The organism is Synechococcus sp. RC10A2 (assembly GCF_047502605.1).
This window is the reverse complement of record NZ_JANSHP010000097.1, coordinates 1-48,990: the sequence shown is the minus strand read 5'-3', so window position 1 is coordinate 48,990 and position 48,990 is coordinate 1. Positions and strand designations below refer to the sequence as shown.

Below are 48,990 nucleotides of genomic sequence, written 5' to 3'. Positions count from 1 at the left end.
AGCAAGGACTGCAGCAAGGACTGCAGCAAGGACTGCAGCAAGGACTGCAGCAAGGACTGCAGCAAGGCGTTGAGCAGGGACTTCGGCAAGGCATTATTCGCGCCACGCTACGCCTGCTTCAGACGCGCTTTGGCGAGGACGCCCTCCGTGTGCAAGCGCGCCTTGAACAAATCGAATCCGTGGAGCAGCTGGAAACGCTTAACACCGAAGCCGCCCTTGCGCCCAGCCTGGAGGCGTTCGAGCAAAAACTAAGCTGACCCGTCGCCGACAGGAATCGCCCCCCACGCGCCGAAACCGAGAGCGGAAAACGAATGCGACCACAAACGACGCGCTGGGCAATCGGCGGGCTACTGACGGCGGGGATGCTAACTGCCCTTGCCTCCAGCCCCTCTCCAACGGCGTGGGAGCGGGGAGATGCAACTTGCACGCGCCAATCCATTTGGAGTGCTGAAGCGCAGCTTCAGCATCGGGCGGAAGCTCCGCTTCCGCACTCCAAAATGCCGCTTGTTGCAGAAGGTGAGGGCACACCAACCATACTCCCGCGATCGACGATCGCGAGTGTGCAATCGGGAAGTGCGACCGCCCAACCGTCCAAGCAACACACGCTGGGCGTTGCCCTTGACTACACCGCAAGCGACTTCGCGGAACGCCTCAGCCAACTCAAGGCGCAGGGCGTGTCGGAAGTGGTCATCCGCCTGAGTGCGCTGCCCAGCCGCGAGGCGTGGCAGTCGCTGCTGGAGATGGCGGAGGCGTCAGGGCTAAACTGGCGGCTGTGGCTGACGAACTTGCCGCGCACCGAAGGCTGGACAATCGCCCCCGAACGCTATCGGATGGCGGGCAACGCCGAGGGGGTCTATGCCCTGACTGTGCCCGACGCGACGCGCCTGCTGTTGGCGGTCTCACCCCGCGAGACGCCGTACCTGCGCCTCAGCACGGTGCTAGAACTCAGCAACGGACGCGCCCTTACTGCCATCGGCGACACCGCCGAGAGCGTGCTGCTGCTGTACCCGTTGCGCCCGAACGCGCTGCCCGACCTGTGGGACGACTGGGACGCCTACCGCGACGCGCTGCTGAGCCTGCTGCGGCATCGCGCGCCCACGCGGGGCTTTCGCGGCTGGCTGCTGCAGAGCGACTGGGACATCCTGAGCGTCAGCACGCTGCCGACCAGCCCGCTGGCGCAGGCGGAGTGGCAGGCGTACCTTAGGACGCGCTACCCCGACCTGACCGAACTGGAACGCGCGTGGGACACCAGCACGAAACTGGAGCGACACGAGCAAGCCGCGCGCCTGATACCCCTCTGGCGCGAGGGGCGCGGATTGCCCTACCTGATTGCGCCCGACGAGTCGGTCAAGCCGCAGGAGTTGGACGCCAACCGCAGCCGCTTCTGGGAGGACTGGCGGGCGTTTCTGGCGGAGCGGTGGCGCGTGCTGGCGGCGGGGCTGCGGGAGATGCTGACGCGCTACACGCCGAACGCCGACTTCACCATCCTGCAGACCGCGCCCGACCCTGCCGAGTTGCCGACGCCTGACGCTTTCGCAGACCCGCAGACGCCGATTGGCTGGTATCTGCCCGCCGCGCGACGCGACCTGTGGCGTATGCAAATGCTGTTGGAGACGCTGCGCCGCGAGCGCACACTGGAACCGCTGACGACGCTGATTCTGGAGTGGGCAGGCGACGACGCCGAACGCGCGTGGATGTTTCAGACCTTCGCGCGGGAGATGGGCATCGAGCGCGTCTACTGGCGCGGGCGACTGCCCGAAGACGCTTGGCGCACGCTGATGCAGACCGACGCCGCGCCCGACGCGCCGACCCTGCAGCCATTCCCCGCGACGCTGTGGGGGCTGACCGAAATCCGACGCTATCGCAGCGGCTGGTGGGTTCCCAGCGCACAGCCTGACCTGCAGCCGCTGTTGTGGGGCTTCGAGATTCACGGCTTCCAGAAGGCGACCGAAGTGCGCACGCTGGACGCGCAAGGCAACCTAAACATCACGCGCCAACTGGAACTATGCCTGTGGGTGGAGGAAGGCGAGCGGGAGATTACCCTGCGCCGTTTTGACCGTGCGCCGCTGACAGCGTTCGACCTGAACGGGCAGGCGGTTCGGCTGGAGGTGCGCGGCGACCGTGTGCGCCTGCGCGTCGGCGCAACCCCCGTGCGCCTTCGCGGCTTCCAGAGCGAGCCAATCTGCGAGACCAGCGTAGAGGCGTGGACGGCGCGCGTGGGCGAACTGTTCAAACAGGGCAATCCAACGGGGCAGGACGCGCGGGTGCTGAAGTTCAACTTCGACAACGCGCTGAGCATTTATCGGCGCAACCCGTCGCAGGGCTTTGCGCTGCTGCGCACCAACTGGTTCGAATTTGAGCGGGCGTTCCAGCCCTACTGCTGGCTGGAGGCGGAGAGCGCGCGCCTGCACGAGTTCGGGACTATTCGCCGCGATCCTGCGATGAGCAGCGGCGCGACGCTGTGGCTGAACACGCCGATGCCCATCGAGAGCGCGTCGGCGACCTACGCTTTCAGCCTGCGCGAGGCGCAAGCCTACACGCTGTGGCTGGCGGTGCGCGGCGTCCCGTCGGGCAGCGTGGAGTGGCAGGCTGTTCCCGCTGGCGAGGCAGAGGCGACCCCTGCAGCGGAGGGCACTGCGGTTCTGTCTGCGGAGCGCGCCGTCGCCCGCTACGCCGACCAGTGCTACTGGCTGCCGCTGGGTACAGCGACGCTGAAGGCAGGCGAGTACCGACTCACCCTGCGCTGGAAGCCGAGCGCGCCCCAACCGCCGCACTACACCGAGTGGGACGCCATCCTAATCGCCCCGCCAGGCGTGCAACCGAAGCACATCTTGCCGCCTGCCTACTGACCGCGCGCCTTTGCCGAGAGTCCCGATAGGGTATAATACACCTCCAAGCCGGAGTGGCGGAACTGGCAGACGCGCCGGTCTCAAAAATCGGTCTGGGGCGACTCAGGTGTGGGTTCGAGTCCCACCTCCGGCACCACGATTGTTCACGGCGAGGGCGGGATGCAAAAGAGGGCAGTTGTGCAGGCGAGCGCGGAGCAGTGGGTGCAGTGCGCCCGCTGCAAAAAGATTCTGTTCCGTCCCGATTTCGAGCGTGCGCTGCGCGTGTGCTCGCACTGTGGGCATCACCATCGCCTGCGCGCCCGCGAACGCATCCTGCTGACGGTAGACCCCGACAGTTTTCAGGAGACCGACGCCGACCTGCGCCCCAGCGACCCGTTGGGCTTCCCCGAATACGCCGACAAGCTGCGCAAAGGGGCTACGGCGGCAGGCGAGACCGAAGCCATCCTCACGGGGCTTGCCCAGCTGAACGGCGTCCCTATCGTGATTGGCGCGATGGACTTTGGGTTTATGGGCGGCAGCATGGGGTCGGTTGTGGGCGAGAAGGTGGTGCGTTGCCTTGAGCGCGCGGTCGAGTCGCGTCGCCCTGTTATTCTGTTTTGCGCTTCGGGCGGGGCGCGGATGCAAGAGGGGCTGATTTCGCTGATGCAGATGGCGAAGACGACGGCGGCAGTCGGCAGGCTGCACCGCGCGGGGCTGCCCTACATCGCGGTGTTCACCGACCCGACGATGGCGGGCGTGCTGGCGAGTTTCGCGTCGCTGGCGGATGTGATTCTCGCCGAGCCAGGCGCACTGGTCGGCTTTGCGGGGCAGCGCGTCGCCGCGCAAGCCAGCGTCGGCAAACCACCTGCCAACTTCCAGACTGCCGAGTTCCAGCACGAACACGGCATGGTCGATATGATTGTGCCGCGCCGCAACATCCGCCCTACGCTGAGCTACCTGTTGGAGATGTTTCAGGCGTCCTACGGGGGAGGCGAGACGCCATGATGACGATTTTCGACTTCGAGAAGCCCATCAACGAACTGGAGAGCGCAATCGCCGAGCTGCGCCAGATTGCCGCCGAGAAGGGGCTGGATCGCTCGCGCGAGATTGCCGAGCTGGAGGCGCAGCGCGAACGGCTACTGAAGCAAATCTTTGCGCACCTACGCCCGTGGGACAAGGTGCTGCTGGCACGCCATCCGAAACGCCCCTACGCGCTGGACTACATCCGCCTGATGTGCGAGAGCTTTCTGGAGCTGCACGGCGACCGATTGGGCTTCGATGACCCCGCGATTGTGGCGGGGCTGGCGAAGATGGGCGGGCACAACTTCGTGATTGTCGGACAGCAGAAGGGGCGCGACCTCAAGGAGCGGCAGAAGCGCAACTTCGGGATGGCGAAGCCCGAAGGCTACCGCAAGGCGATGCGCATGTTCCGCCTCGCTGAGAAGTTCCGTCTGCCCGTGCTGACCCTCGTCGACACGCCCGCCGCCGACCCAGGCGTCGAATCGGAGGCGCGAGGGATTAGCGAGTCGATTGCCCAGTCGATGCTGACGCTGTTCGAGCTGACCGTACCGACGATTGCGGTGATTTTAGGCGAGGGGGGCAGCGGCGGCGCGATTGCGCTGGCAGCCACGAACCGCGTGCTGATGCTCGAACACGCGATTTACTCGGTCATCCCGCCCGAAGGGTGCGCAGCGATTCTGTACCGCGACCCGAACAAAGCCCCCCAGGCGGCGGACGCGCTGAAACTGACTGCCGAGAGCGCGTTGGCGTTGGGACTTATCGATTTGGTTATCCCAGAGCCGTTGGGCGCGGCACATCGCGACCCGCAGACCACTGCGCTGAGCGTGCGCTCCGCCGTGCTGCAACAGTTGGAGGAGTTGCGCACGCTTTCGCCCGAAGCGTTGCGCGATCACCGCTACCAGCGGTTCCGTCGCATGGGCGTGTTCGAGGCAGTGGGCTGATTGCCGTCGTCATCATCTCACCGCAGAAATCATACCTGACACGGTACACTAACGCACGGAGTAGCATAGTGGAATATGCAACGGGCGCGGCTGTTATGCATTCCGAACTTCTCGGAGGGGCGCGACGAGACCACCATCCACGCGATTGCCGACGCCGCCGTTAGTGCAGGCGTGCAGATACATCACCTCTCGCGGGACTATGACCACCATCGGATGGTGCTGGCGTTTTCGGGCGCGCCATCGCAGGTGCGGCGTGCCATGCTGCGTGCAGGCGCGGTCGCCGTCGAGCGAATCGACCTCACGCGCCACCAAGGGGCACACCCGCGCATCGGCGCGGTGGATGTCGTGCCGTTTGTACCGTTGGAAGGGCTGACGCGCGCCGAGGCGGTTGCGTGGTCGCACACGGTGGCGCGCAGTTTCGCGCGGCGGCTGCGCGTGCCTGTGTACCTCTACGAACACTCGACGCGGGAAGGACGCGCCCGCGACTTGCCCGCCCTGCGCAAAGGCGGGTTCGAAGGCTGGGTCGGCAGGCGGCTTACAGGCGAGCGCGTCCCCGACTTCGGACCCAAGCGGCTCCATCCGACGGCAGGTGCGACGATTATGGGCGTGCGTGACCCGCTAATTGCCTTCAACTGCTACCTGCACCCGCCCGACGCCGCGCTCGCCCAGCAGATTGCCCGCCGTATCCGCGCGGAACGCACGACGAACCCCGCCTTACGCAGCGTGCGCGCGCTGGGACTGTGGCTGCCCACGCGCCAAGTTGCACAAGTCTCCTTGAACATCACCCAAACCGACCAAACAGACCTGTTTCGCGTGACGGAGGCGGTGCGCCAGATTGCGCGTGCGCACGGCGCAGAAATCGTCGGAACGGAACTGGTCGGGGTTCTGCTGGCGGAGGACGCCGCGCGCGCGTTGCAATCGGCACTGGGGCTAAACCAGATAGACCCACAGCAGATTGTGCGTTAGACTGCTTGCTGCAGCGCCGCAATCAGGCGCGCCAAGCGCGTGAAGTAGTCGCGCGTGGGGTCGGGCATCTCCAGCGTGTCAGCAAGCACCAGCGGAACCCGTAGCAAGCGCGCGGCGGTCGCGCCGAGGGGCGATTCTTCGGCGCACAGCACCATCGCGACACGCGCCTGACGCGCCCGCGTGAGCGCACTGCGGAACGCCTGCAGGCTCGGCGGGCGTTCATGGTCGGGCTGGAGGCTGCCCAGCGAGCGCATGCCCAGCCGCCGCGTGAGCGGGCGGTAGGCGTCGTGAACGGCGATGTACGCCTTGCCCTGTAGGACACGCCGCGCCTCGCGAACCTGTACCTCCAGTTGCCGAAAGAGGAGTTGCGTTCTGCGCCATGCCTGACGCTGCGCGATGCCCAGCAAGCCGTCCTGCGCCGACCAGCGCAGTATCTGCTCGCAACTCTGCCGCGCGTTGCCCAAGTCCAGCCAGATATGTAGGTCGTCGGATGGGGGGTGCAGGTGGTCGAGCAGCATGCGGATGGGCGTCTTGCCTTGTGTGGCGCGTTGCAGCGCGGGCAGATAGCCTTCCAGCCCACCGCCGACAGCAATCACCGCTCGCGCCTGCAACGCCGTGCGCACCATGCGCACCGTCAGCGGCGTCTCGTGCGCGTCCGCGCTACGCGGCTGCAGTAGCACAACGGGCAACTCCAGCGCGCGCGCCCAGTCCGCAAGCACTCCCAGCGTCGCCGCGTACATCGGCTACCCCTCGCGCATCTGCGGGAAGAAAATCACCTCGCGAATCGACTCCGCGCCTGTGAGCAGCATCGCCATGCGGTCGATGCCGATGCCCAGCCCGCCTGCAGGGGGCATGCCGTACTCCATCGCCAGCAGGAAGTCCTCGTCGAAGGGGTGCGCCTCCTCGTCGCCTGCTTGACGCAGGGCGAGTTGCTGCTCGAATCGGGCACGCTGCTCTATCGGGTCGTTCAGTTCCGAGAAGGCGTTGGCGACCTCTTTGCCGAACACATAGCCCTCGAAGCGGCGCGTGAAGCGTGGGTTGTCAGGCTCGCGCTTGGCTAACGGCGAGGTGTCGATGGGGAAACCGTACACGAAGGTCGGCTGCTGCAAATGCTCGGCGACGCACTTCTCCAGCACCTTCTCGATGATGCCGCCGATGGTGTCCTTGCGCTCCACATGGATACCGACCTTCTCGGCGGCAGCGACGGCGCGTTCCAGCGTCTCGAAATCGGCTTCGGTCAGCCCCGTATGCGCATGAATCGCGTCCATCAGGCGTATGCGCCGCCACGGCTGGCGAAAGTCCACCTGCACGCCGTGCATTTCGAACACCGTCCTGCCGAACACTTGCTCGGCGACATGGCGGAACAGGTCTTCCACCAGCGCCATGATGTCTTCGAGGTTGGCGTAGGCTTGATAGAGTTCCAGCATCGTGAATTCGGGGTTATGGCGGGTGGAGATGCCCTCGTTGCGGAACACGCGCCCAATTTCGTACACGCGGTCGATGCCGCCAATCAGCAGCCGTTTGAGGTGCAACTCCAGCGCGATGCGCAGTTGGAATTCCCGATCGAGCGCGTTGTGGTAAGTGGTGAACGGTCGCGCGGCTGCGCCGCCCGCCAACGGTTGCAAGATGGGCGTCTCCACCTCCAAGAAGCCGCGCGCGTCCAAGAATCGGCGAATTTCGCGAATCATCGCGCAACGCGATAGTAGCCGCGCCCGCGAGTCGGGGTTCACCAGCAAGTCTAAGTACCGCTGGCGGTAGCGCTGCTCGACATCGTGCAGTTCGTACCAGCGTTGCTCGCCCTTCTCTTTGGGGAACGGCACGGGACGGATGGCTTTCGCTAGCAGCGTGAAGTGCTGCACATGCACGGTAATCTCGCCCGTGCGCGTCTGGAACACGAAGCCCTCCACGCCAAGATAGTCGCCCAAGTCCCACAGGTCAATCAGTTCGTAGCGCTCGCCTTGCTCGTCCGCTTTGAGGTAGATTTGCAGTTTGCCTGTGCTGTCCATCAGGTGGGCGAAGGTCGCCTTGCCCATTTTGCGGATGGCGACGATGCGCCCTGCAACAGCGACCGTCTGCCCCTGCAGCGTCTCGTACCCGTCGTGGACTTGCTGTAGGGTATGCGTGGTCGCGTAGCGTTCGATGGCGAAGGGGTCCAGCCCCTGCGCGCGCAGTTGCTGCAGCTTTTCTTTGCGTATCTGCACCAGCTGGTTCTCTTCCGTAGCGGGATGGCGGCTCTGGTCGTGCATGGTGGGAATTGTACCTGAGTCGCCTTCTCCTGTGCGTGCGTGAGCGTGTGCCCAGCCCACATTGCGTCCTAAAATCCCCAACCGCCTCCGCCGCCCAGCGGTTGGTGGAGCGCGTCAACAATACGCGCGAAGGCGCGCGTCCACAGAAACGCCCAGAACGCCGCGCTGCTGCCGATAACTGCCACAAGCGTCCACCCGCCGCGCGCGCCCGCCCTGTAGGTCAGCCAGACGCCCAGCCCCCACGCCCACACCGCGCCCATCATCAGCGCCAGCGCGGTAAACGGGTCCAGATAGCGTATCAGCAGCGTCGCCAGCCCCACAGGCGTTAGCGACAGCATCGTAAGCACTGCCGAGAGCAGCAGCGTCAGCAGCCCGAACATCAGGCGCGAGGCGACCTGCGAGCGACCCAGCCACCCCAACGCGCCCACCCACTGGGGCAAATCCCACCGCACCCCCGCGAACGGACGGCGCGCAATCTGCGGTTTGACCCCCCGACGGCGCAACTCGCGCAACACACACAAATAGTGCGCCTGATAGCGTATCGGGTGGATGTGGAAGTAGATGTCCAGCAGCTCCTCGTCCGAGCAGCGCTGGAGGCGTTCGGCGTACTGCTTGAGGTCAAACCACCACGGCGGCGCAATCACGACAGCAAGAGTCTACCCTTTCAGCCCTGTGAGCGTGATTCCACGCACATAGGCGCGCTGCGTCAGCAAAAACAGCAGCACCAGCGGCGCGGTCACCACCGTCGCTGCCGCCATCAGCAGGTTCCACTGCTCCCCGTGCCGCCCCAAAAAGTATTGCAACCCGACCGCAAGCGTGAACTTGCTGGCGTCGTTGAGGTAAATCAGCGGGTTCATGAAGTCCGTCCACGCCCACACGAACGAGAAGAGCGCGACTGTCGCCACTGCAGGCTTCGACATCGGCGCGACCAGCCGCCACAGAATCGCCCACTCGCTGCAGCCGTCCAGACGCGCAGCGTCAATTAGCTCCTGCGGCAGCGCCAGGAAAAACTGGCGCAGCATGAAGATGAGGAACGCGTTCCCTAAAAACGCGGGCACAATCAGCGGCAAGAAGGTGTCCACCCAGCCGAGTGTGCGAAACAGCAGGAACACGGGCAGCAGCGTGACCTGCGGGGGTAGCATGAGCGTGCTGAGCATCACCCAGAACCAGAAGTTGCGTCCGCGCCAGCGCATCCGCGCGAAGGCGTAGGCAGGCGGCAGGCAACTCAGCAGCGCGCCCACGACGCTCAGCCCCGCAATCAGCAGCGTGTTGCGCAAATAGAGCCAGAACGGGAAAGTCGCCAGCGCGTGCTGGTAGTTCTCCCACGCGATGCGGTTGGGAACCCAGCGGATTTGCTCCGTGAACAGCTCGTCGTCGGGCTTGAGCGCGGTGGAGAGCATCCACGCAATCGGCAGCATATAGAGCGCGAGCAGCCCAAGGATCGCCGAGTGCGCCAGTATGCGTTTGCCCATCAGTAGCCTCCTGCATACCCTTCGGCGCGCGGGTCGGAGCCAGCGCGGTAGCACTCGCCCACTTGCTGGATGACCTGCACCGCGCTGGGGTGCGTGCCGAGCGGGGTCGTGCGCACGCTGTGCCCACGCTGGCGCAGAGCCTCCAGCAGCATATCGCTCGGCGCTTCGAGGCTAAGCGCGCCTGCGGAGGGATCCGTGCTTTGGGCGGGTTGCCATGCCCAGCGCGGCTGCTCAATCGCCTGCTGGGGTTCCATGCCGTCATCAATCAGGCGGCTAATCACCTGCAGGTTCGTCTGCACTTGGATATCGCCGCCAGGCGTGCCGCCGACATACGCCAGCGCGTCGCCGCGCGTGATGAGGTAAGCGTTTAGCGTATGCATCGGTCGCTTGCCAGGCGCGAGGCGGTTCGGGCTGTCGGGACGCAGCGAGAAGCCGCGCATCCGATTGTTCAGCAGGATGCCGTCTACCACCACGCCGCTGCCGAAGGGGTGATAGACGCTCTGGATGAACGAAATCGCGTTCCCGTCGCGGTCGGCGACGCAGAAGTAGGTGGTGTTCGTGTCGCGCAGTTTGCCTGGGGCGTAGACGGCTTGCGCCCGCTCCAGCAACAGCGCGCTGCGTCGCTCGCGGATGTAATCGGGCGCGAGCAGCTGCTCGGCGCGGTTGCCTACGAACCGCGGGTCGCCCAAGTGCGCCCAGCGGTCGGCAAACGCGCACTTGATGGCTTCCACCATCAGGTGCGTGCGCTGGGAGGCGTCCATCCCGCGCAGGTCGAACCCGTCCAGCAGCGCGAGCGCCTCCATGAGAATGATTCCTTGCGACACGGGCGGCTGCCCATGCACGGTGTAGACGCGGTAGCGCACGCGCAACGGCTCCAGCAGTTCGCCTTCGTGGCGGGCGAGGTCGTCCGCTTCGAACCAGCCGCCGTGTTGCTGGCTGTAGGCGACAAGCCGCCGCGCGAGTTCGCCCTTGTAGAAGGCATCGCGTCCGCCTGCAGCGATGGCTTTCAGGGCGCGCGCTGTGTCAGGGCAGCGCACGCTCTCGCCTGCGCGCGGCGCGCGGTCTTGCCCCAGTAGCCCCTGCAGCACGGGGCGCAACTCGCTGGAGCGGCTCGCGTTGCGCCAGATGTTCGCCTTCCGCTCGCTAATCGGGTAGCCCTGTTCGGCGTACTCAATCGCAGGCTCCAGCAGGCGCGGGACGGGCAGTTTGCCATACAGCGCGTGCAGGCGGAACCAAGCATCCACCAGTCCAGGCACGGTCGCGGCGGTGATTCCGCGCAACGGGATGCCGTTCGGAAAGCGTTCGGGCGTTGCGGCTTGAGGTGCAGCGCCTGAGCCGTTGAGTGCCAGCGTGCGCCGACGCGCCGCGTCGTACAGCACCGCGAACGCATCCCCGCCGAGATGGCTCGCCCACGGCTCCACCACACACAACACGGCGGAGGTCGCTATCGCCGCGTCCACGAAGCTGCCGCCCATCCGCAGGATGTGTATGCCTGCGCTGACCGCCAGCGGCTGCGAACTGGCGACCATCCCGTTCCGAGCGTAGACGGCACTGCGCGAGAGCATCGGGCAACAATTCGAGGCACGGAGCAAAGCTCCTGCCCGCTGGGGGACGACATAGACAGCGCAAAATCCGCGAAAATGTGCTATAATAGGGCATCACTCTAACGGAGGTGCGATGACCATGCGAAAGGCGATTCTTTTGGGAACCGTCGGCGCATTTCTTGCGCTGACCAGCGTTGCAGTGGCGCAAACGCCTGTTCAGAAACTCATCAAGGCAGGACGGATGTCTTTCCGACTGCAAGACTCGCCGTATTACATCCGAATCGGAGCCGCTTGCGATATTCCTGCCGCGGGCGGCGGTATCGGCGACCAAGCCCCGATTTGTGTCACCCTGTCCGATCTGAACAACGACGGGGTAGCGCTGGACTTCGAGATTACTATCCAGCAGATGGTGAACACGATTCAGTCTAACGCGACGGTACAGTTCTACGGCACGCCTGTTGGCAACAACCAGGTACGCTGGCAAGGTGCGCGCACTTTTGATCCGCCTGAGTGCGCCTTCATCGGCGGCTCTGTGCAACAGTGGTTCCAGCTCCTACAGGTCTTCGGCGACTTCACGATGGAGATTAGCGAGGGCGCATGTAGCCCCGACCCCTTCAGCTGCACCTCTTGCGGCGCAGACCTCACGCTGACCCCTGTCGGCAACGACCCGAACAACCAGGATGTGAACTTTCTGGGCTTTGAAGGCTTCATTCGACTGGCAGGTACGGACTGCAACACAGGCAGTCCGCTCCGCGCCTGCGCGCGCACTTGGGCGATTAACGCGATTGCCTACAGCAGCAGCTTGCCGTCGCAGGGCGATGTGAACGGCGACTGCACGATTGACGACGCCGACTTGCTGGCTGTGCTGTTCAATTTCGGCGGTAGCGGCGACGGCGATGTGAACAGCGACGGCGTGGTGGACGACGCCGATTTGCTGACCGTGCTGTTCAACTTCGGCAGCAGCTGCTAAGGTAAATCACCAGAAATACTCCCCGATTTGCCCCGAATTTGGGGCAAATCGGGAACCCTGCTGGCAGGAATTCCGTCAGTAGGGTAGAATTACACCTACTACGAGGAGGTAATTGGTATGATACGGCATCGTGGCTTTACGCTAATAGAGCTGTTGGTCGTCATTGCGATCATCGCCATCTTGGCGGCGATCTTGTTCCCCGTGTTCGCGCAAGCGCGCGAGAAGGCGCGCCAGACCCAGTGTGTGAACAACATGAAACAGGCAGGGCTCGGCGTCATTCAATATCTTCAGGATTATGACGAGACCTACCCGATGAGTGTCTACCGCGCCCGCAACAACCAGAACCAAGAGTGCGCCTACACCATGCTCTCCGCAATCGAACCGTATGTCAAGAACAAAGACATTTTCGAGTGCCCATCCGCACGCCAGGCGATGGATCTCGACGATTTCTGGCGTCGAATGGGGATAGGATTGACAGGAGGCGATTGTGGGCAGTTCCGATGGCTGAGCTATGTGGCGAACTTCGCCCTGTTTGAGGACGGTCCTGCGAACACGATTACAGGCGCAGTAAACCAGCCGCCTATCAAGCAGGCGGAGCTGGAATTTGTGGTCGAGACCGCAGCCTATCTGGACGGGCACCTTACTGTTCAAGGCGGTACAGGCAACTGCGGCTTGTTCAACTCGCCCGTCGAGGGGCGCCACAACGAGACCGTCTCGGTCGTCTATGCGGATGGGCACGCAAAGTCGATGAAGGTGACCCGCGCCGATGTGTCCTGCATCAACATCTCCAACAAGACCTTCCGCCTCTGGTGCGTGACATCGCCCCCATACAATCGTGAGTGGGATTACGCGGCTGGCAGGTGCAGGCAGTCGCTCAAAGTCTGCCAGTCCTCGCCTGCTATAGCCGGCTCACGCGATCTATGGGGGATTGTGGTGCAAGATGCTCAAGGCGTCAAGTGCACGCGAGATCTGCGACGGACGCAGTAACCTTAGCTTCGCCTATCTACTTGAACTCGGATGAGAAGAGCGTGAGCAAGAACTTCGCGTAGCCATAGCCTCCCCTGCAGATAGGGGAGGCTACACTATTTTGTGCCGCACTCTGAACCTATCAGGGTCGCTCAAACCTGGGCTTTATAAGTTGCCTGTGCGTTGAGATTTCGACATTGCTCACTCCACCCCGACTCTCCCCGTCAACGGGAAGGGAGTTGCAGTTCCTCCCCCGTTGACGGGGGCTGGTAAGGGTACATCGCTTAGGTTCACTGCACGCCGAATGAGTGCGCTTTTTTGCCCTCACCCCCAACCTCTCTCCCACAGAGTGGGAGAGAGGTGTAGGGGCGAACGGCTGTTCGCCCTGCCGCTGTTTTCCCACCCTCTCGCCTCGCAGGAGAGGGGGAAAGAGGGGGTGAGGACGACAAGGCGTGTCTGTCCGACGGCGCTCGCACTGGAAAATTGTGCCCACCCTGAGAATTCCACGCTTGACCGTTGTACCCTTATCAGGTTGACGGGGGAGGTTAGGAAGGGGTAAGTTGTCGCATATTGAAAATCTAACGCAAAGACACTTATTAGAGACAAGTGAGCGGGGAGCAAGTTGTCCTTCTCTGATGTTGACCTCGCACAGGCGTAATATCCCCCTCTGTGGTGAAGCCGATGCGACGCTATCGCGTCTCTGCTGTGCCGCACCCTGTGTTTCGCGGCTATCGCAAGGGGGGCGTCTGGTTCCCGAACGCGCCCGCGTTTGTCGAACTGGACGAATCGGCGCTGACGGACGCCATTCGCGCATGCCCCCTGCTCCAGATCGAGGAGGTACTCACTCATGCGACAGACGATTCTCCGCTGGGCGTGGCAGTTGCTCAAGCCGACGCTACTGATGTGGCTGCAGGAGCGCGCCCTGCGCCTGCCCGCCCATCAACGCGACGCACTCGCGCAACGCCTGCGCCTGCCCGCACAGAGCATCGAACAGGTCGAAAACGCCCTGCGCCAAGTCGTGCTGTACCGACTGGAACGCTGGGAACCCTAACGGAGGCAAGCGATGGAGTGGACGCAACTGATACCCCTCATTAGCGCGCTGGTGGGCTGGGCGTTCCTGCTCACCCGCCAGATTCTGGCGCGGATGGACAAGCTGGTCGAGGCAGCGCAGCGGCAAGAGCAGGCGATTACCGACGAGTTCATCGCCTACCTGCGCCAGAGCGTTGCCCGCACGGAGGCGAGCTACGAACGGCTCGAACTCGCGCTGGAGGATGTGCGCGACGCGCTGCTAAGCCTGCGCCAAGCGATTACACACTGGCAGGAGACCGCCAAGCCGTAGAGGTGAGTCGCGATGCTGACCGTATCCCGCGCCGCCGTGAAGCGCAAACTGCGCCTAACCACCAACGAGTACGACGCCGAGATCGACGCGCTGATTGCCGAGATGTTGCCTGCGCTGCGCTACGCGATTGAGCCGAGCTACCTCAACACAAGCGACGCCGACCTGCTGGCGACGCTGAATCTGGGCGCGCTGGAGATTATCGCGGGCGAGATGGGCGCGACGCTCTACCGTGAACTTGGGGCGTGGACGGGCTTTCGAATCGGATGGCTGCAAGTGCTGCCGCCTGCCCTGCGCAACCCCGCCGACCCGACGAGGCTGAAAGCGCAGGGCTATGCCCGTCTCAAACCGTTCCTCAAGCGCGACGCGCAGTTGCTGTTTGTCTACCGCGAGCGCGAGGGGGAGACGCTGTGATTGTGCGCGAGTGCCTAAATCACTGGCTGCGCCGCTATGGGGAGCCGTTCTATGTGGGGCTGCAGTCGTATCGCGGGCTGTTTTTCCAGCCGCCTGGCAATCTGCTCCGCTGGCTATTTAGCCCCGAAACGCTGAACGAACTGCCGCGCCCGCTGTGGGCGGTCGCCGTCGCCCCCACTGTCAGCCTTGCCGACGGAACCGCCCTTACATGGCGCGGCGCGACCTATCGCGTGCTACGGTCGCTGGAGTTTCGATTCGATACAACCCCCGTCTACCGCTTGATGCTGATTGAGCCTGTGGCGTGAAGAGCGCGTCATGGGTTAAAATATGGGGGGATGCGCATCGACCCGAATTTGGATGCCTACCGCGAGCTGGGGGTCTCTCCGAGCGCGTCGGCGGAGGCGATACGGCAGGCGTACCTTGCGTTAGCGCGGCGGTATCACCCAGATCGCGCGCCTGCGGGACGCGCCGCCGAGTACGAGGAGCGGATGAAGCGGATTAATACCGCCTACGAACTGCTACGCAATCCCGAGTCGCGTCAGCAGTACGACAGGCTCCGCGCGCCGCAGACGACGCTCACGAACTCCCATGCGCCGACTGCCCCGCGCGCCCAGCCGAATGATCCCTACACCGAGATGCGCGCGGGCTATCAGCGGCGCGTGTACCGCGTGCAGGCGTCTACCCGCGCCTTGCCTCCGTGGGCGCAAGCGTTGTCAGGGCTGTTCGCGGGGCTGGGGCTGGTGGCAGGCTTCCTGCTGGGGCTGCCGTTCGGCATCGTCGGCTGCATTCCTGGCGCGATGGTAGGCATGGTGGTCGGGATGCTGGTTGGCTTGTGGGCGGTCTACTTGTTCGCGCTGGCGCTGCCGACCGCGCTGTTGGGTTGGTTGGGGCTGCTGATTGCCGACGCGACGGGCATGTGGGTCGGCGGGGGTCTGGGGTTCGTGCTGGGCGTCATGTGGGCGCGCCGTTTGTGGCGACGCGCCCGAATCACAGCCTCCTACCACTCGCGATAGGGACGCCCGTCGCTGCCGACGCCCTCCGCGGGCGAGCGCACCTTCATCTCGCCCGTCTTCGAATCGCAGTAATACTCCAACTCCTCGCCTGAAATTGGGCAGCGCGGAACCGCGTGCAGGTACGGACCGCGATAATACTCGGGATTCATCATGCTGGGACGCCGCCACCGATCGAGCCCAAACTGAGGCGGTTCTGTGGTTGTCAAATCGCTTAGGTCGGTCGGGTAAACGCCCGTGTCGTGATAGAACACGAGAATCGCGTGACGCGTCTCTGCCAGCACCACGCGCAGGCGCGCTTCGGGGTCGCGCGGCAGGTGATACGACACACGCGGCGCAAATGCCGCCAACACAGCCACACTCATCACCGCCAGCGACAAAATTTCCACCATCGTCATCCCGCGTAGCCAGCGCATCGTAGCCTCCAACGCACATCTGGGAGGGTTGTTCCACATCCCTATAGGGATGTGGAGGGATTATCGGGTAAAATTCCCCTCGACAGGAGGACGCTATGGCAATCACGCTATCGGAGCGCGCGGCGCACGAGTTGAAGACGCTGTTGGAAGAGTCGGGCATCCAGAACGCGGGGCTACGGGTCTGGGTCGCAGGCGGCGGCTGCAGCGGACTGCAGTACCAAATGGCTATCGACGACGCGGAACCTGAAGAGACCGACCTCGTGTTCGACTCGCACGGAGTCAAAATCTATGTCGACAGCCTTAGCATCCGCTACATGGATGGCTCACACATCGACTATGTCGAGGACATGTTCGGCGGCGGGTTCAAGATTGACAATCCGAACGCTGTTAACAGCTGCGGGTGCGGCTCATCGTTCCAGACCGAAGACGAGATGGGCACGCCTGGCGCAGGCTGCGGCAGTTGCCGTTGCTGTGGGTAGATTTGGGTATAATACTTGGCGGAAGCCGACATAGCTCAGCGGTAGAGCGGCGCACTCGTAATGCGCAGGTCGTGGGTTCGAGTCCCACTGTCGGCTCCAGGAGTGTTTCTCGCCTGCCTTCGCCTCTCTTGTGCGCTACTTGTTGGGCGGCGGGTCGACAAACCCTTCAGACCCTCACCAACCACCTGCAAGCACAGCTCGTAACAGGCGTTATCAAAATCGTGGTGGAGGGCTGGGAGGAGGTAGTTCAGGAATGAGTCCCGAAACGCTACGCGCCCTCATCCAGCAAGGCGAAAGCTTGGATGTGGAGTTCAAGAGCGAAAAGCAACGAGAACTCCGCGATGAGGAGATCGTTCATGCCGTTGTGTGCTTGGCAAACCGAGCCAGCGCCCAAAGCGGTTGGGTACTGATTGGTGTGGAAGATAGCGGACAGCCCACAGGCGCACGCCCACGACACGGGAGCATGACCGACCCAATCCGCTTGCAGGCGCTCATCGCCAACCGAACCCGCCCCTCCCTTTCTGTGCAAGTGCATGTCGTGCCCCTGCAACCTGAAGGCGTGGAAATCGTCGCTATAGAAGTCCCGCCCGTTCGCACCCCTGTGGGTACGACCGATGGCGTCTATGTGCGGCGCATCATCGGCGGGCGAGGACAGCCCGAATGTGTTCCGATGCATTTCCACGAGATGCAATCCCTACAGGCAACTCGTGGGCTTTTAGATTACTCCACTGTTGTCGTTGAAGGCGCCACTTGGGACGATTTAGACCCGTTAGAGTTTGAGCGCCTGCGCCGATTTGTGCGGGAAAGTCAGGGACAAGGCGACACGGCGCTACTGCAACTTTCTGATGAAGAGCTGGCGAAAGCGCTGGGCGCTGTGGAGGCGAACCACGCTGTGAGTCGCATCCGTGTGTTAGCGTTGTTGCTCTTCGGCAAGGATGCCTCCTTGCGCCGTTTTTTACCTACCCACGAAGTCGCCTTTCAGGTGCTTCGGGGTGAACGGGTGGAAGTGAACGAGTTTTTCCGCTCCCCGTTGCTCCGAGTGATGGAGGAAGTGCTTCAACGCTTTCGTGCCCGCTATCGCGAGGAAGAGGTTATGGTGGAACCACTGCGGGTGGGCGTGCCTGATTATTCAGAACGAGCCTTTCGTGAAGCTGTTGCGAATGCCCTTATTCATCGCGATTACACGCGCTTGGGTGCGGTTCACATCCAGTGGCACGATGACCGCATCGAAATCTCCAATCCTGGCGGCTTCCCAGAAGGTGTGCATTTGAACAATATCCTCGTCACACCGCCGCGCCCGCGCAATCCGCTCTTGGCGGACGCCTTCAAGCGAGCGGGGCTTGTGGAGCGCACGGGGCGCGGCATCGACATCATCTTCACCGAGCAACTCCGCTACGGACGCCCCACTCCCTCCTACGAACGCAGCACGCCAGCCGATGTCGTCTTGGTGTTGCCTGGGGGGCGAGCGAATCTCGCATTCGTGCGCCTGGTGGTCGAGGAGAATCAGGCGGGACGCCCGCTGCGGCTGGACGAACTACTCTTGCTGAATGCCCTCTGGCAAGAACGCAGTCTGACAGCCGCACAAGCCGCCCGACTCTTGCAAAAATCCGATGCGGACGCCCGCGCGGTACTAGAGCGACTGGTAGAAGCGGGGCTGGTGGAAGGGCGTGGCGAGCGCAGGGCGCGAACTTACCACCTCTCGGCTGCCACCTACCGCCGACTGGGTATGCCATCCGCCTATGTTCGCCAACGCGGTTTCGAACCCGTCCAGTGGGAGCAGATGATTCTGCAGTATGTACGCGCACACGGACGAATCACCCGACGGGAGGCGGCGGGCTTGTGCCAAGTGAAAGAGCATCAGGCGTTCTATGTTTTACAGAAAATGGTCAAACAAGGTCAACTTAAATCTGTCGGAAAAGGACGCAGCGTCCGCTATGAGATGGCAAACGCGGAAAATGCAGAGAAAACGCAGAGTCTGCGTTTTAATCGCAGAGTCTGCGATTAAAACGCAGACTCGTGCAAAACACCTCCGGGCAAACATCCAGCGCCGAACACAGCACGGCAGCAGCATTCCCAGCAGGAATCCCCTCGCATGCGGCGAAACGCTTCGCGCAGTGAGCATCTTGCACCGCATTCTGGAAACCAAACGCGAGGAGGTGGACGCCCGTCGGCGCACGACACCCCTCGCGGAACTGAAGGCGCGCCTTGCAGACGCTCCCCCCACGCGCGGGTTCCACGATGCGCTGCGCCGTACCCCGAACCCCCTCGCGCTGATTGCCGAACTCAAGCGCGCCTCGCCCAGCAAGGGCGTCATTCGCGAAGATTTCGACCCGCTGCAGATTGCGGCGCAGTATCACGAAGCAGGCGCGGACGCGCTAAGCATATTGACCGACGAACCCTACTTTCAGGGCAAGCCCGAATACCTACCCCGCGTCCGCGAGCAGGTTCCCCTGCCTGCCTTGCGTAAGGATTTCCTGATTGATGCGTACCAAGTCTACGAGAGCCGCGTGCTGGGCGCAGATGCGATTCTGCTGATTGTCGCTGCTGTGCCTGACCCTGCGCAACTGCACGACCTGCGCGCCCTCGCCGAATCGCTGGGGATGGACGCCCTCGTGGAAGTGCATGACGAGTGGGAGTTGGAGACCGCCGTCGAGTCGGGCGCGACGCTGATTGGCGTCAACAACCGCGACCTGCGCACGTTCGAAGTGTCGCTGGACACCACTCTGCGCCTGCTGCGCTACTTCCCCGAGGGGATCACGCGTGTGAGCGAGAGTGGGATAGAGACCGCCGACGATGTGCAGCGACTGCACGCAGCGGGCGTCGACGCGCTGCTGGTGGGCGAGACGCTGATGCGCGCCGACAACCCCGTCGCCGTCGTGCGGGAGTGGATGGACGCTTGCCGATGAGACTCGCGCTGCTGCACACCAGCGACGCCCACAACCGCTGGAACGAGGCGTTCGTGAGCCACCTGCGCGCCCTGAAAGCCCAGCATGACGCGCTTCTGCTCGATTCGGGCGACGCCATCCGCGCGGGGAATGTCGCTGTGCCGTTGCGTCCCGAAGCAGCGTGGGACTGGATGCGCGCGGCGGGCTACAACGCGATGACCATCGGCAACCGCGAGTTCCACCTAACGACGGCAGGCTTTCGGGCGAAGACGCAGGGCGCGCCCTGCCCGCTGCTGTGCGCCAACCTGCGCCCCAAGTATCCCGACGCGCCGATGCCTGTGCAACCTGTCTGGCGCACGGAGCATCGTGGCGTACGCGTCGCTGTGCTGGGGCTGACCGTGCCGATGATCACCCCACGCATGAAGGTCGCCGCGCTCAGCGCGTACCTGTTCGACCCGCCGCTGGAGACCGCGCGCCAGTGGGTACAACACCTGCGCCCCGAAACCGACCTGTTGATTGCGCTCACGCACCTTGGCGTCCAGCACGACCGCCTGCTAGCAGAGGCGTGCCCCGAACTGGATGTGATTCTCGGCGGGCATTCCCACACGCCGACCGAGACCCCAGAGCAAGTGGGCGGCGTGTGGCTCAGCCATGCGCCCCCGTTCTGCAAGGGCGCGACACTACTGACACTCACACGCCGCAACGACCGCTGGGAACTGGAGTAGCCGTTACTCCAAGCCCATCAGCTCGTCGGTCTGGGGGTTGCCATCGCGGTCGATGTTGCCTAAGTTGTAGCGACGGTGCGGCTCGTAGGCGGCTTCTGTGCGCAGCACGGGCTTGAACACCTTCGCGTGCCCGTCGCACCACAGCACGACCCCCATCTGATTGTGCCGCCCGTGGAAGGTGGGGTTATTGTAGGAGGGCGGTTCGAGGAAGCCCGTGCCTTCGAATACAGGCGCACCTGCGCCCCAAGTGCGCCACTGCGCCACATCCGCCAGCCACGCGGTCTCGACAGGGCTGTTAATCTGCGCCAGCGCAACCGCGATCGGCGTGTAGTTCGGGGGGCGCATCGGGCTAAGATAGACATAGTTGTAGCCGTAGCCCAAAAGCCCGTACTGGTAGGCGCGGCTCTCGCGGAACGACGGGCACGCCTGAATCTCCGTGTTGCGCATGTACGGATACAGGAAACTGCGCTGCGTGTCCAGCCGCTGGTTCTGGCGGTCGACATAGCCCCACCAGTAGTGCGACCAGTCGTCGTAGGCAATCGGGAACAGCCGCTCGTCGTAGTCTTGGGCGTACATCAAGCCTGCAGTTCCGATTTGGCGCAAGTTGCTCAAACACGCGGTCTGACGCGCTTTCTCGCGCGCTTGGGCAAACACGGGGAACAAGATCGCCGCCAGAATGGCGATGATCGCTATCACGACCAACAGCTCAATCAGTGTGAAGCCGCGTGCGCGGCTCGCGTACCGTGTCTGTTGCATCATTTCATCCCTCCACATAAGCGTTGCGCTCTGTGGTCGGGACGAAGGCTTGCGCCGCAGTTGCTGCCAGCTGGACGCCTCCAGCCGCAGGCACATGCGTGCGCGCGCTCTTTCGCCCAACCCGCGAGGCGAAACGAGCGAGATACGGCTGAATCGGTCTTCGGGCTTCTGGATCATCCTACTAACGACGCCTTCCCAGCCGAAGCCAGTGGCAATATGTCGCGTTCGTCCCCAGTTACCGCTGCGCGTCAGCGTCGGATTTGCACCGACTTCCCGTGCATTCAGCCGCCGCGAACTCGTTTGCCGAAAGCGCAGGTATTATACCGACTCCGATGACGGTTCGCGAAGCCCTCGAGTGGGCGGGGGCGCAGTTGCAGGCGGTAGGGCTACCAGAGCCGCTGCGCGAGGCGCAGGCGTTGGTCGCAGCGTGCCTCGGCTGGGAGCGTGCGCAGCTAATAGCACATCCTGACGCGCTCCTTTCAGCGCGGCACGCGCGGCGACTGCATAGCTGGGTACGCCGCCGCGCAGCGCGTGAGCCGCTGGCGTACATCACGCGCCGCGTGTGGTTTTACGGGCTGGAACTTATGGTCGGGCGCGGCGCACTTATCCCACGCCCCGAAACGGAGTTGCTGGTGGAGGTGTTTTTGGGATGGGCGGCTAATCTACCCCCCTCCTTAAGGTTCCCCCCGCTTCGCGAGGGGAACCAGCCCGACTCGGTTCCCCCTGCAAGCAGGGGGAACCTCAAGGAGGGGGTCGCTTGCTCACCAATCCTCGTAGATGCAGGCGCAGGCACGGGCACAATCGCGCTTGCCTGCCTGATGCACGCGCCGCACTGGCTGGGCATCGGCATTGAGCGTAGCCGCCGCGCGCTCCGCTGGGCGCAGGCGAATCGGCGGAGACTGGGGCTGGAATCGCGCCTGCTGCTAATCCAAAGCGACTGGCTGCATGGACTGCGCGCAGGCTCTGTGGACGCGGTGCTGAGCAACCCGCCCTATGTGCTGCCCGACGAGTGGGACGCGCTGCAGCCCGAAATCACGCGCTACGAGCCGAAGAGCGCACTGCTGACGCCTGCCGATGACCCGTTGCGCCCCTACCGCCGCATTGCGCGGGGCGCGCGGTGTGCGTTGCGCGCGGGCGGTCTCCTTGCATTCGAAACCAGCCCGCGCCTGGCTCCCCTGTTAGCCGAACGGCTGCCCGCGTGGGGCTTTCGGCAGCCACGAATCGTCTGCGACTACGCGGGGATAATGCGCGTCGTGTGGGCGATTCGTGAGTAGGCGCGGTTCAGCGGCTTTCGCAAGTGTGGCGGTACGCCTTGCGCTTGATTCGAGCCAGCGCGTTGTCCACCGCTTTCGGCGAGCATCCGATTCGCGCTGCAATCTCTCGGTAGGTAAGGTGCTGCCGATACAAGGCGACCACTTGCGCTTCCAGCGGGCTGAGGCGCGTCGCCAGGAACTCGCGCCGCCGTTGCGCTGTCTCCCGCTCACTCAGCTGCTCATACAGGTTCTGGCGCGGGTCAGGCACCTGCTCCAGCCACGAGCGTCCATCCCCCTCTTCCGAAAGGCTCACGATTGGCGCTGCCCATCGCTGCGCACGCTTTAGCTCCGACAGAATCTGTCGACGAATGCACACCCGCGCGAACGCCGCAAACCCCGCCTTACGCTGGGGGTCAAAACACTGCACCGCGCGCCACAGACCAATCAAAGCGACCTGATACACATCTTCGGGATCACAACTGGGCATATAGAACCGCCCTGCGAGGTTCTGCGCCAGCGGGCGGAACAGCGCCAGCACCTGCTCCGCCGCGCGCTCGTCCCCTTGCTGCGCCCGCAGCACCAAGTCATCTGTCGATAGATATTCACAGTGCGCTTCCATCGTGCGCTCACCCACCCTATTATAGCCCACTTTTTCACCAACGAGGGCGTGAAGGGGAAAAGCATAGGTTATTCCACCCGAATCCCCTTCACACACCAGCAGATCGCACAGTATTGGGCGTTTTCGTCGCTCGATTCGACGCGAATTGGGGTATATTATAGGCAAGCGCAATTTCAGCGAGTAGTTGCCGACGAAAGGACATTTCCGGCTCGTCCCGCCACGCACAGAGTAACCCTCTTGAAATTTTTCCGAAGGAGGTCAGTCATGATTCCTGTAGGTTTATTCACGATACGGCAGGCGGATCACGCCGATTTGGATCGGATTGAGGAACTGGACCAGTTGTTTGGCAACGCGGCGCTGACGCGCGAGTATTTTGAAGCGTGGTTGCGCCATCACTCAGAGGGCTTCCTGGTCGCCGAGTATGACGGGCGCGTGTACGGCTACAGCATGGTCATCTACCTGCATGCGCGTCAGATTCGCGAGAACTGGTATCACGACACGGGCGGTGGCACTTGCAGCACGCACACGCCGCTGGGCGAGTATCTCTATGCGGTCAGTGTTGCTTCGAAGAAGCAGGAGGCAGCGCGCGCGCTGTTTATCGCCAATCGGCGGCTCTTTATCCGCTCCCATGTGTATCAGACGGTTATCTTCGGCAGGTTGCCGCGATTCCGCAAGTGGGTCGAGGCACAGGGTTATACTCCCGAGGCGCTGGATCGTGCCACCAAGCGTCGCCTGCTCGATGTCTATGTGAACACCTTGCACGATCCTTATCAGGTGTTCTACGAGGGACTGAGTTTTATGCCCGAATACGGCGTCGTGGACTACTTAGAGGGCGACGACGAGTCGCTGAACTGCGCGTTGAAGCTGGTGTGGCGCAATCCGTACTACAAGCCGCTGACCGTGGATCGTGCGGTCGCCGAAGTCGCCACGCCTACGCCTGCAAGTAGGTAATGACCAGTAAAAAAACCCACACCATACACGGCAGGAACAAAACAAGCTCTCGGCGAATCTAAAAGACACTATGAGACGACATGGCTTTACCCTGATTGAGTTGCTGGTCGTGATTGCGATTATCGCGATTCTCGCGGCGATTCTGTTCCCTGTGTTTGCGCAGGCGCGCGAGAAGGCGCGGCAGACCCAGTGTACCAACAACATGAAGCAAATCGGGCTCGCCGTCATGCAATACATTCAGGACTACGACGAGCGGTTCCCGATGAGCCTCTACGAGACCATTGAGAACAACCAGCGCTGTCTCTTTACCGTGTACCATGCCATTTACGCCTACAAGAAGAACATCGACATCGTGATATGCCCCTCCGATCGGCAGGCATTTGATGTCGTACAGGCGTTTGGTCAGCTTGGCAGACCGGTCTGCCCGCTTCCGAACTTCCGCTACGCGGGGTATATTTTCAACTGGTGTGTGTTCGAGAACGGAAATGTGCCGGGCGTGCTGACTCCCAACCCGGTGGTGTCCCAAGCGCAGATCGAGTATGTTGTGGAGACCTCGATGCTGTATGACGGCACGCTGGGACCACCACCGACGATTCAGTCGTACCTGCAGGCGCGCCACAACGGGCTGGGTGTTGCGAACTTCGCGGACGGGCATGCGCGCACGGTTAAGGGGCGCGCGCGCGAGGGCGCAAACAGTACCGCGCCGACTTGGGACGGTAAGCAGGTGCGTATCTTCGATGTCGGCGAGGTAGGACCCTATCAAGGTCAGATTAACTTGTGGGGTGTCGCCGCGCGCCGAGCGAACGGCACGCCCTGCCGTAACTGTCCGAACCGCAATAACCCCGGCAACTGCAACTAATCGCGCCGTAAGCCCCGCCGATGGCGGGGCTTTTGTTTTCCACAAGCACGGCAGGAAACTTCCCCTGATAGCCGAAAATTGTCGTCGTCGATGCAGACACTGCACACGAGGTGAGACAGGCTATGGATCGCAATTTGGGTATGGATTTTGTACGCGCGACTGAGGCGGCGGCGCTCAGTGCGGGGCGTTGGGTTGGCAAAGGCGATCGGCACGCGGTCGATCAATCGGCTTGCGAGGCGATGCGCCGCACGCTCGGCGACATCGACATGAAGGGCGTTGTGGTCATCGGCGAGGGCGAACGCGACGAGGCGCCAATGCTCTACATCGGCGAGGAACTCGGCACGGGCAACGGTTACGCTGTGCAAATCGCGGTTGACCCCGTGGAGGGCACGAACCTCGTCGCGACGGGGCAGCCCGGCGCCATCAGCGTCGTCGCCGCCGCGATAGAAGGCGAGGGGAAACTGTTGCGCGCCCCCGACATCTACATGGACAAACTCGTCGTCGGTCCCTCCGCTAAAGGCGCGGTGGACATCACCCTCCCCCCACGCATGAACCTCAAGGTCATCGCCAAGAGCCTCGGCAAGGAGGTACAAGACCTGACCGTCGGGATGTTGGATCGCCCGCGCCATGAGCAACTGATTCGCGAGATACGGCAGGCAGGGGCGCGCATCCGCTTGGTGTCCGACGGCGACCTCTCGCTTGCACTGGAGGCGTTAGACCCGCAGGGCGAAATCGATGTGCTGATGGGCATTGGTGGCGCGCCCGAAGGGGTACTCTCCGCCGCCGCCGCGCTGTGCATGGGCGGCGAGATTCAGGCGCGACTGGTGTTCCGCAACGAGCAGGAACGCGAACGCGCCAAGCAACTGCTCGGCACCGAGGATGTCGACCGCGTGCTGACGATGGAAGACCTCGCGTGGGGCAATGTGGTGTTCGCCGCGACGGGCATCACGGGGGGCAACCTGCTCGGCGGCGTGCGCTACACAGGCTGGGGCGCGATTACCCACTCGGTCGTGATGCGCTCGCGCAGCGGCACCATCCGCTGGCTGGAGACGCACCACCACTTCCACCATGACCCGCGCTACTGACGCGGTACACCCCCGCGTGGGGTAGAATGATTCGGCGTGCGCGCCCCCACGGCGCGTGGGCAGTGAGAGGCGGTGGCGTGATTACGACTGACTCGGTGGGCGACGCGCTCCAGCGTGTCGAGGCGCAGATCGGGCGCGTGATTATCGGGCAGCAGCGCGTCGTTGAGCAAGCGCTGTGCGCACTACTGGCGGACGGGCACATCCTCATCGAGGGTGTGCCAGGAATTGCCAAAACGCTGTTGGTGCGCGTGATTGCCCAGACGCTGGGGCTGCAGTTCCGCCGCGTGCAGTTCACGCCCGACCTGATGCCCTCCGACCTTATCGGCACGACCATCTTCGACGCCCAGTCGGGCGAGTTCCGCGTGCGCTACGGACCGATTTTCGCCAACATCGTGCTGGCAGACGAAGTGAACCGCACCCCACCGAAAACGCAATCCGCGCTGTTAGAGGCGATGGAGGAGCGCAAGGTCACCATCGATGGCGTCTCGCACGCGCTGCCGCGCCCCTTTATGGTGTTCGCCACGCAGAACCCCATCGAGTACGAGGGAACCTACCCGCTGCCCGAAGCGCAGTTAGACCGATTCTTGCTCAAGGTGGTGATGGACTACCCCGCTGAAGACGAGGAGCGCGCGATTTTGCGCCTGCACGATGCAGGCTTCCGCACACACCAATTGGAACAGGTTGGGTTGGAGCCTGTGATGGGCGCGGAGGAGTTGGAGCGGCTACGCGCCGTCGTGCGCTCGATCCAGGTCACTGACGAGGTGCGCGACTACATTTTGCAGATTGTGCGCCGCACGCGCCAGAACGAGTACCTGCTGGTGGGCGCCAGTCCGCGCGCGGGCGTCGCGCTGCTGCTGGTCAGCAAAGCGTTAGCGGCGATGCGCGGGCGCACCTTCGTCACGCCCGACGATGTGAAACAGATGGCGACGCCCGTGCTGCGCCACCGCCTGATTCTCAAGCCCGAAGCGGAAGTGGAAGGGCTGAACGCCGATCGCATCCTGTCGAGCATTTTGGAGGCGACGCCTGTCCCGCGATGAGTAGCCTGCTGTTGGAACGCCCGCCCCACCTGCGCGACGCGCCCGACGATTCGGGCGACGGGCGCGAGCGGGCGCCCGTGCTCCTTGTGGTGCGCCCCAGCAGCAGCGGCATGCTACGCCATGTGCAAGGTCTTATCAAGTACCTCCCTGAATTCGGCTACGCGCCCACGCTCACAGGACCCGACTTCATCCGCGACCGCGCGGGCATCCTCGCCGATTCGCGCGCGGTGAGCATCTTGCGCAGCCACGCGGAGGAGTTTCCGTTCGTCCACTGCCACGGCGTGCGGGCAGGCTGGATATGCGCGTGGGCGTTCCGCGACCAGTACCCATGGCTGTGGACGGTTCACCACCTGCTATTAAGCAAAAGCGCACTGGTGCGCGCCCTGTGGCGCTGGATTGCCAAGTTCCCGCGTGTGATTACCGCCGTCTCGGAGCAGGTGAAGGCAGGGCTGGCGCGCGGCGGCGTGCCCGCCGAACGCATCGAGGTGGTTCCTGGCGGCATCGACCTGGAGCGTTTCGAAAAAATCCCCCGACGCGAGGTGATGCGCGAGCAGTTTTTCGTGCCTGCAGAGCGCCCGATTTTGCTGTGCGTCGGGCGGTTCGTGCGCCACAAGGGGTTCGATGTCGCCATTCAGGCGATGGAGCGCATCTGGGAGTGCCTGCCCGACGCCGACTTGTGGTTGGCAGGCGACGGACCCGAAAACACGCGCTTGGTGAAGCTTGCCGTGCGGTGCCGTCGTCCACACCATGTGCGCTTTTTCGGCTATTGGAGCGCGGTCGAGGAGTTGTACGCCGCCGCCGATGTGCTGCTCGCGCCTGCCCGCGACGCAGGGCTGGGGCTATCCACGATGGAGGCAATCGCTTGCGGGCTGCCTGTCGTGGCGACCGACATCCCCGCGATGCGCCGCTTGGTCGAACACGAGCGCACGGGACTATTGGTTCCACCTGAAGACCCCGCCGCGCTGGCAAGCGCCGCGCTCCAATTGCTCAAAGACCGCGCTCTCGCGCAGCGACTGGCGCACAATGCGTTCCAAACCGCCGCGCGGTTCCACATTCGGCACACTGTAGAGCAGACCACGCCCCTCTATCGCAGGCTCCTGTATCGATAACGCTCGGCTACAGCGCACGCTGCGCAATCGTGTTCCCATCGCAACTGAGCAACACCTGCTCGTCGTCGATTACGGTCTCCAAATGCACGGGGCGTCCCCACAGGCGCACCAGATAGCGCATGCAGCGCGTCGTGCGTTGCATATCGAGCGGCTTGCCGTCGTAATGGTGCTTCAGGTACAACTCGCCGCGATGCTCCCAGTCGCCGTCTTCGACCGTAATCACGGGCGCGCCGAAGTTGGTCATGTTGTCTACCAGCGTGTTGCGCACCACGCGCCAGTCGGTCTCGTCTACCACCCACACCAGCTCGCCGTTATGCTCTTCTACGCGGTAGGTGTAGAGGTCTAACTCGCGCACCAGTTTCTCCGTGAGGTACTTATGCAGGAAGGTCTGGTCGCACTCCAGCGTGCGCACCTCAAAGAGTTTCTGCATTCCCTGTCCGACGGGGCGCTCGATTCGGGTGCCCAGCCAGTCGGTCTCTTCCTCGTCGGGGTCAACTTCGCCGTTCCAGCGCCGCTCGATGTCGCGCAGCACTTTGTAGCCGACATAGTAGGGGTTCAGGCTCATGCGCGAGCCGGGCTGAATCACTGCCGAGTGCATCCTGCGGAACTGCACATGCTCGTCGGGGGTGAGGGGTAGGTCTTCGAGGATGCGCTCGTGCCAGAACGAGTTGTGGTGAACCATCCCGTTGGCGACATAGCGATGCGCGTCGGCGACCGTGATATCGTATACATCGGCGCGCCCATGCTCGATTGTGACTACGGGGTCAAACGGCTCCTGCCGACAGAACCAGCGGCGATTTTCGAGATACCGCTGGAGGGCTTCCGACTTCCGTTTGAGACCGAAGCCGACCTTCTCGGCGAAAACGCGCGCGGACGCGCCGCGAATCGCCAGTTGGTAAACACCCTGCTGGGGCGGACTGATGGACGAGAGCACGCCGAAGTTAAGCAGGACTGTTTGCACGGTGCGTATTAGCGACTCCGACGCGCTGGAGAGAATCACGCCCGAATTGCCAGCATAAGCGTCGGCGTCGAAGTAGCCGCGTAGGAACGCCGCGACCACCTCGCGCGGCGATTGCAGCACAATTGGCGGTACAACCTTCTGACGCGCCTTGCGTTCGGGCGACAGTCCAATCGCAATAAACAGTTCCCGAAGGGTGCGCGAGTGGACAGCAATTCGCCAACGCGCGCTGTTGTTCTGCAGGTCATACTTTACGCGCGGGTTGCAGCCCCAGCCGCGCAGAAGACTTGTCAATCGCTCCACGATTTCGGCGTCGCCTGTAGTGAAGCCAACCCCCGACTTCGTGAAGTTTCCGTCGCCAACGAAGTAGCCAAGCAGGTAGGCAAACTCTTCGTCAAGATGTTCAGGGAGATTGAGGGCATCGGCGAGGGTTGCGGAACGGCTGCGTGCGGTTGGCAGCGGCTGATATGACTCTGACCATATCTCTGTACCCACGGCTAACGCAACCTCATCGCCTATGGCAATATCTTGCAGATACACCCAGCGACCGTCACGCAGCAGCACACGATGCTGGTGCGCTCCCTCAATCGTGAAACCGCGCTTCGTCGTGATGCGTATCGTGGGCGTGTCAGGCTGGCAGTGATAATCCAGCACAGCGCAGGACGCCGACGGCTCGCCGACGGCGACCGACACAGGCGACTGACGCTCGGCGTGCAGGGTATCGAAGCGTACAATCCCGCGCGAGGTAATCAATAAAGAGTCGCCTGTCGCACACGCCCAGCCCTCGTTGATAATCTTCGTCTTAATCTGCGGTAAAAAGTAAAGCATCTCCTCGCGAATCATACTGATAATGTCGCGTTGCCAATCTTCCAGTATGCGCGAGTGGTCGCGAATAAACAGCAACAGGTCTTTCTGCGGCTCTTCGGGGATTTTGCGCTTCTTGGGTTCGGGCTTTGGTTTAGGCTGCGCCATGTAGAAGAGGTCTTCGAAGGTGTCGCCGGTGGGCTGGGCGTCTTGCGATTCTTGTTTGCGTGGGGGCGCGCCGTAGGTCGGCAACACAGGGTCGATATGCTCTTCAACCGACAGCACAGCGTCCAGAAACTGTTCCACGACTAATGGTCCGTGAACCATCTCGTAGTGGCGGATGCGCTCGGCGTGCAGGCGGGCGCGCTCAATCATCTTGCGGTCGGTATGCTCGAAGTAGATGTTGTTCTTGAAAAAGTCCGAGTGCCCGTACACATGGGCGATTACCAATTTGTGCGCCACCATGTCGTTCACATCGAGCAGGAACGCTTGGGAGGGATCGCAGTTGAAGACCAGCTCGTAGATTCGGCTGATGCCGTATTCGTACATGGTCTTTTGCACATGGTAGTCGCGCCCGAAGGTCCAGTGCGAGAAGCGTGCGGGCAGCGCGTAGGCGCCCAGCTCGTAAATCACATGCGCGGGCACGACTTCGAAATGCACAGGAAACGGGTCTAAGCCCAGTTCCAGTGCCTTCTCGTAAATCATCTCGATCCAGCGTTCCAGTTCGGCGCGTTCCGCCTGCGTCATAGGCATCCCCACTCATGGATATTAACGCAGATAATTGTCGGCAGGTTCCTGCGGTTTCGTGAGGCGTTAAGAAAACTTCGCCAAGCCTGATGCAGGCTTGGCGAAGGTAAGAGGAATAGATGCGTATTTAGCAGCCTATGTCTTCCGAGTCGGTCACGCCCGTGCCTGGCACGCCGTGCAGGTCGTTGTACGGACCGTTGGGACCGCTGGGCGTGCTCTGGACAGCTTGCAATCCCGCTTCGGTGGCGATTAAGCCCTCGTTCGGCAGCTCGCGCCAGTTGTAGTAGTATCCACCTGCCCCGACGCGCGTCGGTTGTCCGTTATACGCTGTGGCGGGCGTGGGGAACTGGGTGTTGGGCGCGATGTTTTTGATGCCGTTCCAGCGGTACCACTTGGCGTGCCCATCGACGAAGTTAATCACCACGCCCTCTTTGTGGCGCGCGAACGCCAAGAAGTTGAAGTATTCCAGCGGCGCCTGATTCTTTAGGTAGCCGTCGAACAGCATGATGGTGTTGACGGGCGCGTCCACAGCTGCCAGCTTGGTGACTGGGGTACGCTTTTGCACGACGGGGCAGAAGTTCTCGCCGAACAGCCCGAGATTGGGGATGTAGCCGACATAGCGGAAGGTCGCCAGTGCAGGGAAGGGCGAGCCCGCCGCCTGCACGCGCTGCGGCCAGTCAATCCCAGGTCGGTAGCTGGGGCAGACGAAGATGTCCACATTCTTGATGTAGGGCGCCAGCACATCGTAGACCGCCACCAGCACGCGCTGCCCTTGCGGGTTGGTTCCAAAGTACGCGCTCATGGGGAAGGTCTCATCGTAGTCCTGCACATACATCTGCACGCTGGTAGCGATTTGCCTCTGGTTGTTGGTACACTGGGTCTGGCGCGCACTCTCGCGTGCCTGCGCAAACACGGGGAACAGGATTGCTGCCAAGATCGCGATGATTGCAATCACGACCAGCAGCTCGATCAGCGTAAAGCCCTTGCGATTCATGGTTCTGCACATACCTCCTATAGTGATGTTCTCCCTACTCTGCCTGCCCCAAAACGCAGGCTTCTAAATCAGACGAAGGCAGTCCCGCTGGCGCGGGGCTGCCCTCCTGGGAGTTGCCCAATTATACCCCAAATGCCATTTTGTCAAGGGGCTTCGGGCAAAACTGGCAATTTAGCGTGCATCAGAGGATTTCCGACGCCGTGATAATGCTTTGGGCGATCTCTTTCATGGTTTTGTTTTGGTTGCGTGCCATAAAGTGGATGCGTCGGAACGCCTCCGATTCGCTTAAGCCCAGCCGATCCATTAGGATTCCCTTGGCGCGTTCGATAAGTTTGCGCGTCTCGAGCGCTTCTTGCAGTTCGCGCACCTCTTTGTCTTTGGTTTGCATTTCTCGGAAGCGGGTCAAGGCGACATTGATGGCGGGCGCCAGTTCCTGCTTGCGGAACGGTTTGAGCAAGTAGGCATACGCGCCTGCGGCGGTCGCTTGATTGACCAGCTCCTCTTCGGCATAGGCAGTGAGGAACACGATAGCGCATGGGTGTTGCGACACGATTTGCCGCGCCGCCTCGATGCCGTCCATCAGCGGCATCCGAATGTCCATGATAATCACATCAGGTTGCGTTTGGAGCGCGACGCGGACGGCATCCTCCCCTGTTTCTGCCTCCCCGACGACCTCGTAGCCCAGTTGTTCCAGCTGGGTACGCACCATTAGTCGGGTCAGTTCCTCGTCCTCTGCAACCATCACTCGGATTGTGGATTTGTGCGTTTCCATAGTTCCCTCCGTCTCTCGCTTAGCTTCGCTTCGCTCGGGTCGCCATATAGCGGCGTGCCATCTCCAGCTTCCCTGCGGTGGTATAACAAGGGCTGTCGGGCGTGAGGGGGAGTTGTACCCCGTCGCCCGTGAAAGCGGACTGGTAGATAGCAGTAATCAGCTCAAGCGTGCGTCGCCCTTCGGAGGCGGGCACGCGCGGCTCGCGTTTTTCCAACACGCTATACACAAAGTCGTGAATCTCGGCGGTGTGTCCAGGCAGCTCCCGTTCGGGGATGGAGCGGCACGCTTCGCCGATTTGCAGGTGGCGCTCCTCGTGGCGCGAGTGGGGGCGGAACGGGAACATCTGCAGCGAGCCGTGCGCGCCCAGAATCAGCAAGCGGCTGGAGTCGGCTTCCAGCTCCGCACAAGTGGAAGCGCAGAAGCTCGCCTTGAGACCATCCCAGTAGAGCGTCGCGATGCACCAATCCTCCACTTCGATTTGGTGGGTGATGGTGTCGATCTCGGCGTAGACGCGCTGGGGCATGCCCAGCAGGTAAATCATGAGGTCGAGGTGGTGGACGGCTTGATTGATGACCGCGCCGCCGCCTTCGGTCGCCCATTTGCCGCGCCAAGTGTTCTCGTAATACATCGGGCGTCGCCACCAGAGGCAGCTCGCCTCTGCATAGAAGGGCTTGCCGATAAGCCCGCGCTCAAGAATCAGTCGAGCGCGCTGCACATCGCTCTCAAAGCGCAGTTGGAACACCACGCTTAGGTAGCGCTTGGCTTTCTGCGCCGCGCGAATCATCGCGTCGGCTTCCTCCAAACTGATTGCCAGCGGTTTTTCGACCAATACATGTTTGCCTGCCTGCAACGCCGCGATAGCAACGGGCGCATGGAGATGGTGTGGCAGGCAGAGGCTCACGACTTGGATGTCGTCCCGTTTGAGCAGCTCGTCGTCCTCGCTGCTCCAGATGGGGATCTCGTAGCGGCGTGCGAAGGCACGGGCGCGGTCTTCGTCGATATCCACCACGCCTACTAAATGCGCCTTTGCGCCCAACATCTGGTAGGCTTTCGCGTGCGCCGCCGCGATCCCGCCTGCCCCAATAATCCCGACGCCGACAGTCTCCATGCACTTGCTCCTGGTCAAGTCCAGCCCTCTGGGACGCGAACCATGCTATGTATTGTACCCGCTAAGACAACGCGAGTCAACGAGTTGGCAGGAATCTCTTGCTCGCCCGCGAATTGCCTGCTTGATGGCGTTGGTTGAGCTGAAGCAGGTTAGTGTGGTGTACGGCGAGCAGAGCGCGCTGCGGCGCGTGCGTTTGTGTGTGGAGCGCGGCGAGTTCGTGTTTCTGGTCGGCGCGACGGGGGCGGGCAAGTCGACACTGTTCAAGCTTCTCTATGGCGAGGCGCGCCCCACAGAGGGCGAGGTGTGGGTGCTGGGGCAGCCCGTGCATCGGCTCAAGCCGCGCGAGTTGCCGTTTCTGCGCCGACAGATGGGCATCGTGCCGCAGGATTACCCGCTGCTACCTCGCAAAACGGTGTGGGAGAACATCGCCTACGGCTTGCGCGCGATTGGCTACAACGAGAGCGCGGTGCGCCAGCGCGTGGCGCAGGTGCTGGCGCTGGTGGGGTTGAACGAGCAGGCGCGTCAATTGCCTAGCCAACTGTCGGGCGGCGAGGCGCAACGCGCAGCGATTGCCCGCGCCATCGCCAACAACCCCCCCCTGCTAATTGCCGATGAGCCGACCGCCAACCTCGACCCCGACACCTCGTGGGAGATTATCGAGCTGCTGCTGCGCATCAACCTGCGCGGGGCGACAGTGATTGTCTCCACGCATAACCGCATGATTGTTGACCGCGCCTGCCAGCGGGTGGTGGCGATGGATCGCGGGCAAATCCTCAGCGATGTGCCGCGCGGGGGCTACCCCGTGGAGCTTGACCGCCTGTACGCTTCGGTGATGCTATGATCGATCGCGTTCGCTTCGTGCTGCACGAGACTTGGGAGAGCCTGCTGCGCAACGCGACGATGCAGGCGGCGGCGATTAGCACCGCGTGCATCGCGCTGATTCTGCTGGGCGGGGCGGGCATGGCGCTTTATAAGCTGGACGCTGCCGCGCAGGCGCTACCCAGCCACTTCGAGGCGGAGGTGTTCCTCAAGATGAGCGCGACGCGCGCGCAGGCGCTCCAGTTGCAAGCCGATCTGGAGTCGTGGCAAGAGGTCGAGCGCGTGACGCTGACCCCGCGCGAGGTCGCCTGGGAGGAGCAGAAACAGAAGCTCGCGGCGGATGTGAACCTCGCCGATATACCGAACCCGTTGCCCGACAAGCTTACCGTGCGCGTGCGCGACCCTGAGCAGTTGCCTGCCGTCGCCGAGCGCATCCAGCAATCGCCGCTGGTGGACGAGGTGATCGACAGTCGCGCCGAGTTGCAGACGGTGCTGAGCCTCTCGCGCTTGGTGCGCTGGATTGGGCTGGGCGCGGGCGGGCTGCTGCTGCTGGCGGCGCTGATCCTGATTTACAACACGGTGCGCCTGACCATCTTCTCGCGCCAGCGCGAGGTGCGCGTGATGGCGTTGGTCGGCGCGACGCTGCGCTCGATACGGCTGCCGTTCATCTTGGAGGGGATGACGCAGGGGCTGGTGGGCGGCGCATTGGCGGCGACCATTACCTTGCTCGCTGCTGCGTTCCTATCGGAGTATATGACCCAGCAGTGGGCGTTCCTGCGCGATTTGCCGCCTGGGATGCCGCCGCTGGCGGTGCTGGTCGGGCTGCCGACGCTGGGCGCGCTGATGGGCGGGCTGTGCGCGTGGTGGGCGACGCTGCGCTATGTGCGCATCTGAGGGACGACCGTGCGCACCCAACGCGCGTGGCTGGCAGGCGTGATTTTGCTGAGCGGATTGGGCGCGAGTGCGCTGCTGTGCCTGCTGATGGGGGCGGTTCCGCTGAGCCTTGCCGAACTGTGGGACGCGCTGCGCGGGCGCGGCGACGAAACGGCGCGGGTGATTCTCTGGGAGTTGCGCCTGCCGCGCGTGCTGACAGCAATCTTAGTCGGCGGCGTGCTGGGCTGTGTGGGCTGCGCGTTTCAGGGGCTATTGCGCAACTCGCTGGCAGACCCGTACATTGTGGGCGTCTCGTCGGGGGCGGCGGTCGGCGCGGCGGTCGGCGTATTGCTCGGCTGGCACATGCGCGGCTGGGGCTGGGCAATCGCGCTGCTGGCGTTCGGCAGCGGGCTGCTGACGCTGATGCTCGCGCTGGGGCTGAGTCGGCAGTGCGGGCAACTGCGCATTCCCAGTTTCCTGCTGGTGGGCGTGTCGCTCAGCGCGAGTTTGTGGGGCGTAATCACGCTGCTGCTGGTGCTGGCGGGCGAAGATCTCTCGCGCGTGCTGTATTGGCTGCTGGGCGGGCTTCTGAACGCCGACTGGACGCGCTTGGGATGGGCAAGCGCGCCTGCGCTCGTCGGCTGCGGGCTGCTTGTGGGACAGGCGCGCGCGTTGAACCTCTACACGGCGGGCGAGGAGACCGCGCAGCACTTGGGCGCGCAGGTGGAGCGGCTCAAGTGGGCGGTGCTGATGGGCGGCGCGCTGGCGACCGCTGCAACGGTGGCGATTGCGGGCATCATCGGCTTCGTGGGGTGGATGACTCCGCACCTGCTGCGCCGTGTGGTGGGGGGCGACCATCGCGTGCTGATGCCGCTTTCCGCGCTGGGCGGCGCAATCTTGCTGCTGTGGGCGGATACGCTTGCCCGCACGCTGGCGCGCCCTGTGGAGTTGCCCGTCGGCGTGATTACCGCGCTGATTGGCGCGCCGCTCTTTCTGTGGGTGATGCGGGGCGAGGGGCGGAGTCCCTAAGCTCGGTCAGAGCAGATCAAGTGCGCTGCCCTCCCCAGTAGGCACACGGAGAAGGCAGCGCAGGTCAGACGCTTTACTGCGTCAGGGGAACCTCCAAGCTCACAACTTGATCCTGCACGGGCAGGAGTAGCGCTATCCGATTGTCGTCGAGTCGTGGACGGGGACTGCTTTTCGTCTTGATTGTGAGGTACGAAGGTTCCAGGGTCACGCCAATCGCGGGCGCTCCGTCAACGGCATAACTGTTGTCTTGAGCAGAGATGAGCTTAATCGGAAAGATTCTGGTAGGCAAGTCGTCGCCGTTGCGCTCTTTCCAGATGTAGCAGTAGCCGAGAGGGCGTGACGAGTCGTTCAGTTGCATTTCGGACGCCATGCCCGACAGTTGGCACACTGACAGCACATCGTCGCGACTAATCGCTACGACGCCACGAAAACTACTCCCGCTTCGGCTTTGCATCGCGCCCCTAACAGAGCTCATCAGCTGCTCACACGCGCTGTCCAGCTGGTCTTCCCAACCACCAGAGGTGGCGCGGTAAGGAATAGGGTTAAAGACTGAATCCCTGACAGTACACGCCACGATAGCCACACGAAACTTACCAATACGCCTGTCAACGCACACAGTTCCGTTTGGATACCACACGGTGGTCATCGTGTTCGACACTGGCTGACCTGTCTTCACTTCGACGTCGAGAGTCATGGTTTCTCCTGCGAGGTTGCGTACTTCGGCGACCCAAAGGTTATTGACTTGACGAATCCTGACTATGAGGAAGTTGCGGTAGCCATCATCCGTCCTCACATAGCAAAACATTACATCCGCGCCCGCGCGGAGGTCGTCAAGGGTCAGGTCCTGCGCGTCGGCAATAGCGGCGTTAATCATCACACTCATCCTGCCGTCGGAGCCGTTGGTGAAAACGCCACAGGCAAAGTTTTCTGGACTCACCTGAACTCCCATCTCCTGTGCAGCGTTGCGTAAGATTGTCTGCACCCGTGTACGGAAGTTCGTATTGGACGCGACGATTTGCTGTTCAGCGGTCTGCGGGTTCGTGCTGCTACCACCGCCACAACCAGCAAGCAGCGCAATAACGCTGCAGCTAATGAGCCATCTGCAGAGTCTCTTACAATCTCGCATGGTCTAAAGTCCTCCAGAAAAGGATTATGGCGAGGCAGGCACTTTTCTGGAGTCCTAGTTGAAGGTAAACAAACTCTTTTATGGGACTGCCTTCGCTCTTTTCGCCGACTCTGTCTGAGAGGATAGCTTAGGTACACTATTGGGCATGGAACCGAAGTGGGTCTCCGTGAAGCAGGCGTATGAGCAACCGATTGGGAGCCTGCTGAAAGTGCGCGGCTGGGTGCGCTCCCGACGCGATTCGAAGGGGATTTCGTTTATTGAACTCAACGATCTACGCCGACTCGTGGGGGGCGACCACCGCGTGCTGATGCCCCTCTCCGCGCTGGGCGGCGCAATCCTGCTGCTGTGGGCGGACACGCTCGCCCGCACGCTGGCGCGACCCGTGGAGCTGCCCGTCGGCGTGATTACCGCGCTGATTGGCGCGCCGCTGTTTCTGTGGGTGATGCGCAGCGAGGCGCGTGGTCCTTAGGTGGATACCAACGGTTTCCTAAAGTTCTTCCCACTCCTCCCGCGTAATCCCCGCTTGTCGAAGAATTCGAGCCAGCAGGTCGCGACTGATCTCGCCTTCGTGAGGGTTCGGCAGCACTAACCTGACTTCTCCCCTGACCATATACTGATGCCTACCACCAGCATAGGGACCCTCGAAACCCAACTCCCTCAGACAGCGAATCAAGTCCGACCGCTTGATCGGACCGAACTTCGGCATTAGACTGCCTCCTTTGCGACGGTCAACGAGATCCCGTCCACCACAGGCAGCGTATGTCCCAGCTGCAACCCCAGAATGATCCAGCCTTCCAGAACTTCTTGAAGCGTCTCGCGACACTCCTCCAGAGTTGGCGCGTTGGCGTAGACACCTTGAAAGCCGGGAATTTCCCCGTAATAAGTGCCGTCTGGCAGAATCTCGTAGGTTGCCCGACGCATGGCTGCCCGAATGTAGTTGGTTAGCAACATTTGTTCATCACCCTCAGCACGGTATGACACAGGCGTGAGCTTCGCAGGATGGGAACGCGACTCACACCGCGCCGCTCGAATTATATCCTATACGGGGTGTGAAGGGGCAGTGGAAAGCTTTTCCACCATCTGCCCTGCAGTCGTAGAAGCCGAAGCATGTCAGGGGAAGCTCCGCCACACGACTCAGGTACAATACCTGCTATGGAACCGAAGTGGGTCTCCGTGAAGCAGGCGTATGAGCAACCGATTGGGAGCCTGCTGAAAGTGCGCGGCTGGGTGCGCTCCCGCCGCGATTCGAAGGGAATTTCGTTTATTGAACTCAACGACGGCTCGCGCTTCAAGAGCCTGCAGATTGTGGCGGAGGCGGGCGTTGTCCCCGAAGAGACGCTACGCCACATCACCACAGGCGCGTGCATCGAGGCGGTCGGCATCCTCACCGAATCGCCCGCGCCCAAGCAGCCTGTGGAGTTGCGCCTCCAGTCCGTGCATATTTACGGAACCGCCGACCCCGAAACCTACCCGATGCAGAAAAAGGGGCACTCGTTCGAGTACCTGCGCGAGATTGCCCACCTGCGCGTGCGGGGCAACACCTTCGGCGCGGTGTTCCGCGTGCGTCATGCGCTCGCCTACGCGATTCATAAGTTCTTCCAAGAGCGCGACTTCCTGTATGTGCATAGCCCGATTATCACCACTTCCGACTGTGAGGGTGCAGGCGCGATGTTCCGCGTCACCACGCTCGACTTGGAGAACCTCCCGCGCACACCCGATGGTCGGGTGGACTTCTCGCAGGACTTTTTCGGCAAGCCCGCGTATTTGACCGTCAGCGGGCAACTGGAGGCGGAGATTTTCGCGCTCGCGTTCGGCAAGGTCTACACCTTCGGACCGACCTTCCGCGCCGAGAACAGCAACACCCCGCGCCACCTCGCCGAGTTCTGGATGATCGAACCCGAAATGGCGTTCTACGAACTGAACGACAACGCCGACCTCGCCGAAGAGTTCCTCAAATACATCATCGGCTATGTGTTAGACCACTGCGGCGAGGACTTGGAGTTTTTCCACCAGCGCATCGACAACACCGTGCTGGAGACGCTGCAGCATGTCGCCGAATCGCCCTTTGAGCGCATCACCTACACGGAGGCGATTCGCATCCTACAGGGCGCGTCGCGCAACTGGGAGTTCCCGCCCGTGTGGGGCAACGACCTGCAAACCGAGCATGAGCGATACCTCACCGAGGAGTATTTTAAGAAGCCTGTGATTGTGACGGATTACCCGCGTGAGATTAAGGCGTTCTACATGCGCCTGAACGACGACGAGCGCACGGTGCGGGCGATGGATGTGCTGGTGCCGCGCGTGGGCGAGATTATCGGCGGCAGCCAGCGCGAGGAGCGCTATGAGGTGCTGCTGCAACGCATCCGTGAAATGGGGCTGAACGAGCAGGACTACTGGTGGTACTTAGACCTGCGTCGCTACGGCAGCGCGCCCCATTCGGGCTTCGGGCTGGGCTTCGAGCGGATGCTGATGTATATCACAGGCATGAAAAACATTCGGGATGTAATCCCGTTCCCACGCACGCCTGGAAACGCGGAGTTTTAGTGGGCGTCTAAAGTAGTAGTTTTGCCCCCCTCCTTAAGGTTCCCCCCGCTACGCGAGGGGAACCGATGGAAGGGCTTGCGGGTTCTCCTGAAGCGCGAGGGAGAGCGAGAGCCTGCTTGGTTCCCCCTGCCCGCAGGGGGAACCTTAAGGAGGGGGGTTAAATTTTTCTTAGGAGCATGTAAACGATGAGCAAGCGGACGGTACGATGGGCGGTAGGACTGCTGAGCGTGTTGTTCGCGCTAAGCCTGTTGGCGTGTTCAGGTGGCGGAGGCGGCGGTGGCACGACCACTTTCTCGCTCGCCGTGACGGGTAACCCAACGAGCGCACGCGTGTTCCTCAACGGACAACTGGTGGAAAATCCCCAGCGAATTGTGTTGCCGCCTGGCACGCACCGCATCCGTGTAGAGACCACCCTCAGCAACGGGCAGGTGGTCGCCCAAGAGTTCACGATAGTGGCGGGGTCAGTCGGCTCGATTCAGTACGACCTCAGTCGCTACCAGATTGAGACGAACCCTGCAACCATCGAAGTGTGGGTAGACGAACAGATTCAGGTCGCGGCGACCCTGCGAGACATGCGGACAAGCAGCGTCGTGAGCGCGGACTTCGTCTTTTCAGTGCGCGATACGAACTTGGCACGCGTGGAGAAACTGAGCACCAATGCCGTGCGAGTCACGGGACTCCGTCGTGGCGCGACCCGATTGGTAATTACCGACACGCGCACAGGCGTCACTTTCGAGGTGCCCATCTCCGTGCTGGACTTTCCCCCACCGCCGCCTTAACTGTTGGCTACTCTGGCGGGCGTTTACAGGCGCGCAGGTAGCTGCTGGGGGGCGTCTCTCGCTGCAGATGGCTGAGGATGAACTGTGCTGCTGCCGCCACGCCCGCGAGATCCACACCCGTCTCGATGCCCATTCCGTGCAGCATGTAGAGCAGGTCTTCCGTTGCGAGGTTGCCTGACGCGCCTGGCGCGAATGGACAGCCGCCCAGCCCCCCCGCGCTCGAATCGAAGATAAACACACCCTGCTGCAGCGCGGTCAGCACATTCGCCAGCGCCGTGCCGTAGGTGTTGTGGAAGTGGTAGGCGAAGCGTTCCAGCGGTAGGATGGGCAGTAAGGCTTCCGTCAGGCGCGCGACCTGCGTCGGTACTGCCGCGCCGATCGTATCGCCCACACTTACCTCGTCCACGCCCATCGCAAGCAAGCGTTCTACGATGGGCACTACCGATTCAGGGGCAATCGCGCCTTCGTAGGGGCACAGGAATGCGGTGGACACATAGCCGCGCACCCAGCAGCCCACCGCTTTTGCCTCATGCACAACCTGCTCGAACTCCGCCAGCGACTGCTCGATGCTGCGGTTCAGGTTGCGCTGGCAGAAGGTTTCCGACGCGGCGGTGAACACGGCGATCTCGCGCGCGCCTGCCGACAGGGCGCGCTCCAGCCCCTTGAGGTTGGGAACCAGCACGGGGTAGCGCACGCCGTCGCGCCGTCGCAGCGTGCGCATGACCTGCTCGGCGTCAGCGAGTTGGGGCACCCACTTCGGGCTGACGAACGCAGTCGCCTCCACCACGGGCAGCCCCGCGTCCGCCAGCATCTCGAGAAAGCGCACCTTGACCTCCGTCGGCACAGTGGTCGGCTCGTTCTGCAAGCCGTCCCGCGCGCCCACTTCTACAATCCGCACAAACCGCGGCAGGCTCTGAAACATTTTCAGGCTCCGAATCGTAGAATAAATTACCTGAAGAGGACAGCCGATGAAGACGCCTGAACTGCTTTCGGAGATTGAGGCAGCTATCCAGCGGCTCTCGCCAGAAGACTTACGGGCGTTTCGCCGCTGGTTCGCCGAGTACGACGCGCAGTTGTGGGATTCTGAATTCGAGAGGGATGTCGCCGAGGGAAGGCTCGACGCCCTTGCAGAAGAGGCGATTCGGGATTATTACGAGGGACGCTGTACGGACTTGTGAATGTGAAACACAAAGCTACGCCGCGCTTTTGGGAGCATTATCGGCGATTGCCTGAAGAGGTACAAAAGCAGGCAGATAAGTGTTATGAACTCTTGAAAAAGAATCCGTTGCACCCGTCGTTGCACTTGAAAAAAGTCGGACGGTTCTGGTCTGTACGAATAGGACGGTCTTACAGGGCGTTAGCCGTCGAGCAAGACGAAAACTTACTTTGGTTTTGGATAGGAACACATTCCGAATACGATCAGATGTTGGGGCGTGAGTGAAAAAAATGCCGGGGCTTTTCAGCCCCGGCTATTGGGGGGTGAGTGGTCTGTGTGTCAGTAGGGGGATGGTGAAGTCTTTTTGCCGTTCTTCTCTTCGGGCACTTCCGCCACCAGCGCTTCGGTCGTAAGGAGCATAGAGGCGATGGAGGCAGCGTTCTCCAGCGCGGTGCGAGTGACCTTAGCAGGATCGACGATGCCCGCCTCAATCATGTTCACGAACGCGCCTGTGGCGGCGTTGTAGCCGTGCCCTTGCGGCAGTTCTTTGACCTTCTCGACGATGACGGAGCCTTCCGCGCCTGCGTTATTAGCAATCTGGCGCAGCGGCTCTTCGAGGGCGCGGCGGACAATATGCACGCCGATTCTCTCGTCGCCGTCTACCTGCAGCGCGTCCAGCGCTTTGATGGCGTTCACGAGCGTGACGCCGCCGCCAGGCACGATGCCCTCTTCAACGGCGGCTTTGGTGGCGTTGATGGCGTCTTCGAAGCGCGACTTTTTCTCCTTCAGTTCGGTCTCGGTCGCCGCGCCGACTTTGATGACTGCCACGCCACCCGCCAGCTTCGCCAGACGCTCCTGCAGCTTCTCGCGGTCGTAGTCCGACTCAGTGGTTTCAATTTGCTTGCGGATTTGCTGAATGCGCCCCTGAATCGCTTCGGGCTTGCCCTTGCCGCCGATGATAGTCGTATGCTCTTTCTCGATGACTACCTTCTCGGCGCGCCCCAGCTGATCCAGTTTCACATTCTCCAGCTTGATGCCGAGATCCTCGGTGAGGAAGGTTCCGCCCGTGAGGATGGCGATGTCTTCCATCATCGCCTTGCGTCGTTCGCCGAAGCCAGGCGCTTTCACGGCGGCGCACTGGAAGACACCGCGCAGTTTATTGACCACCAGCGTCGCCAGCGCTTCGCCTTCCATGTCCTCGGCGATAATCAGTAGCGGCTTGCCTGCGCGCACGACCTGCTCCAGCACAGGAATCAGGTCTTGCGCCGCGCTGATTTTCTTCTCGTAGAGCAGGATGTACGGCTCCTCCAGCACGGCTTCCATCCGCTCAGGGTCGGTGATGAAGTAGGGCGAGATGTAGCCGCGGTCGAAGCGCATGCCTTCCACGACCTCCAGCGTGGTCTCCGTGCCTTTGGATTCCTCGACGGTAATCACGCCGTCTTTGGTGACCTTCTCGATGGCGTCGGCGACCACCTTGCCGATGGCGGGGTCGTTCGCGGAGATGGTCGCCACCTGCTCGATGGCGGCGCGACCCTCGACGGGAGTGGCGGTCTCTTGGATGAACTTCACGGCAGCCTCGACGGCTCTATCGATGCCGCGCTTGACATACATCGGGTTCGCGCCTGCGGCGACCGCCTTGAGACCCTCCTTGAAGATGGCTTGCGCCAGCACGGTCGCGGTGGTCGTGCCGTCGCCCGCCACATCGTTCGTCTTGGACGCCACCTCGCGCACGAGTTGCGCGCCCATGTTCTCGAAACGGTCTTCCAACTCTATTTCCTTCGCAATCGTCACGCCGTCGTTGATGACGGTTGGCGAGCCGAACTTCTTCTCTAAAACGACATTCCTGCCTCGCGGTCCGAGAGTGACCTTAACTGCATTTGCAATTGTATCGACGCCGCGCTCCAGCGCATGGCGCGCCGCTTCCGTGTATAAAATCTCCTTCGCTGCCATCGCTTCAATTCCCTCCTATGATAGGGTTATTTCTCCAGTACGGCTAAAATGTCGTCTTCGCGGAGGATGATATATTCCTCGCCGCCTATCTTAACTTCCGTACCGCCGTATTTTGAGAATAGCACTGTGTCGCCGACTTTCACTGCCAGCGGGACAACTGTGCCATCGTCCATGATACGCCCTGTGCCTACAGCCATGACCTCGCCTTCCTGCGGGCGCTCCTTCGCCGTATCGGGCAAAATGATTCCGCTTTTGGTCATCTCTTCCGCCGATTTGGGGCGGACTACCACTCGATCGCCGATGGGTTTCAACATCGCCACAACACCTCCTTCTCCGATACTGGCTGAGTATATGCCTGCCATAAATTTAGCACTCGCGGCTTGCGAGTGCTGAACGCGCCTATATATTACCCTATGGAAGTCGGGCTTGTCAAGGGGTGGAGAGTGTGTTCGAAAAATCAGGGCGCGGAAATTGCGTACCACTCGCGCTCCTCTTCGATCATCGCGTCCCAGTTTAGTCCACGCTCTGCGTACAGGTGGCGCATCTGCTGTTCCCCATCCGCCAAAACGCGCTGCCACCAGACATCGCGTGCCGCGCGCAACATCTGCAGCACAGCCCGCTGTCGCTCTGGGGGCAGATAATCAGCTCCACAACCTGCTCATCCGACAACTCCATCTTTGGCATACGGTACTGCCGTTGGTGATTGTACCCACACAGGCGCGTGGGGGTAGATTCGGTGTCGCTCCACACGCAGGCGCAGGGTACACTCTCTATGGAGGCGACGCGCGTGCCAAAAGTTCACTGGGCAGAGCGCATCGCGGTTGACCCCGAGATTCATCACGGGGCGCCGTGCATTCGTGGCACACGTCTCATAAACTTGCAACCAACCCCATAAAGTCGGCAGCGCTTACGATAGCAATCCCTTGATAGCTGCCCAGCGGCAGCAGATGGCGGCGGTCGCCTGTCACGATATGACTGGCGCCGCCAACAACCGCGCACTCCAGTACCTTATGATCCTCATGATCCTCTAGATCCGAAACGACGCCAGTGAGAGTGTTAGCGATTTGAACCACACGCGAGAAGAGAAGAATCTCGTTGACAGCCTCAACAATATCGTCCTCTGGCATATTGCGCTTCAAACGGAGTACCGCCTCCAGCTCCGCCAGAATCTCTTGACAGGTGACGGACTCCACAATACCTTCGCGTGCTGCCATCAGGCACTGATGAGCTTTCCCTCGCCAGCCCAAGCCAGAAAACAGAATGTTGGTATCGAACACCACTACGGGTCGCATGCGCGGTACTCGTGAATGAGGTCATCAACGAGCGATTCGCGCTCCTCTTCGGTCATCGCGTCCCAGTTTAGTCCGCGCTCTGCGCACAGGCAGCGCATCTGCTGTTCCCCCTCCGCCAAAACGCGCTGCCACCAGGCATCGCGCGCCGCGCGCAACATCTGCAGCACAGCCCGCCGTCGCTCTGGGGGCAACTGTAGAATCAGCTCCACAATCTGTTCGTCCGACAACTCCATCTTTGGCATACGATACCACCGTTGGTGATTGTACCCCACAGGCGCGTGGGGGTAGATTCGGTGTCGCTCTACACGCAGGCGCAGGGTACACTCTCTGCAGGGGCGATGAGCATGCAGAAGGTTCACTGGGCAGAGCGCATCGCGGTTGACCCCGAGATTCATCACGGGGAGCCGTGCATCCGTGGCACACGCATACCCGTTGCGGTTGTGCTGGGCAGCTTAGCCGAAGGCTTGACGCCCGAAGCCATCCTGCACGAGTACCCCGCCCTCACTGCCGAAGATATTCAAGCGTGCTTGGCGTATGCAGCGGAGGTCAATCCGCCGTTTCCATAGCAGGAATCTTGCGCTCCCTGCGCGTATCTATACAGCGTAGGGGGACAACGATGCCCATCTGCATTCTGGAGCGCATCTACCGACAGTGCTTGCATCTGGGGCTGAACTCAGACGACGCGCGCGACTGCGTCGCAGAGGTCTGCCTGCGCTATCACAAGCGCACAGGCACTTTCCCGCACGACGAGGAGACGCACGATCTGCGCCTACTGCGATTGCTGACGCTGAATGTCGTGCGCGAACACCAACGCACGCAGCAACGACGCCTGCGACTGGAGCAGGACTACCTCGCCCAGCAACGGCAACAGCACGCCAGCGCGCCCACGCCGATGGCGCAGGCGATTGCCCGCGTGGACTGCGAGCGGTTTCGCGCCCAGTTGCCTGACTACCTGCGCCGCACGCTGGAGCGGATAGAGGCGGGCGATACGCCGAAAGCGATTGCCGCGCAGTTGGGCGTCGCCGTCGGCACGGTCTACAGCTACCAGCACGAGTTGCGGGAGCGGTTTGTGGCATTTTTCGGGTATGACCCCAGAAAATCGGGGGTTCGTGTCGTTATAGTGGTTGCTCCGAAGCGAGCAGCTCAGACGACACACAGGAGGTTCAGAATGATGCGACGGCAGAAGGTACTTGGTGTAGTGGCGTTGTCGTTAGCGGTAGCGAACCTGATTGCGCTGCCCGACACCCTGAATGCAGTAGCCGCCTTACGCGGGGGGGGGCAGCGATGGCTCCCGCGATGAGTAGCGGCGGCTGTGGGTGTACGCGAGAACTACAAAACGGCGTCGGTACAAGTGATAGACGAGTGGAAAATCCCACCCCTCAACTGCGAGCGATTCCATGCCCTGTTGGAGATCCAAAGTGTTCCAAACGCGAAAGCTACGGTATAATAAGATCGTGGAGGGGCAACCATGGTGACAGAACTGGAAGAGAGGGTAGAGTTTGCGGAAAATCCAGAACCGCGCTGCGCATGTGTGCTGCTGCTGGATACCTCTGGATCGATGGCGGGCGAAAAAATCGACGCACTGAACGAGGGGATTCGCACTTTCAAGGAGGAACTGCAAGGCGACCCGCTGGCTTCCCGCCGTGTGGAAGTTGCCATCGTCACTTTCGATAGCCAAGTGCAGGTCGTGCAGGACTTCGTGACCGTGGATGCCTTCGAGCCACCCCTGCTGCATGCGAGTGGTCAGACTGCGATGGGCACAGGTATCCTGCGCGCCCTGGAGTTGGTGCGCGAGCGCAAGGCGGTCTACAAGCGCAACGGCATCGCCTACTACCGCCCGTGGATTTTTATGATTACCGATGGCGAGCCGACCGAGCTAGACCACATCGTGCAGCACGCTGCCCAGCAGGTACGCCGTGAAGAGGAAAACAGGGGCGTCGCCTTCTTCGCTGTCGGCGTCGATAAGGCGAATATGGCGACGCTGGCGGAGATTTCGGTGCGCCAGCCCCTCAAGCTGCGTGGTCTGGCGTTCCGCGAGCTGTTCGTGTGGCTCTCCGCCAGTATGCAGCGCGTGTCAGGCTCCAAGCCGGGCGACCAAGTGCCGTTGCCCCCTACGGGCTGGAGCGAAATCTGAGTGAGGCGTCGCGGATGGAGCGCGTGGAGTGGCGTGTGCTTGCCGCCTCGGTGCAGGGGAGCATGCACGAGCGTCTGGAGCTGCCTTGCCAAGACGCCTTTGCCGATGCGACGACGCCATCGGGCGCGCTGATTGTCGCCGTGGCGGACGGCGCAGGTTCAGCCCGCTATGCCCAACAAGGCGCCCAGTGCGCCGTGCAGGCGATGGTGGAATTCCTGCGCAACCTGCCGAGCGACCCCCTGACAAATGGCGGGCTGGACGAGTGGCGCGCGCTTGCCACGCAAGCCATCGAGTCGGTGCAGCGCGCCCTCGCAGAGCAAGCGGCACAGCACGAGGCGACCGTCTCCGACTTCGCCACCACCCTGATTGGCGTCGTGGCGACGCCCCATGCGGTCGCCTCCGTGCAGATTGGCGACGGTGCGGTCGTCCTTGAAGATGCTCAGGGGCAGCTCCACCTGCTCACCCACACCCGCGTCGGCGAGTATCTCAACGAGACGGTTTTCCTCACCAGCGAGGGGGCACTGTCGCACGCCCGATTCGAACGCTGGGAAGGGGCAGCGGCGCACTTGGCGATTTTCACGGACGGGCTGGAGCTGCTCGCGCTCCAGCTGCCCGACGCCACGCCCTACCCGCCCTTTTTCCAGCCCCTGTTCCGATTCGTGGACTCGCCCGAAGCAAGCGCAGCGCAACTGGAAGCCTTTTTGCGTTCGGAGCGCGTGCGCGCCCGAACAGACGACGACCTGACCCTCGTGCTAATCGGCAGGAAAGGTGAGACGCCGTGCGAGTGAGAACCGAGCGTACAGGTAGAATTTTCGATCTGCACGAGCCGTTTCGCAGTGGCGGGGAAGGCGCGATTTACGAAGTGCCGCACTACCCGGACCTGGTGGCGAAAGTGTACCATGCCCAAAGACGCACCCCCGAACGCATCGCGAAACTCCAGATTATGGTCGCCCACCCGCCCGTCAACCCCACCGAACACCTGAACCACCCCTCCATCGCTTGGCCGACCGAGCTACTGCGCGATACCGCGACCAATCAACTTGTTGGCTTCGTGATGCCGCGCGTGCGGCAGATGCTACCGCTCAGTGAGGTGTATAATCCGCGTGCGCGCCGTCGACAGCTGCCCCTGTTTAACTACCGCTACTTGGTGCGCACAGCGCGCAACCTCTGCGCGGCGGTTCAGGCGGTTCACCAAGCGGGCTATGTGATTGGCGACCTGAACGAGTCGAATGTGTTGGTGTCCGACCAGGCGTTGGTGACCTTGGTGGATGCCGACTCGTTTCAGGTGCGCGATCCCGAGACGGGCGTGGTGTATCGCAGTTTGGTGGGCAAGCCCGAATACACGCCGCCTGAGCTGCAAGGTTGCTCCTTTGCCGATGTGGATCGCCAGCCTGAGCATGACGCTTTTGCGCTGGCGGTGCTGATTTTCAGGTTGCTGATGGAGGGGTTCCATCCGTTTGACGGGGTGTATCGTGGTCGTGGCGAGCCGCCGGAGCTGGGCGCGCGTATTCGGAATGGCTACTTTCCGTATGCTCGCGGTCGCACGGGGATTGAGCCGTCGCCGCTTGCACCCCCGTTTGAGATGCTTCATTCCGACCTTCAGGCGTTGTTTGTGCGTTGTTTTGCGGAGGGGCATCGCAATCGGAGCGTTCGCCCGCGGGTGGAGGATTGGCTGGAGGCGTTGGAGGGTGCGGAGGATGCCCTGCAACAGTGTGGTCAGAATGAGCAACATTACTACTGGGGTCATCTTGCGGGTTGTCCGTGGTGTGCGCGTCAGCAAGCGCTGGGTGGGCGAGACCCGTTTCCGTCGCGGGCGTCGGTGTCGTCAGGTCAGCACTTGGGTGTTTCTGGGCGTCAGCAGCCTCTCCCGTCTGCTTCCGCCACGACACCCGCGCCTACTCCTGTCCATTTGGGGCGCGTGGCGGATGGTTTGGAAGTGCGCACGCTCACGGGGCACACAGATTTGGTCAACAGCGTGTCGTTTTCGCCGGATGGGAGCTTGCTGGCGTCGGGGAGTG

57 protein-coding genes, 2 tRNA genes and 1 riboswitch are annotated in these 48,990 nt (G+C 62.3%); of the genes, 38 read left to right on the top strand and 21 right to left on the bottom strand.

Features of this window, described 5'->3' with window-relative positions; all coding sequences use genetic code 11:
- The 6 genes from NW848_RS13360 to ftcD form a co-directional block, all read left to right on the top strand.
- Positions 1 to 257: hypothetical protein (locus tag NW848_RS13360; RefSeq protein WP_414511236.1), on the top strand; the 257-nt coding region annotated here is incomplete at its 5' end.
- Between the two features lie 303 nt (positions 258 to 560).
- Entirely contained in the window at positions 561 to 2,849 is a 2,289-nt protein-coding gene (locus NW848_RS13355) for a hypothetical protein (protein ID WP_414511235.1), read from the top strand.
- 47 nt (positions 2,850 to 2,896) lie between these two features.
- Positions 2,897 to 2,985: transfer RNA gene (locus tag NW848_RS13350), tRNA-Leu, on the top strand.
- Positions 2,958 to 3,833, top strand: a complete 876-nt coding sequence (gene accD / locus NW848_RS13345; protein ID WP_414511234.1) for an acetyl-CoA carboxylase, carboxyltransferase subunit beta — start codon at positions 2,958 to 2,960, stop codon at positions 3,831 to 3,833. Before NW848_RS13350 ends, accD begins: the two co-directional genes overlap by 28 nt.
- Positions 3,830 to 4,789 (top strand): acetyl-CoA carboxylase carboxyltransferase subunit alpha, encoded by a 960-nt coding sequence (locus NW848_RS13340; RefSeq protein WP_414511233.1) that lies wholly within the window; start codon positions 3,830 to 3,832, stop codon positions 4,787 to 4,789. Before accD ends, NW848_RS13340 begins: the two co-directional genes overlap by 4 nt.
- Positions 4,790 to 4,864: 75 nt before the next feature.
- Positions 4,865 to 5,755, top strand: coding sequence for a glutamate formimidoyltransferase (gene ftcD, locus NW848_RS13335; RefSeq protein WP_414511232.1), 891 nt, complete (start codon positions 4,865 to 4,867; stop codon positions 5,753 to 5,755).
- Here ftcD and NW848_RS13330 read toward each other — a convergent pair.
- The 5 genes from NW848_RS13330 to ggt form a co-directional block, all read right to left on the bottom strand.
- A complete protein-coding gene (locus NW848_RS13330) occupies positions 5,752 to 6,495 on the bottom strand; it encodes a metal ABC transporter substrate-binding protein (protein WP_414511231.1) in 744 nt (247 codons plus the stop codon). The two genes, ftcD and NW848_RS13330, sit on opposite strands and share 4 nt — an antisense overlap.
- 3 nt (positions 6,496 to 6,498) lie before the next feature.
- On the bottom strand, positions 6,499 to 8,001 hold the full coding sequence (lysS, locus tag NW848_RS13325) for a lysine--tRNA ligase (protein ID WP_414511230.1): 1,503 nt from the start codon (positions 7,999 to 8,001) through the stop codon (positions 6,499 to 6,501).
- A gap of 68 nt (positions 8,002 to 8,069) precedes the next feature.
- Positions 8,070 to 8,645: a hypothetical protein gene (locus tag NW848_RS13320; protein WP_414511229.1), complete on the bottom strand. Its 576-nt coding sequence runs from the start codon at positions 8,643 to 8,645 to the stop codon at positions 8,070 to 8,072.
- Positions 8,646 to 8,657: 12 nt separating this feature from the next.
- Positions 8,658 to 9,473, bottom strand: a complete 816-nt coding sequence (locus NW848_RS13315) for a carbohydrate ABC transporter permease (protein ID WP_414511228.1) — start codon at positions 9,471 to 9,473, stop codon at positions 8,658 to 8,660.
- Entirely contained in the window at positions 9,473 to 11,038 is a 1,566-nt protein-coding gene (gene ggt / locus NW848_RS13310) for a gamma-glutamyltransferase (protein ID WP_414511227.1), read from the bottom strand. Before ggt ends, NW848_RS13315 begins: the two co-directional genes overlap by 1 nt.
- 112 nt (positions 11,039 to 11,150) lie before the next feature.
- Here ggt and NW848_RS13305 point away from each other — a divergent pair, with 112 nt between their 5' ends.
- From NW848_RS13305 to NW848_RS13275, 7 genes are all read left to right on the top strand, one after another.
- Complete coding sequence (locus NW848_RS13305) at positions 11,151 to 11,987, top strand: hypothetical protein (protein WP_414511226.1); 837 nt, start codon at positions 11,151 to 11,153, stop codon at positions 11,985 to 11,987.
- A gap of 117 nt (positions 11,988 to 12,104) precedes the next feature.
- Positions 12,105 to 12,974 carry a prepilin-type N-terminal cleavage/methylation domain-containing protein gene (locus tag NW848_RS13300; RefSeq protein ID WP_414511225.1) on the top strand — a complete coding sequence of 290 codons (870 nt, stop codon included), beginning with the start codon at positions 12,105 to 12,107 and terminating at the stop codon, positions 12,972 to 12,974.
- A gap of 826 nt (positions 12,975 to 13,800) precedes the next feature.
- Positions 13,801 to 14,004 carry a hypothetical protein gene (locus tag NW848_RS13295; RefSeq protein WP_414511224.1) on the top strand — a complete coding sequence of 68 codons (204 nt, stop codon included), beginning with the start codon at positions 13,801 to 13,803 and terminating at the stop codon, positions 14,002 to 14,004.
- Between the two features lie 12 nt (positions 14,005 to 14,016).
- Positions 14,017 to 14,292: a hypothetical protein gene (locus tag NW848_RS13290; RefSeq protein ID WP_414511223.1), complete on the top strand. Its 276-nt coding sequence runs from the start codon at positions 14,017 to 14,019 to the stop codon at positions 14,290 to 14,292.
- Between the two features lie 12 nt (positions 14,293 to 14,304).
- Positions 14,305 to 14,703, top strand: a complete 399-nt coding sequence (locus NW848_RS13285) for a hypothetical protein (RefSeq protein WP_414511222.1) — start codon at positions 14,305 to 14,307, stop codon at positions 14,701 to 14,703.
- Positions 14,700 to 15,008, top strand: coding sequence for a hypothetical protein (locus tag NW848_RS13280; protein ID WP_414511221.1), 309 nt, complete (start codon positions 14,700 to 14,702; stop codon positions 15,006 to 15,008). The genes NW848_RS13285 and NW848_RS13280 overlap by 4 nt, the downstream gene beginning before the upstream one ends.
- A 30-nt stretch (positions 15,009 to 15,038) precedes the next feature.
- Positions 15,039 to 15,716: a J domain-containing protein gene (locus tag NW848_RS13275; RefSeq protein ID WP_414511220.1), complete on the top strand. Its 678-nt coding sequence runs from the start codon at positions 15,039 to 15,041 to the stop codon at positions 15,714 to 15,716.
- Here the strand turns inward: NW848_RS13275 and NW848_RS13270 are convergent.
- Positions 15,701 to 16,129, bottom strand: coding sequence for a type II secretion system protein (locus tag NW848_RS13270; protein ID WP_414511219.1), 429 nt, complete (start codon positions 16,127 to 16,129; stop codon positions 15,701 to 15,703). The genes NW848_RS13275 and NW848_RS13270 overlap by 16 nt on opposite strands.
- 95 nt (positions 16,130 to 16,224) lie before the next feature.
- Here NW848_RS13270 and NW848_RS13265 point away from each other — a divergent pair, with 95 nt between their 5' ends.
- The 5 genes from NW848_RS13265 to NW848_RS13245 all read left to right on the top strand — a co-directional run bounded on the left by NW848_RS13265 (position 16,225) and on the right by NW848_RS13245 (position 20,218).
- Entirely contained in the window at positions 16,225 to 16,608 is a 384-nt protein-coding gene (locus NW848_RS13265; protein WP_414511218.1) for a HesB/IscA family protein, read from the top strand.
- 24 nt (positions 16,609 to 16,632) lie between these two features.
- Positions 16,633 to 16,707, top strand: a tRNA-Thr gene (locus tag NW848_RS13260).
- Between the two features lie 154 nt (positions 16,708 to 16,861).
- Positions 16,862 to 18,613: an ATP-binding protein gene (locus NW848_RS13255; protein WP_414511217.1), complete on the top strand. Its 1,752-nt coding sequence runs from the start codon at positions 16,862 to 16,864 to the stop codon at positions 18,611 to 18,613.
- 109 nt (positions 18,614 to 18,722) lie between these two features.
- The gene (gene trpC / locus NW848_RS13250) at positions 18,723 to 19,514 is read left to right on the top strand and encodes an indole-3-glycerol phosphate synthase TrpC (protein WP_414511216.1); all 792 of its coding nucleotides are present in this window, start codon (positions 18,723 to 18,725) and stop codon (positions 19,512 to 19,514) included.
- Positions 19,511 to 20,218: a metallophosphoesterase gene (locus tag NW848_RS13245; RefSeq protein WP_414511215.1), complete on the top strand. Its 708-nt coding sequence runs from the start codon at positions 19,511 to 19,513 to the stop codon at positions 20,216 to 20,218. The genes trpC and NW848_RS13245 overlap by 4 nt, the downstream gene beginning before the upstream one ends.
- A gap of 3 nt (positions 20,219 to 20,221) precedes the next feature.
- Here the strand turns inward: NW848_RS13245 and NW848_RS13240 are convergent, their stop codons facing one another.
- Entirely contained in the window at positions 20,222 to 20,977 is a 756-nt protein-coding gene (locus tag NW848_RS13240; protein ID WP_414511214.1) for a type II secretion system protein, read from the bottom strand.
- A 151-nt stretch (positions 20,978 to 21,128) separates the two neighbouring features.
- Positions 21,129 to 21,251: riboswitch (cobalamin riboswitch) on the bottom strand.
- 55 nt (positions 21,252 to 21,306) lie between these two features.
- Here NW848_RS13240 and prmC point away from each other — a divergent pair.
- On the top strand, positions 21,307 to 22,248 hold the full coding sequence (prmC, locus tag NW848_RS13235) for a peptide chain release factor N(5)-glutamine methyltransferase (protein ID WP_414511213.1): 942 nt from the start codon (positions 21,307 to 21,309) through the stop codon (positions 22,246 to 22,248).
- Positions 22,249 to 22,255: 7 nt separating this feature from the next.
- Here the strand turns inward: prmC and NW848_RS13230 are convergent, their stop codons facing one another.
- Positions 22,256 to 22,846, bottom strand: coding sequence for a sigma-70 family RNA polymerase sigma factor (locus NW848_RS13230; RefSeq protein WP_414511212.1), 591 nt, complete (start codon positions 22,844 to 22,846; stop codon positions 22,256 to 22,258).
- Between the two features lie 384 nt (positions 22,847 to 23,230).
- Here NW848_RS13230 and NW848_RS13225 point away from each other — a divergent pair, with 384 nt between their 5' ends.
- The 5 genes from NW848_RS13225 to NW848_RS13205 all read left to right on the top strand — a co-directional run bounded on the left by NW848_RS13225 (position 23,231) and on the right by NW848_RS13205 (position 27,887).
- Positions 23,231 to 23,797, top strand: coding sequence for a hypothetical protein (locus NW848_RS13225; protein WP_414511211.1), 567 nt, complete (start codon positions 23,231 to 23,233; stop codon positions 23,795 to 23,797).
- A gap of 70 nt (positions 23,798 to 23,867) precedes the next feature.
- The gene (locus NW848_RS13220) at positions 23,868 to 24,656 is read left to right on the top strand and encodes a DUF1559 domain-containing protein (RefSeq protein WP_414511210.1); all 789 of its coding nucleotides are present in this window, start codon (positions 23,868 to 23,870) and stop codon (positions 24,654 to 24,656) included.
- A gap of 122 nt (positions 24,657 to 24,778) precedes the next feature.
- On the top strand, positions 24,779 to 25,741 hold the full coding sequence (gene glpX, locus NW848_RS13215; RefSeq protein ID WP_414511209.1) for a class II fructose-bisphosphatase: 963 nt from the start codon (positions 24,779 to 24,781) through the stop codon (positions 25,739 to 25,741).
- A gap of 26 nt (positions 25,742 to 25,767) precedes the next feature.
- The gene (locus NW848_RS13210) at positions 25,768 to 26,778 is read left to right on the top strand and encodes an AAA family ATPase (protein WP_414511208.1); all 1,011 of its coding nucleotides are present in this window, start codon (positions 25,768 to 25,770) and stop codon (positions 26,776 to 26,778) included.
- Positions 26,775 to 27,887: a glycosyltransferase family 4 protein gene (locus NW848_RS13205; protein WP_414511207.1), complete on the top strand. Its 1,113-nt coding sequence runs from the start codon at positions 26,775 to 26,777 to the stop codon at positions 27,885 to 27,887. Before NW848_RS13210 ends, NW848_RS13205 begins: the two co-directional genes overlap by 4 nt.
- Positions 27,888 to 27,894: 7 nt before the next feature.
- Here NW848_RS13205 and NW848_RS13200 read toward each other — a convergent pair whose 3' ends face one another.
- The 4 genes from NW848_RS13200 to NW848_RS13185 form a co-directional block, all read right to left on the bottom strand.
- Entirely contained in the window at positions 27,895 to 30,402 is a 2,508-nt protein-coding gene (locus tag NW848_RS13200; RefSeq protein ID WP_414511206.1) for a SpoVR family protein, read from the bottom strand.
- A 121-nt stretch (positions 30,403 to 30,523) separates the two neighbouring features.
- Entirely contained in the window at positions 30,524 to 31,390 is an 867-nt protein-coding gene (locus NW848_RS13195; RefSeq protein ID WP_414511205.1) for a DUF1559 domain-containing protein, read from the bottom strand.
- A 181-nt stretch (positions 31,391 to 31,571) separates the two neighbouring features.
- Positions 31,572 to 32,132, bottom strand: a complete 561-nt coding sequence (locus tag NW848_RS13190; RefSeq protein WP_414511338.1) for an ANTAR domain-containing response regulator — start codon at positions 32,130 to 32,132, stop codon at positions 31,572 to 31,574.
- Between the two features lie 49 nt (positions 32,133 to 32,181).
- On the bottom strand, positions 32,182 to 33,270 hold the full coding sequence (locus NW848_RS13185) for a Gfo/Idh/MocA family protein (protein ID WP_414511204.1): 1,089 nt from the start codon (positions 33,268 to 33,270) through the stop codon (positions 32,182 to 32,184).
- A 124-nt stretch (positions 33,271 to 33,394) separates the two neighbouring features.
- Here NW848_RS13185 and NW848_RS13180 point away from each other — a divergent pair, with 124 nt between their 5' ends.
- From NW848_RS13180 to NW848_RS13170, 3 genes are read left to right on the top strand one after another with little or no spacing between them, the layout of a single operon-like run.
- On the top strand, positions 33,395 to 34,111 hold the full coding sequence (locus NW848_RS13180) for a cell division ATP-binding protein FtsE (RefSeq protein WP_414511203.1): 717 nt from the start codon (positions 33,395 to 33,397) through the stop codon (positions 34,109 to 34,111).
- Entirely contained in the window at positions 34,108 to 34,983 is an 876-nt protein-coding gene (locus tag NW848_RS13175) for a cell division protein FtsX (RefSeq protein WP_414511202.1), read from the top strand. The genes NW848_RS13180 and NW848_RS13175 overlap by 4 nt, the downstream gene beginning before the upstream one ends.
- A gap of 9 nt (positions 34,984 to 34,992) precedes the next feature.
- On the top strand, positions 34,993 to 35,991 hold the full coding sequence (locus NW848_RS13170; RefSeq protein ID WP_414511201.1) for a FecCD family ABC transporter permease: 999 nt from the start codon (positions 34,993 to 34,995) through the stop codon (positions 35,989 to 35,991).
- A 73-nt stretch (positions 35,992 to 36,064) separates the two neighbouring features.
- On the opposite strand, the gene NW848_RS13165 is transcribed toward NW848_RS13170, so the two are convergent.
- Positions 36,065 to 37,117, bottom strand: a complete 1,053-nt coding sequence (locus NW848_RS13165) for a hypothetical protein (protein WP_414511200.1) — start codon at positions 37,115 to 37,117, stop codon at positions 36,065 to 36,067.
- 145 nt (positions 37,118 to 37,262) lie between these two features.
- On the opposite strand from NW848_RS13165, the gene NW848_RS13160 reads away from it, so the two are divergent.
- Complete coding sequence (locus tag NW848_RS13160) at positions 37,263 to 37,586, top strand: iron chelate uptake ABC transporter family permease subunit (RefSeq protein WP_414511199.1); 324 nt, start codon at positions 37,263 to 37,265, stop codon at positions 37,584 to 37,586.
- Between the two features lie 18 nt (positions 37,587 to 37,604).
- Here NW848_RS13160 and NW848_RS13155 read toward each other — a convergent pair whose 3' ends face one another.
- Together NW848_RS13155 and NW848_RS13150 are read right to left on the bottom strand one after the other, a co-directional pair.
- A complete protein-coding gene (locus tag NW848_RS13155) occupies positions 37,605 to 37,823 on the bottom strand; it encodes a type II toxin-antitoxin system HicA family toxin (protein WP_414511198.1) in 219 nt (72 codons plus the stop codon).
- A complete protein-coding gene (locus tag NW848_RS13150; protein ID WP_414511197.1) occupies positions 37,823 to 38,068 on the bottom strand; it encodes a type II toxin-antitoxin system HicB family antitoxin in 246 nt (81 codons plus the stop codon). Before NW848_RS13150 ends, NW848_RS13155 begins: the two co-directional genes overlap by 1 nt.
- Before the next feature lie 201 nt (positions 38,069 to 38,269).
- Between NW848_RS13150 and asnS the strand changes: the two genes are divergently transcribed.
- Together asnS and NW848_RS13140 are read left to right on the top strand one after the other, a co-directional pair.
- Positions 38,270 to 39,661 (top strand): asparagine--tRNA ligase, encoded by a 1,392-nt coding sequence (gene asnS, locus NW848_RS13145; RefSeq protein ID WP_414511196.1) that lies wholly within the window; start codon positions 38,270 to 38,272, stop codon positions 39,659 to 39,661.
- Positions 39,662 to 39,846: 185 nt separating this feature from the next.
- Positions 39,847 to 40,440, top strand: a complete 594-nt coding sequence (locus tag NW848_RS13140) for a hypothetical protein (RefSeq protein WP_414511195.1) — start codon at positions 39,847 to 39,849, stop codon at positions 40,438 to 40,440.
- Between the two features lie 7 nt (positions 40,441 to 40,447).
- On the opposite strand, the gene NW848_RS13135 is transcribed toward NW848_RS13140, so the two are convergent.
- Positions 40,448 to 41,362 (bottom strand): hydroxymethylglutaryl-CoA lyase, encoded by a 915-nt coding sequence (locus NW848_RS13135; RefSeq protein WP_414511194.1) that lies wholly within the window; start codon positions 41,360 to 41,362, stop codon positions 40,448 to 40,450.
- Positions 41,363 to 41,408: 46 nt separating this feature from the next.
- On the opposite strand from NW848_RS13135, the gene NW848_RS13130 reads away from it, so the two are divergent.
- Positions 41,409 to 41,618, top strand: coding sequence for a hypothetical protein (locus NW848_RS13130; RefSeq protein WP_414511193.1), 210 nt, complete (start codon positions 41,409 to 41,411; stop codon positions 41,616 to 41,618).
- Between the two features lie 317 nt (positions 41,619 to 41,935).
- Here NW848_RS13130 and groL read toward each other — a convergent pair whose 3' ends face one another.
- The 3 genes from groL to NW848_RS13115 form a co-directional block, all read right to left on the bottom strand.
- The gene (groL, locus tag NW848_RS13125) at positions 41,936 to 43,546 is read right to left on the bottom strand and encodes a chaperonin GroEL (protein ID WP_414511192.1); all 1,611 of its coding nucleotides are present in this window, start codon (positions 43,544 to 43,546) and stop codon (positions 41,936 to 41,938) included.
- Positions 43,547 to 43,572: 26 nt separating this feature from the next.
- A complete protein-coding gene (gene groES / locus NW848_RS13120) occupies positions 43,573 to 43,860 on the bottom strand; it encodes a co-chaperone GroES (protein WP_414511191.1) in 288 nt (95 codons plus the stop codon).
- A gap of 143 nt (positions 43,861 to 44,003) precedes the next feature.
- Positions 44,004 to 44,150, bottom strand: a complete 147-nt coding sequence (locus NW848_RS13115) for a hypothetical protein (RefSeq protein WP_414511190.1) — start codon at positions 44,148 to 44,150, stop codon at positions 44,004 to 44,006.
- 168 nt (positions 44,151 to 44,318) lie between these two features.
- Here NW848_RS13115 and NW848_RS13110 point away from each other — a divergent pair, with 168 nt between their 5' ends.
- Positions 44,319 to 44,441: a DUF433 domain-containing protein gene (locus NW848_RS13110; protein WP_414511337.1), complete on the top strand. Its 123-nt coding sequence runs from the start codon at positions 44,319 to 44,321 to the stop codon at positions 44,439 to 44,441.
- Here NW848_RS13110 and NW848_RS13105 read toward each other — a convergent pair.
- Together NW848_RS13105 and NW848_RS13100 are read right to left on the bottom strand one after the other, a co-directional pair.
- Positions 44,416 to 44,838 carry a putative toxin-antitoxin system toxin component, PIN family gene (locus NW848_RS13105; RefSeq protein ID WP_414511189.1) on the bottom strand — a complete coding sequence of 141 codons (423 nt, stop codon included), beginning with the start codon at positions 44,836 to 44,838 and terminating at the stop codon, positions 44,416 to 44,418. The two genes, NW848_RS13110 and NW848_RS13105, sit on opposite strands and share 26 nt — an antisense overlap.
- Positions 44,826 to 45,080, bottom strand: coding sequence for a hypothetical protein (locus tag NW848_RS13100; RefSeq protein WP_414511188.1), 255 nt, complete (start codon positions 45,078 to 45,080; stop codon positions 44,826 to 44,828). The genes NW848_RS13105 and NW848_RS13100 overlap by 13 nt, the downstream gene beginning before the upstream one ends.
- A 51-nt stretch (positions 45,081 to 45,131) precedes the next feature.
- Here NW848_RS13100 and NW848_RS13095 point away from each other — a divergent pair, with 51 nt between their 5' ends.
- From NW848_RS13095 to NW848_RS13070, 6 genes are all read left to right on the top strand, one after another.
- Positions 45,132 to 45,404: a DUF433 domain-containing protein gene (locus NW848_RS13095; protein WP_414511187.1), complete on the top strand. Its 273-nt coding sequence runs from the start codon at positions 45,132 to 45,134 to the stop codon at positions 45,402 to 45,404.
- Between the two features lie 50 nt (positions 45,405 to 45,454).
- Positions 45,455 to 46,138, top strand: coding sequence for an RNA polymerase sigma factor (locus NW848_RS13090; RefSeq protein WP_414511186.1), 684 nt, complete (start codon positions 45,455 to 45,457; stop codon positions 46,136 to 46,138).
- Between the two features lie 12 nt (positions 46,139 to 46,150).
- Positions 46,151 to 46,285, top strand: a complete 135-nt coding sequence (locus NW848_RS13085) for a hypothetical protein (protein WP_414511185.1) — start codon at positions 46,151 to 46,153, stop codon at positions 46,283 to 46,285.
- Positions 46,286 to 46,306: 21 nt separating this feature from the next.
- A complete protein-coding gene (locus NW848_RS13080; RefSeq protein ID WP_414511184.1) occupies positions 46,307 to 46,972 on the top strand; it encodes a vWA domain-containing protein in 666 nt (221 codons plus the stop codon).
- A 14-nt stretch (positions 46,973 to 46,986) separates the two neighbouring features.
- Positions 46,987 to 47,760, top strand: coding sequence for a PP2C family serine/threonine-protein phosphatase (locus tag NW848_RS13075; protein WP_414511183.1), 774 nt, complete (start codon positions 46,987 to 46,989; stop codon positions 47,758 to 47,760).
- On the top strand, positions 47,757 to 48,990 hold a 1,234-nt coding region (locus NW848_RS13070; protein WP_414511182.1), incomplete at its 3' end, for a helix-hairpin-helix domain-containing protein. The genes NW848_RS13075 and NW848_RS13070, both read left to right, overlap by 4 nt.

Excerpts from the sequence above, each read along its gene's own strand:
- NW848_RS13340 (WP_414511233.1), top strand. The coding sequence starts at position 3,830 with ATGATGACGATTTTCGACTTCGAGAAGCCCATCAACGAACTGGAGAGC.
- ftcD (WP_414511232.1), top strand. The coding sequence starts at position 4,865 with ATGCAACGGGCGCGGCTGTTATGCATTCCGAACTTCTCGGAGGGGCGC.
- NW848_RS13330 (WP_414511231.1), bottom strand. The coding sequence starts at position 6,495 with ATGTACGCGGCGACGCTGGGAGTGCTTGCGGACTGGGCGCGCGCGCTG.
- lysS (WP_414511230.1), bottom strand. The coding sequence starts at position 8,001 with ATGCACGACCAGAGCCGCCATCCCGCTACGGAAGAGAACCAGCTGGTG.
- NW848_RS13315 (WP_414511228.1), bottom strand. The coding sequence starts at position 9,473 with ATGGGCAAACGCATACTGGCGCACTCGGCGATCCTTGGGCTGCTCGCG.
- ggt (WP_414511227.1), bottom strand. The coding sequence starts at position 11,038 with ATGCTCTCGCGCAGTGCCGTCTACGCTCGGAACGGGATGGTCGCCAGT.
- NW848_RS13305 (WP_414511226.1), top strand. The coding sequence starts at position 11,151 with ATGACCATGCGAAAGGCGATTCTTTTGGGAACCGTCGGCGCATTTCTT.
- NW848_RS13300 (WP_414511225.1), top strand. The coding sequence starts at position 12,105 with ATGATACGGCATCGTGGCTTTACGCTAATAGAGCTGTTGGTCGTCATT.
- NW848_RS13295 (WP_414511224.1), top strand. The coding sequence starts at position 13,801 with ATGCGACAGACGATTCTCCGCTGGGCGTGGCAGTTGCTCAAGCCGACG.
- NW848_RS13290 (WP_414511223.1), top strand. The coding sequence starts at position 14,017 with ATGGAGTGGACGCAACTGATACCCCTCATTAGCGCGCTGGTGGGCTGG.
- NW848_RS13285 (WP_414511222.1), top strand. The coding sequence starts at position 14,305 with ATGCTGACCGTATCCCGCGCCGCCGTGAAGCGCAAACTGCGCCTAACC.
- NW848_RS13275 (WP_414511220.1), top strand. The coding sequence starts at position 15,039 with ATGCGCATCGACCCGAATTTGGATGCCTACCGCGAGCTGGGGGTCTCT.
- NW848_RS13270 (WP_414511219.1), bottom strand. The coding sequence starts at position 16,129 with ATGCGCTGGCTACGCGGGATGACGATGGTGGAAATTTTGTCGCTGGCG.
- NW848_RS13265 (WP_414511218.1), top strand. The coding sequence starts at position 16,225 with ATGGCAATCACGCTATCGGAGCGCGCGGCGCACGAGTTGAAGACGCTG.
- NW848_RS13255 (WP_414511217.1), top strand. The coding sequence starts at position 16,862 with ATGAGTCCCGAAACGCTACGCGCCCTCATCCAGCAAGGCGAAAGCTTG.
- NW848_RS13245 (WP_414511215.1), top strand. The coding sequence starts at position 19,511 with ATGAGACTCGCGCTGCTGCACACCAGCGACGCCCACAACCGCTGGAAC.
- NW848_RS13240 (WP_414511214.1), bottom strand. The coding sequence starts at position 20,977 with ATGATGCAACAGACACGGTACGCGAGCCGCGCACGCGGCTTCACACTG.
- prmC (WP_414511213.1), top strand. The coding sequence starts at position 21,307 with ATGACGGTTCGCGAAGCCCTCGAGTGGGCGGGGGCGCAGTTGCAGGCG.
- NW848_RS13230 (WP_414511212.1), bottom strand. The coding sequence starts at position 22,846 with ATGGAAGCGCACTGTGAATATCTATCGACAGATGACTTGGTGCTGCGG.
- NW848_RS13220 (WP_414511210.1), top strand. The coding sequence starts at position 23,868 with ATGAGACGACATGGCTTTACCCTGATTGAGTTGCTGGTCGTGATTGCG.
- glpX (WP_414511209.1), top strand. The coding sequence starts at position 24,779 with ATGGATCGCAATTTGGGTATGGATTTTGTACGCGCGACTGAGGCGGCG.
- NW848_RS13210 (WP_414511208.1), top strand. The coding sequence starts at position 25,768 with ATGATTCGGCGTGCGCGCCCCCACGGCGCGTGGGCAGTGAGAGGCGGT.
- NW848_RS13205 (WP_414511207.1), top strand. The coding sequence starts at position 26,775 with ATGAGTAGCCTGCTGTTGGAACGCCCGCCCCACCTGCGCGACGCGCCC.
- NW848_RS13200 (WP_414511206.1), bottom strand. The coding sequence starts at position 30,402 with ATGCCTATGACGCAGGCGGAACGCGCCGAACTGGAACGCTGGATCGAG.
- NW848_RS13195 (WP_414511205.1), bottom strand. The coding sequence starts at position 31,390 with ATGAATCGCAAGGGCTTTACGCTGATCGAGCTGCTGGTCGTGATTGCA.
- NW848_RS13190 (WP_414511338.1), bottom strand. The coding sequence starts at position 32,132 with ATGGTTGCAGAGGACGAGGAACTGACCCGACTAATGGTGCGTACCCAG.
- NW848_RS13185 (WP_414511204.1), bottom strand. The coding sequence starts at position 33,270 with ATGGAGACTGTCGGCGTCGGGATTATTGGGGCAGGCGGGATCGCGGCG.
- NW848_RS13180 (WP_414511203.1), top strand. The coding sequence starts at position 33,395 with ATGGCGTTGGTTGAGCTGAAGCAGGTTAGTGTGGTGTACGGCGAGCAG.
- NW848_RS13175 (WP_414511202.1), top strand. The coding sequence starts at position 34,108 with ATGATCGATCGCGTTCGCTTCGTGCTGCACGAGACTTGGGAGAGCCTG.
- NW848_RS13165 (WP_414511200.1), bottom strand. The coding sequence starts at position 37,117 with ATGCGAGATTGTAAGAGACTCTGCAGATGGCTCATTAGCTGCAGCGTT.
- NW848_RS13160 (WP_414511199.1), top strand. The coding sequence starts at position 37,263 with ATGGAACCGAAGTGGGTCTCCGTGAAGCAGGCGTATGAGCAACCGATT.
- NW848_RS13155 (WP_414511198.1), bottom strand. The coding sequence starts at position 37,823 with ATGCCGAAGTTCGGTCCGATCAAGCGGTCGGACTTGATTCGCTGTCTG.
- NW848_RS13150 (WP_414511197.1), bottom strand. The coding sequence starts at position 38,068 with ATGTTGCTAACCAACTACATTCGGGCAGCCATGCGTCGGGCAACCTAC.
- asnS (WP_414511196.1), top strand. The coding sequence starts at position 38,270 with ATGGAACCGAAGTGGGTCTCCGTGAAGCAGGCGTATGAGCAACCGATT.
- NW848_RS13140 (WP_414511195.1), top strand. The coding sequence starts at position 39,847 with ATGAGCAAGCGGACGGTACGATGGGCGGTAGGACTGCTGAGCGTGTTG.
- NW848_RS13135 (WP_414511194.1), bottom strand. The coding sequence starts at position 41,362 with ATGTTTCAGAGCCTGCCGCGGTTTGTGCGGATTGTAGAAGTGGGCGCG.
- NW848_RS13130 (WP_414511193.1), top strand. The coding sequence starts at position 41,409 with ATGAAGACGCCTGAACTGCTTTCGGAGATTGAGGCAGCTATCCAGCGG.
- groL (WP_414511192.1), bottom strand. The coding sequence starts at position 43,546 with ATGGCAGCGAAGGAGATTTTATACACGGAAGCGGCGCGCCATGCGCTG.
- groES (WP_414511191.1), bottom strand. The coding sequence starts at position 43,860 with ATGTTGAAACCCATCGGCGATCGAGTGGTAGTCCGCCCCAAATCGGCG.
- NW848_RS13115 (WP_414511190.1), bottom strand. The coding sequence starts at position 44,150 with ATGTTGCGCGCGGCACGCGATGTCTGGTGGCAGCGCGTTTTGGCGGAT.
- NW848_RS13110 (WP_414511337.1), top strand. The coding sequence starts at position 44,319 with ATGGAGGCGACGCGCGTGCCAAAAGTTCACTGGGCAGAGCGCATCGCG.
- NW848_RS13105 (WP_414511189.1), bottom strand. The coding sequence starts at position 44,838 with ATGCGACCCGTAGTGGTGTTCGATACCAACATTCTGTTTTCTGGCTTG.
- NW848_RS13100 (WP_414511188.1), bottom strand. The coding sequence starts at position 45,080 with ATGCCAAAGATGGAGTTGTCGGACGAACAGATTGTGGAGCTGATTCTA.
- NW848_RS13090 (WP_414511186.1), top strand. The coding sequence starts at position 45,455 with ATGCCCATCTGCATTCTGGAGCGCATCTACCGACAGTGCTTGCATCTG.
- NW848_RS13080 (WP_414511184.1), top strand. The coding sequence starts at position 46,307 with ATGGTGACAGAACTGGAAGAGAGGGTAGAGTTTGCGGAAAATCCAGAA.
- NW848_RS13075 (WP_414511183.1), top strand. The coding sequence starts at position 46,987 with ATGGAGCGCGTGGAGTGGCGTGTGCTTGCCGCCTCGGTGCAGGGGAGC.